The organism is Helicobacter sp. (assembly GCF_022770205.1).
GTDB lineage: Bacteria > Campylobacterota > Campylobacteria > Campylobacterales > Helicobacteraceae > Helicobacter_D.
In genome coordinates, this window is sequence record NZ_JALEIK010000038.1 from 171,218 (window position 1) to 227,648 (window position 56,431).

56 protein-coding genes, 1 tRNA gene and 1 pseudogene (2 of these 58 cut by a window edge) are annotated in these 56,431 nt (G+C 37.0%); 18 read left to right on the forward strand and 40 right to left on the reverse strand.

Translation table 11 applies throughout. From position 1 onward, the window contains the following. The 4 genes in view from MRZ19_RS07820 to MRZ19_RS07835 are tightly spaced (at most 8 nt apart) and all read left to right on the forward strand, a layout consistent with a single transcriptional unit that may run on beyond the window. A protein-coding gene (locus MRZ19_RS07820; protein ID WP_291031737.1) for a DNA polymerase III subunit gamma/tau crosses the window boundary here: on the forward strand, nt 1–766 show its end. The gene continues 974 nt to the left of window position 1, outside the view; only the last 766 of its 1,740 coding nucleotides appear in the window; the start codon falls outside the window, past its left edge; its stop codon occupies nt 764–766. An 8-nt stretch (nt 767–774) separates the two neighbouring features. Further along, nucleotides 775–1,182 carry a tRNA (adenosine(37)-N6)-threonylcarbamoyltransferase complex ATPase subunit type 1 TsaE gene (gene tsaE, locus MRZ19_RS07825; RefSeq protein ID WP_291031738.1) on the forward strand — a complete coding sequence of 136 codons (408 nt, stop codon included), beginning with the start codon at nt 775–777 and terminating at the stop codon, nt 1,180–1,182. Next, entirely contained in the window at nt 1,182–1,904 is a 723-nt protein-coding gene (gene lptB / locus MRZ19_RS07830; RefSeq protein ID WP_291031871.1) for an LPS export ABC transporter ATP-binding protein, read from the forward strand. The genes tsaE and lptB overlap by 1 nt, the downstream gene beginning before the upstream one ends. After that, a complete protein-coding gene (locus tag MRZ19_RS07835; RefSeq protein ID WP_291031739.1) occupies nt 1,901–3,226 on the forward strand; it encodes an RNA polymerase factor sigma-54 in 1,326 nt (441 codons plus the stop codon). The genes lptB and MRZ19_RS07835 overlap by 4 nt, the downstream gene beginning before the upstream one ends. Here MRZ19_RS07835 and MRZ19_RS07840 read toward each other — a convergent pair. The 7 genes from MRZ19_RS07840 to recA all read right to left on the reverse strand — a co-directional run bounded on the left by MRZ19_RS07840 (nt 3,223) and on the right by recA (nt 8,973). Then, nucleotides 3,223–4,086 carry an MqnA/MqnD/SBP family protein gene (locus tag MRZ19_RS07840; RefSeq protein ID WP_291031740.1) on the reverse strand — a complete coding sequence of 288 codons (864 nt, stop codon included), beginning with the start codon at nt 4,084–4,086 and terminating at the stop codon, nt 3,223–3,225. The genes MRZ19_RS07835 and MRZ19_RS07840 overlap by 4 nt on opposite strands. A 31-nt stretch (nt 4,087–4,117) precedes the next feature. Further along, complete coding sequence (waaF, locus tag MRZ19_RS07845; protein ID WP_291031741.1) at nt 4,118–5,167, reverse strand: lipopolysaccharide heptosyltransferase II; 1,050 nt, start codon at nt 5,165–5,167, stop codon at nt 4,118–4,120. Next, nucleotides 5,164–5,655, reverse strand: coding sequence for a shikimate kinase (locus MRZ19_RS07850; RefSeq protein ID WP_291031742.1), 492 nt, complete (start codon nt 5,653–5,655; stop codon nt 5,164–5,166). Before MRZ19_RS07850 ends, waaF begins: the two co-directional genes overlap by 4 nt. After that, nucleotides 5,642–6,415: an AMIN domain-containing protein gene (locus tag MRZ19_RS07855; RefSeq protein ID WP_291031743.1), complete on the reverse strand. Its 774-nt coding sequence runs from the start codon at nt 6,413–6,415 to the stop codon at nt 5,642–5,644. Before MRZ19_RS07855 ends, MRZ19_RS07850 begins: the two co-directional genes overlap by 14 nt. Then, complete coding sequence (locus MRZ19_RS07860) at nt 6,412–6,594, reverse strand: hypothetical protein (RefSeq protein WP_291031744.1); 183 nt, start codon at nt 6,592–6,594, stop codon at nt 6,412–6,414. The genes MRZ19_RS07855 and MRZ19_RS07860 overlap by 4 nt, the downstream gene beginning before the upstream one ends. Nucleotides 6,595–6,656: 62 nt before the next feature. Continuing rightward, nucleotides 6,657–7,928, reverse strand: coding sequence for a phosphopyruvate hydratase (gene eno, locus MRZ19_RS07865; RefSeq protein WP_291031745.1), 1,272 nt, complete (start codon nt 7,926–7,928; stop codon nt 6,657–6,659). 1 nt (nt 7,929) lies between these two features. Next, nucleotides 7,930–8,973 carry a recombinase RecA gene (gene recA, locus MRZ19_RS07870; RefSeq protein WP_291031746.1) on the reverse strand — a complete coding sequence of 348 codons (1,044 nt, stop codon included), beginning with the start codon at nt 8,971–8,973 and terminating at the stop codon, nt 7,930–7,932. Between the two features lie 161 nt (nt 8,974–9,134). Here recA and MRZ19_RS07875 point away from each other — a divergent pair, with 161 nt between their 5' ends. Genes MRZ19_RS07875 through MRZ19_RS07895 form a run of 5 tightly spaced genes read left to right on the forward strand, consistent with a single transcriptional unit; the run spans nt 9,135 to nt 13,416 of the window. Next, complete coding sequence (locus MRZ19_RS07875; RefSeq protein WP_291031747.1) at nt 9,135–9,548, forward strand: hypothetical protein; 414 nt, start codon at nt 9,135–9,137, stop codon at nt 9,546–9,548. A 9-nt stretch (nt 9,549–9,557) separates the two neighbouring features. Further along, nucleotides 9,558–9,917, forward strand: a complete 360-nt coding sequence (gene fliN / locus MRZ19_RS07880; RefSeq protein WP_291031748.1) for a flagellar motor switch protein FliN — start codon at nt 9,558–9,560, stop codon at nt 9,915–9,917. After that, entirely contained in the window at nt 9,914–10,429 is a 516-nt protein-coding gene (locus tag MRZ19_RS07885) for a hypothetical protein (RefSeq protein ID WP_291031749.1), read from the forward strand. The genes fliN and MRZ19_RS07885 overlap by 4 nt, the downstream gene beginning before the upstream one ends. Further along, complete coding sequence (locus tag MRZ19_RS07890; RefSeq protein WP_291031750.1) at nt 10,419–11,291, forward strand: energy transducer TonB; 873 nt, start codon at nt 10,419–10,421, stop codon at nt 11,289–11,291. Before MRZ19_RS07885 ends, MRZ19_RS07890 begins: the two co-directional genes overlap by 11 nt. 28 nt (nt 11,292–11,319) lie before the next feature. Continuing rightward, nucleotides 11,320–13,416, forward strand: coding sequence for an ATP-dependent helicase (locus MRZ19_RS07895; RefSeq protein WP_291031751.1), 2,097 nt, complete (start codon nt 11,320–11,322; stop codon nt 13,414–13,416). Here MRZ19_RS07895 and MRZ19_RS07900 read toward each other — a convergent pair. The 15 genes from MRZ19_RS07900 to MRZ19_RS07970 all read right to left on the reverse strand — a co-directional run bounded on the left by MRZ19_RS07900 (nt 13,403) and on the right by MRZ19_RS07970 (nt 29,766). Continuing rightward, nucleotides 13,403–14,623 (reverse strand): aminoacetone oxidase family FAD-binding enzyme, encoded by a 1,221-nt coding sequence (locus MRZ19_RS07900; RefSeq protein WP_291031752.1) that lies wholly within the window; start codon nt 14,621–14,623, stop codon nt 13,403–13,405. The genes MRZ19_RS07895 and MRZ19_RS07900 overlap by 14 nt on opposite strands. Before the next feature lie 40 nt (nt 14,624–14,663). Next, a complete protein-coding gene (gene accA / locus MRZ19_RS07905) occupies nt 14,664–15,593 on the reverse strand; it encodes an acetyl-CoA carboxylase carboxyl transferase subunit alpha (RefSeq protein ID WP_291031753.1) in 930 nt (309 codons plus the stop codon). A 3-nt stretch (nt 15,594–15,596) separates the two neighbouring features. Next, nucleotides 15,597–16,832: a beta-ketoacyl-ACP synthase II gene (locus MRZ19_RS07910; protein ID WP_291031754.1), complete on the reverse strand. Its 1,236-nt coding sequence runs from the start codon at nt 16,830–16,832 to the stop codon at nt 15,597–15,599. 58 nt (nt 16,833–16,890) lie between these two features. Then, a complete protein-coding gene (gene acpP, locus MRZ19_RS07915) occupies nt 16,891–17,124 on the reverse strand; it encodes an acyl carrier protein (protein ID WP_291031755.1) in 234 nt (77 codons plus the stop codon). Nucleotides 17,125–17,193: 69 nt separating this feature from the next. Next, a complete protein-coding gene (fabG, locus tag MRZ19_RS07920) occupies nt 17,194–17,937 on the reverse strand; it encodes a 3-oxoacyl-ACP reductase FabG (RefSeq protein WP_291031756.1) in 744 nt (247 codons plus the stop codon). Nucleotides 17,938–17,983: 46 nt separating this feature from the next. Then, nucleotides 17,984–18,793 (reverse strand): YaaA family protein, encoded by an 810-nt coding sequence (locus MRZ19_RS07925; RefSeq protein WP_291031757.1) that lies wholly within the window; start codon nt 18,791–18,793, stop codon nt 17,984–17,986. Between the two features lie 10 nt (nt 18,794–18,803). After that, nucleotides 18,804–19,529 (reverse strand): hypothetical protein, encoded by a 726-nt coding sequence (locus MRZ19_RS07930; RefSeq protein ID WP_291031758.1) that lies wholly within the window; start codon nt 19,527–19,529, stop codon nt 18,804–18,806. A gap of 19 nt (nt 19,530–19,548) precedes the next feature. Further along, nucleotides 19,549–19,887, reverse strand: coding sequence for a hypothetical protein (locus MRZ19_RS07935; protein ID WP_291031759.1), 339 nt, complete (start codon nt 19,885–19,887; stop codon nt 19,549–19,551). Between the two features lie 2 nt (nt 19,888–19,889). Further along, the gene (locus MRZ19_RS07940) at nt 19,890–21,227 is read right to left on the reverse strand and encodes an NFACT family protein (RefSeq protein ID WP_291031760.1); all 1,338 of its coding nucleotides are present in this window, start codon (nt 21,225–21,227) and stop codon (nt 19,890–19,892) included. Continuing rightward, nucleotides 21,218–22,783: a DNA repair protein gene (locus MRZ19_RS07945; protein WP_291031761.1), complete on the reverse strand. Its 1,566-nt coding sequence runs from the start codon at nt 22,781–22,783 to the stop codon at nt 21,218–21,220. The genes MRZ19_RS07940 and MRZ19_RS07945 overlap by 10 nt, the downstream gene beginning before the upstream one ends. Beyond that, the gene (locus tag MRZ19_RS07950) at nt 22,783–23,679 is read right to left on the reverse strand and encodes an NAD(+)/NADH kinase (protein WP_291031762.1); all 897 of its coding nucleotides are present in this window, start codon (nt 23,677–23,679) and stop codon (nt 22,783–22,785) included. Before MRZ19_RS07950 ends, MRZ19_RS07945 begins: the two co-directional genes overlap by 1 nt. A 2-nt stretch (nt 23,680–23,681) precedes the next feature. Continuing rightward, a complete protein-coding gene (locus MRZ19_RS07955; RefSeq protein ID WP_291031763.1) occupies nt 23,682–24,446 on the reverse strand; it encodes a hypothetical protein in 765 nt (254 codons plus the stop codon). A gap of 9 nt (nt 24,447–24,455) precedes the next feature. Next, nucleotides 24,456–25,265 (reverse strand): J domain-containing protein, encoded by an 810-nt coding sequence (locus MRZ19_RS07960; RefSeq protein WP_291031764.1) that lies wholly within the window; start codon nt 25,263–25,265, stop codon nt 24,456–24,458. Between the two features lie 69 nt (nt 25,266–25,334). Continuing rightward, nucleotides 25,335–27,353, reverse strand: coding sequence for a dynamin family protein (locus MRZ19_RS07965; protein ID WP_291031765.1), 2,019 nt, complete (start codon nt 27,351–27,353; stop codon nt 25,335–25,337). Beyond that, a complete protein-coding gene (locus tag MRZ19_RS07970) occupies nt 27,346–29,766 on the reverse strand; it encodes a dynamin family protein (RefSeq protein ID WP_291031766.1) in 2,421 nt (806 codons plus the stop codon). The genes MRZ19_RS07965 and MRZ19_RS07970 overlap by 8 nt, the downstream gene beginning before the upstream one ends. Before the next feature lie 268 nt (nt 29,767–30,034). Here MRZ19_RS07970 and MRZ19_RS07975 point away from each other — a divergent pair, with 268 nt between their 5' ends. From MRZ19_RS07975 to MRZ19_RS07985, 3 genes are read left to right on the forward strand one after another with little or no spacing between them, the layout of a single operon-like run. Further along, nucleotides 30,035–30,607, forward strand: a complete 573-nt coding sequence (locus tag MRZ19_RS07975) for an RICIN domain-containing protein (protein ID WP_291031767.1) — start codon at nt 30,035–30,037, stop codon at nt 30,605–30,607. Nucleotides 30,608–30,641: 34 nt separating this feature from the next. Continuing rightward, nucleotides 30,642–31,466 carry a cytolethal distending toxin subunit B family protein gene (locus MRZ19_RS07980; RefSeq protein WP_291031768.1) on the forward strand — a complete coding sequence of 275 codons (825 nt, stop codon included), beginning with the start codon at nt 30,642–30,644 and terminating at the stop codon, nt 31,464–31,466. A 17-nt stretch (nt 31,467–31,483) separates the two neighbouring features. Next, a complete protein-coding gene (locus MRZ19_RS07985) occupies nt 31,484–31,990 on the forward strand; it encodes a toxin (protein ID WP_291031769.1) in 507 nt (168 codons plus the stop codon). Between the two features lie 36 nt (nt 31,991–32,026). Here the strand turns inward: MRZ19_RS07985 and MRZ19_RS07990 are convergent, their stop codons facing one another. The 6 genes from MRZ19_RS07990 to MRZ19_RS08015 are packed head-to-tail and all read right to left on the reverse strand — an operon-like array spanning nt 32,027 to nt 37,366. Next, nucleotides 32,027–33,391, reverse strand: a complete 1,365-nt coding sequence (locus tag MRZ19_RS07990) for an ATP-binding protein (protein ID WP_291031770.1) — start codon at nt 33,389–33,391, stop codon at nt 32,027–32,029. Next, the gene (locus MRZ19_RS07995; protein ID WP_291031771.1) at nt 33,391–34,056 is read right to left on the reverse strand and encodes a response regulator transcription factor; all 666 of its coding nucleotides are present in this window, start codon (nt 34,054–34,056) and stop codon (nt 33,391–33,393) included. Before MRZ19_RS07995 ends, MRZ19_RS07990 begins: the two co-directional genes overlap by 1 nt. Before the next feature lie 29 nt (nt 34,057–34,085). Beyond that, a complete protein-coding gene (pstB, locus tag MRZ19_RS08000; protein ID WP_291031772.1) occupies nt 34,086–34,838 on the reverse strand; it encodes a phosphate ABC transporter ATP-binding protein PstB in 753 nt (250 codons plus the stop codon). An 8-nt stretch (nt 34,839–34,846) separates the two neighbouring features. Further along, nucleotides 34,847–35,674 (reverse strand): phosphate ABC transporter permease PstA, encoded by an 828-nt coding sequence (gene pstA, locus MRZ19_RS08005; RefSeq protein ID WP_291031773.1) that lies wholly within the window; start codon nt 35,672–35,674, stop codon nt 34,847–34,849. Then, nucleotides 35,671–36,513 (reverse strand): phosphate ABC transporter permease subunit PstC, encoded by an 843-nt coding sequence (gene pstC, locus MRZ19_RS08010; RefSeq protein ID WP_291031774.1) that lies wholly within the window; start codon nt 36,511–36,513, stop codon nt 35,671–35,673. The genes pstA and pstC overlap by 4 nt, the downstream gene beginning before the upstream one ends. Before the next feature lie 25 nt (nt 36,514–36,538). Next, complete coding sequence (locus MRZ19_RS08015) at nt 36,539–37,366, reverse strand: substrate-binding domain-containing protein (RefSeq protein ID WP_291031775.1); 828 nt, start codon at nt 37,364–37,366, stop codon at nt 36,539–36,541. A 176-nt stretch (nt 37,367–37,542) separates the two neighbouring features. Between MRZ19_RS08015 and flgL the strand changes: the two genes are divergently transcribed. Then, a complete protein-coding gene (gene flgL / locus MRZ19_RS08020) occupies nt 37,543–40,197 on the forward strand; it encodes a flagellar hook-associated protein FlgL (RefSeq protein ID WP_291031776.1) in 2,655 nt (884 codons plus the stop codon). An 82-nt stretch (nt 40,198–40,279) separates the two neighbouring features. Beyond that, nucleotides 40,280–41,221: a KpsF/GutQ family sugar-phosphate isomerase gene (locus MRZ19_RS08025; RefSeq protein ID WP_291031777.1), complete on the forward strand. Its 942-nt coding sequence runs from the start codon at nt 40,280–40,282 to the stop codon at nt 41,219–41,221. Here the strand turns inward: MRZ19_RS08025 and MRZ19_RS08030 are convergent. The 5 genes from MRZ19_RS08030 to gap form a co-directional block, all read right to left on the reverse strand. Beyond that, nucleotides 41,218–44,328, reverse strand: coding sequence for a S8 family serine peptidase (locus tag MRZ19_RS08030; protein ID WP_291031778.1), 3,111 nt, complete (start codon nt 44,326–44,328; stop codon nt 41,218–41,220). The two genes, MRZ19_RS08025 and MRZ19_RS08030, sit on opposite strands and share 4 nt — an antisense overlap. A gap of 120 nt (nt 44,329–44,448) precedes the next feature. Then, nucleotides 44,449–45,024, reverse strand: coding sequence for a hypothetical protein (locus MRZ19_RS08035; protein ID WP_291031779.1), 576 nt, complete (start codon nt 45,022–45,024; stop codon nt 44,449–44,451). An 87-nt stretch (nt 45,025–45,111) separates the two neighbouring features. Beyond that, nucleotides 45,112–46,320, reverse strand: a complete 1,209-nt coding sequence (locus MRZ19_RS08040; RefSeq protein ID WP_291031780.1) for an acetate kinase — start codon at nt 46,318–46,320, stop codon at nt 45,112–45,114. 24 nt (nt 46,321–46,344) lie between these two features. After that, nucleotides 46,345–47,340: a phosphate acetyltransferase gene (gene pta / locus MRZ19_RS08045; RefSeq protein WP_291031781.1), complete on the reverse strand. Its 996-nt coding sequence runs from the start codon at nt 47,338–47,340 to the stop codon at nt 46,345–46,347. A 136-nt stretch (nt 47,341–47,476) separates the two neighbouring features. Beyond that, nucleotides 47,477–48,472, reverse strand: coding sequence for a type I glyceraldehyde-3-phosphate dehydrogenase (gene gap, locus MRZ19_RS08050; protein ID WP_291031782.1), 996 nt, complete (start codon nt 48,470–48,472; stop codon nt 47,477–47,479). A gap of 159 nt (nt 48,473–48,631) precedes the next feature. Between gap and MRZ19_RS08055 the strand changes: the two genes are divergently transcribed. Together MRZ19_RS08055 and MRZ19_RS08060 are read left to right on the forward strand one after the other, a co-directional pair. Continuing rightward, complete coding sequence (locus tag MRZ19_RS08055) at nt 48,632–48,928, forward strand: HU family DNA-binding protein (RefSeq protein ID WP_291031783.1); 297 nt, start codon at nt 48,632–48,634, stop codon at nt 48,926–48,928. A 48-nt stretch (nt 48,929–48,976) separates the two neighbouring features. Next, nucleotides 48,977–49,053 (forward strand) — tRNA-Arg (locus MRZ19_RS08060). A gap of 106 nt (nt 49,054–49,159) precedes the next feature. Here MRZ19_RS08060 and MRZ19_RS08065 read toward each other — a convergent pair. Continuing rightward, nucleotides 49,160–49,390 carry a hypothetical protein gene (locus MRZ19_RS08065; RefSeq protein ID WP_291031784.1) on the reverse strand — a complete coding sequence of 77 codons (231 nt, stop codon included), beginning with the start codon at nt 49,388–49,390 and terminating at the stop codon, nt 49,160–49,162. A 124-nt stretch (nt 49,391–49,514) separates the two neighbouring features. On the opposite strand from MRZ19_RS08065, the pseudogene MRZ19_RS08070 reads away from it, so the two are divergent. Next, a pseudogene (locus MRZ19_RS08070) lies at nt 49,515–50,182 on the forward strand (SIMPL domain-containing protein). After that, on the forward strand, nt 50,183–51,580 hold the full coding sequence (locus MRZ19_RS08075; RefSeq protein WP_291031785.1) for a glycosyltransferase: 1,398 nt from the start codon (nt 50,183–50,185) through the stop codon (nt 51,578–51,580). A gap of 105 nt (nt 51,581–51,685) precedes the next feature. Here the strand turns inward: MRZ19_RS08075 and MRZ19_RS08080 are convergent, their stop codons facing one another. From MRZ19_RS08080 to MRZ19_RS08105, 6 genes are all read right to left on the reverse strand, one after another. After that, on the reverse strand, nt 51,686–52,894 hold the full coding sequence (locus MRZ19_RS08080; protein ID WP_291031786.1) for an FAD-dependent oxidoreductase: 1,209 nt from the start codon (nt 52,892–52,894) through the stop codon (nt 51,686–51,688). Then, nucleotides 52,891–53,445, reverse strand: coding sequence for an NAD(P)-dependent oxidoreductase (locus MRZ19_RS08085; protein ID WP_291031872.1), 555 nt, complete (start codon nt 53,443–53,445; stop codon nt 52,891–52,893). Before MRZ19_RS08085 ends, MRZ19_RS08080 begins: the two co-directional genes overlap by 4 nt. A gap of 99 nt (nt 53,446–53,544) precedes the next feature. Then, nucleotides 53,545–54,504 carry an NAD(P)-dependent oxidoreductase gene (locus tag MRZ19_RS08090; protein WP_291031787.1) on the reverse strand — a complete coding sequence of 320 codons (960 nt, stop codon included), beginning with the start codon at nt 54,502–54,504 and terminating at the stop codon, nt 53,545–53,547. A gap of 171 nt (nt 54,505–54,675) precedes the next feature. Further along, a complete protein-coding gene (locus MRZ19_RS08095) occupies nt 54,676–55,434 on the reverse strand; it encodes an NAD-dependent epimerase/dehydratase family protein (protein ID WP_291031788.1) in 759 nt (252 codons plus the stop codon). Continuing rightward, the gene (gene rfbC / locus MRZ19_RS08100) at nt 55,431–56,000 is read right to left on the reverse strand and encodes a dTDP-4-dehydrorhamnose 3,5-epimerase (protein WP_291031789.1); all 570 of its coding nucleotides are present in this window, start codon (nt 55,998–56,000) and stop codon (nt 55,431–55,433) included. Before rfbC ends, MRZ19_RS08095 begins: the two co-directional genes overlap by 4 nt. Then, a protein-coding gene (locus tag MRZ19_RS08105; protein WP_291031790.1) for a radical SAM protein crosses the window boundary here: on the reverse strand, nt 55,967–56,431 show its 3' portion. Its footprint extends 444 nt past the window's final position; 465 of the gene's 909 nt are visible here — the last part of the coding sequence; its start codon lies beyond the right edge, outside the window — the gene reads right to left on this strand; its stop codon occupies nt 55,967–55,969. The genes rfbC and MRZ19_RS08105 overlap by 34 nt, the downstream gene beginning before the upstream one ends.

Here is a 56,431-nt window from a genome sequence, read left to right on the forward strand (position 1 = left end):
GAATGAATTTGTTTTAACACTTAGTGCCTTTAAGATGTTAGAAGCATTGAAGGTAGAGAGTATTGATCTTGCAATTGCGCATTTAGAGAAAGGGCTTTTTGAGAGTTTGCCAAAGTTTGAAAACACGCAAAGCACAGCACAAAAGTTGGAATCCAAAACACAGATTCCACAGACACAAGAAGTTTTAGAGAGTTTAGAGCCTACACAAGCACTGCAAAATACGGAATCTAAAAATTTAGATTCCAACATTTTGGATTCCAAAGCTTCTCTTAATGATTCCACACAAGATCACGCAAAAGCCTTTTTTGCACTTTTGAAGCAAAAGATTTCTGCGCATAATTATGATTTAGGGGAGATTTTTGCCAAAAATGTGCGCTTAATTAGCTTTCAAGATTCCGTGCTAACTTGGGAAACGCTTGCTGTGGATAGGGATAGAGAGCGATTAATTAAGGCATATAGCATTATTAAAAACTATGTGCTAGAAGTTTTTGGAATGCAAACACAGATTAAAAACATTAGCGTACCACAAAAAGAAATACAACAACCACAGGAGAAAGAATTAAAACAAACGCCACAAATACAAGAGCCACAAAAATTGGAATCCAAAAATTCAGATTCCAACATTTTAGATTCCAACTTGACACCGCAACAACAAGCCCAAAGAGAAGTTGCACAGGCTTTACAATCCCCCCTTTTGCAAAGCGCACAAGAATTATTAGACATTAAGCAAGTCAAAGTGCGTCCCCTTCGTGTGGAATCTTATTAGGAAATAAGATGGAATTAGTTTTAGCACAAAATGAGATTCCACAATTACTAAAAGTGCTAGAGTTGCCTAAAAATCGTGGAATCTATTTGCTTAGTGGAAACTTAGCAAGCGGCAAAACAACGCTTGTTCAAGCAATGGTAAAGGCTTTAGGTGTTGTGGCAAATGTTACTTCGCCCACCTATTTAACAGCCTTAGAATATGGAAAAGGAATTTATCATTATGATATTTATCAAAGGGATTTAAACACGCTTTTTGCGCTTGGTTTTTTAGAAGAACTTGAAAAAGAAGGTTGGCATTTTATAGAGTGGGGCGATGAAAATTTAGCTAAAATTCTAAAAGACATTGGCTTGCCCTTTTGGCGTATTACCATAACGCAAGAAGGTAACAAGCGCAAATACACTCTAGGGGAATATTGATGCACACATTAGAAGCTAGGCATTTGAGTAAAACCATTAAAAAAATGGAGATTATTAAAGACATTTCTATTTGTGTGCAAAGTGGCGAAGTTGTGGGGCTTTTAGGTCCAAATGGTGCGGGAAAAACAACGACTTTTTATATCATTTGTGGGCTTTTAGAAGCAAGTGGTGGGAGTGTGAGCTTTGATGGGCAAGACATTACTAAGCTTAGCTTGCACAAGCGCGCGCAGCTTGGGATTGGTTACTTGCCCCAAGAATCTAGTGTGTTTAAAGATTTGAGTGTGGAGGAGAATTTACGCATTGCTGCTGAGGTGTGCTTTGAAGGAGAGAAGGCGCAAGAAAAACGCATTGAGGAGTTATTAGAGGAGTTTAATATTGAACCAATCCGTAGTCGCAAGGGAGTCAATCTAAGTGGAGGAGAGAGGCGTAGAGTTGAGATTGCACGTGCATTGGTTAAAAAGCCCAAGTTTATTTTGCTAGATGAGCCTTTTGCGGGCGTAGATCCTATTGCTGTGCTTGATATTCAAAAGATTATTAAAAAGTTGTTGGGTTTTGGGATTGGCGTGTTAATCACAGACCATAATGTGCGTGAAACTCTTAGTGTATGCGATAGGGCGTATGTCATTAATAAAGGCTCTTTGCTTGCAAGCGGTGATGCAAGAATGATTTATCAAAATGAGCTTGTGCGCAGGCATTATTTAGGTGAGCATTTTAAAGTATGAAACTCCGCACGCAAACCTCCGCAACCCTAAAGGCGAAACTCTCCTCAACGCTAAAGAGTTGGTTGCCAATTTTGCAAAGTGGAATAGGTGATTTAGAAGAGACACTTAATGGCTTTGGACTAGAAAATCCGTATTTTGAAGTGAAATCTGGAATCACAGATTCACTTAGTGCGCAAAGTGCAGTGCATAAAAAGCAATGCAAGGAAAAAATGCGCGGTGCAAAGGGCGGGAGTGCTGAAAATGATGGCATTGAGCAGTTTTGTATCCAAGAAGAAAGCTTAGAGGTTATGCTATTGCGTCAAATTGAACCGCCTTTGTTTCCTACAAAAAACTCCCAAAAGATTGCTAAAAAAATCATTGAAAATTTAGACAATGAAGGGTATTTTGATGGTGATTGTGCAATGATTGCTCAGGCTTGTTCTAAAGCATTAGAAGCAGAAATTAGTGCAAGTGAGGTGGAGAAAATCCGCTTGCGTTTTGCGTATTTAGAACCACCCGGGATTGGTGCTTTAAATGTAATGGAATCTTTTAGATTCCAATTAGATGATTTGGATGTGCCAAGTGATGTGTATGGGATGTGTATGGAGATTTTAGAAAATTTACAAGAGCATACAAAATTTAAAAAAAATCCTTTATATCCTAAGGCAATGCGTGTGATTCAAAGCTTTAAAAACCCTCCAGCCTTAGATTTTTTTCAAAAAGAAGCCGCTGTGATACCGGATATTTTGGTTTTAGAAGACAATAATAATATCCAAGTGCAGATTAATGATAGATATTATCCTAGTATTCTTATCCAAAAGCAAGAAAAAGCCAATAAAAATAGCATACAAGACGCCTTTATTAAAACTAAGATTAAAGAAGCGCGTGATCTTGTTGATGCGCTTGAGATGCGTAAGGCGACTTTGTATAAAATTGGGCTAATGCTTGTGGAGTATCAATATGAGTTTTTTAAAGGTGGTGAGATAAAGCCGATGACACTAAAGGATTTAGCAGAAGAGTTTGGACACGCTCCAAGCACGATTTCAAGGGCAATTTCTAATAAATATTTAGAATGCGCACGCGGAATCTTTCCACTTAAAAACTTTTTTGCAACTGCCATTGATGAAGACACTTCAAACGCTACTATTAAGGACTTTGTAGCAGAGCTAATTCGTAATGAAAACAAGCAAAAACCGCTAAGTGATAGCAAAATTTTAAAGCTTGCAGCAGAGAAATTTAAAGTTACAATGGTGCGCCGAACAATCGCAAAATATCGCTTACAGCTTAATATTGCAAGCTCTAGTGAGCGCAAAAAACTCTATAAAATGCAAGTGGAGGGTTAAGAGTTACGAAAATCTGCGTATTCTAGGGGGATTAAGCAGTCTTCTACACTTAAGATTTGTGTGTAAATTTTATAATCATAACCGATTTTAAAGAGTGCATTGATGGCGTTTAGCTGTGTTTGGCTAAGGGAGATGGAGTCTTCATTTGCATAAAGATTTAAATAGGTTTCAAGTTGGTTGGAATCTACGCGGATAAGATTGCGCTCCTCTAGCATTTTGGATAAAAGTGATTTATTTTCTAAGGCAATTTTTACAGCTTTTGTTAGCATTTGCTCACAAATGATTGCAACACTTAATGGTAAAGAGCGACGGATGCACATTCCACCAAGCGGCAAGGGCAAATCTTGCTTATTTAGCGCGCACCAAATCTCCCAAATCTCTCTTTCTATTTCTAAATTTTCATCGTATTGCAAAATGGATTCGTGGATTAACACTCCTGCATCCACTTCACCGCTTAACACAGCGTTTTCAATGTCTAAGAAATTTTTATACACGATTCTAGCATTGGGATAGGCAATTTTAAAAAGCATTGCATTTGTTGTGTGTGCGCCACTTAGGGCAACTTTGAAATTGCGCTTTAGACTTTTGCCCTTTTTTTTAATGAGTTTTGGACCATAACCTTTACCAAAGCTAACGCCCGTTCTTAGTAAGCATTGTTCTTGGAATAAAAGGGGATAGACGCTAAAAGAGATAGCAGAGATATCAAGAGTGCCTTGTAGTGCCTTTTGATTAAGCGTTTGGATGTCAAGTGCTAGATTGTGGAATGCAATGTTTTCGTGGCTAACCCAACCAAATGCGATGGCATAATACATAAATAAATCATCAGCATCAGGGGAGTGTCCTATTTGTAACACGCGCATCTTTGCTCCTTTTGTGGGATTTTATTTCAAATTAACTTATAAGGGATTGAATCGCCTTAATAACTAGGTTTGGTGTGAGCGCACACATACATTTGTGGTAGTCTTTGGAATCTTTTGGGAGTGGGCAAGTGCGTTGCATACAAGGCATACAAGGGAGTTTTTCGCCCAGCGTTTCTAAAGAGATAATGCGTGCTTTTGGAGCGTTAAATGGGGCGGTTTCTTTGGCGTTTGTGGGACCAAAAAGTGCTAAAGTTGGAATCCCTAATGCTGCTGCTATGTGCATAGGACCGCTATCATTTGTGAGCAAAAAATCTAAATGTGAGAAATACGCAATAAGGCTTGGAATAGTGGTTTTTCCACTGAGATTTAATAGGGAATTGCTGTGCTGTAAATGTTGTGGCAAATGCGCTAGAATAGATGCGTTGATTGGATTTTCATTTTCTACGCCAAAAAGCAAAATGTTGTAATTTCTTTGTAGTAAATATTCTATACATTTTGCAAAATAATCTTCCCTCCAGCGTTTTGCTGCCCCAAAGGCAGCCCCTGCGTTAATGCCTGCAATTTTGGAATCTAAAAAAGCATTTGGAAGTGTGATGTTGATGGGTTTTGGTTTTAGATAGAGTTTTTTAGGAATTGTGATAATTTCTGTTTGGTTTTTAAAATGTTGTAATGTTTGGGTAGCAAGCAAAGCAAAGCACATCGCTTCGTGCGTGTTTTTAGGCTTTTTTGGGTGGAGATGTAGTAAGAAACTCCGTAATTCTTTAGAAAAACCAATGCGAAATTTTGCGCCATTAAAGGTAAGGAATAGGGCGGAGAGGAAGTTATTTTGAAAGGTTATACCAAGCTTGCAAGTTGGAATCTTTTTTGCAAGCTTGTAGAGATTTAGGATTCTAAATTTACTCCTTTTGCTAGTGTCTTGTAGGGCTGTAACATTTGGATAATGCGTAAAAGGTGCTATGCTAGCTTCAGAGCCAACAAGATAAAAATGCGCTTCCTTAAAGTTTGTGCATAAAATTTCAAGCGCATAAGTTGCCATTATGGCGTCGCCTAGCCAATTTGGGAGTCTAATTAAAATCTTCACAATAAGCTTAGGATTTCTTGTGCGATGTTTTGTGGGGTTTGGTTTGCGTTAATGCAATAATGTGCGGAGTTTTGGTAGGTTTCTAAGCGTTCTTTGTAAAGCTTAAATGCGGAATCCTTTTCCTGAAAAAGGGGGCGTTTGGCGATTTCTTTTTCATTTAAGCGCATAAAAATCATTTCAAAATCAAGGTGTAAAAAAAACACCTTTCCCATTTTTTTGACATTGCAAAACATTGGCATTCCACCTCCTGTGGCGATGATTGTATGTGTGATGTGGTTTGCGCAAAACTCACAAAAATTAGATTCCAATTTTCTGAAATATCTTTCACCCTTTGTTGCAAAAATTTCTGGAATGCTCAGATTTTCTTGGTAAGTAATGAGCAAATCGCTATCCATTGCTAATGCCCCACTTTTCTTATGGAGCGTTCTAGCAATCGTGCTTTTGCCACTTCCCATAAAGCCAATTAGCACGCAATTAGTAGAGTTCAATGCTGTAATTTCCCATTTTTGTGTCTTTTGTAAGATTGTATTTGTATTGTCCATCTAAATCTAGTGTGATGCGATAAAAGTCTAGATGTGTGTCTAGGCTAACTTGTGGAATTGTTGGAATCTTTGGAGCAAAAGATGCTTTGAGTGGTTTTTTACTGGGAGCTTTAAAGTCTAAAATTAAGCGTGTAGGAGATGCAAGGGTGAAATCTCTAATAAGCGTTAAATGCGTGTTTAAAAAGACACTATTTTTAGTGACTTCAAAGTTGAAATATTCTTCTAATGCGAAATTTTCTTTTTCTGGGATATTGAGAGTTTTAGGTTGCACTTCTTGGCTTAAAATTAAGGGAAAATGCCAATCAATATCGCCTTCTAATTCTTTTTCTAGCGTTGTGATAGAGCCATTTAGATTTTGGTATTCCAAAGTAATTTTTTTAATTTTTCTAGCAGTGGAAGGTAAGATGAGTTCGGTTTTTGTGAATAAATCAAGTTGGGGTGCATTTGTGATTTGTCCACTATCTTTTGGTGTGATAACAGGTGTGAAAGGATCGCGCACTTTTTTTGTTGTGTTATTTTCTTGTGTGTTGGTAGGCTCTTTTGGGGCTAGATTTTCCATAATTCCTGTGGGTTCTATGGAAGTTTCTGCTATTGGCTTTGGCGTTTGCTTGCTTGCATCAATGTTTAATGCTGGGATTTCAGGAAGTGCAGTCTGTGCGTTTAAAAGCGTTAAAGTAAGGGTTAGCATTAGTGTTAAAAATTTCATTTTGGTTCCAATCCTTTTAATTCAAAAAGTTCCTTTTGTAAGGTTGCATTTTCGTGCATTAGGCGATTCACCTCTTGGCGCATTTGTGCTTTTTTTTGATTGATTTTAAGTAATACGCTAAAGGAATTATCTCCAAAAAGTAAATTACCAATATACACGCCCACAATACAAACTAACAAAATAAAGCTAAAAAAGGGCAATAATTTGTAAAATCCTCCCCTTTTAAACTCTAGCGATTCCATTATTTAAAAAGTTGTTTTCCTAAATATATAGGTGTGCTAAGTTCATTCTCAATAGCTAATAAGCGATTGTATTTTGCCATTCTTTCACTCCTTGCCGTAGAACCTGTTTTAATCTCACCTGTATTTAAACCAACAGCAAAATCAGCGATAAAACTATCTTCGCTTTCTCCGCTTCTGTGGCTCATAATGCAAGAGTAACCATTGCGTTGCGCTAGGCGGATTGTTTGCATTGTTTGACTGATTGTTCCGATTTGATTTGGTTTAATGAGCACAGCATTTGCTATATTTTTATCAATGCCTTGTGCTAGAATCTTTGCATTTGTAACAAACAAATCATCGCCTACAAGCTGCACTTTATGCCCAAGTTTTTGCGTTAGCTTCTCCCAGCCACTCCAATCATCTTCGCTTAATCCATCTTCAATGGATACAATAGGGTATTTTGCAACGAGCTTTTCATAATATGCAATAAGCTCTTCTGCGCTTAATTCTCTATTTTCTCCCTTTAGGCAATAGATTCCTTTGTCATTGACAAATTCACTGCTTGCAACATCAAGTGCGATTGCAATTTGCTCTCCTTCCTTGTATCCTGCCTTTTTAACCGCTTCTAAAATGATTTGGATAGGCTCTTCATTATTGTTAAGATTGGGGGCAAATCCTCCTTCATCACCAATACTTGTGATATGTTTGGAATCCTTTAGGATTTTCTTAAGATGTTGGTAAATCTCTGCACTTGCGCGCATTGCTTCACTAAAGCTATCAAAGCCCATTGGCATAATCATATACTCTTGAAAATCCACCGTGTTATCTGCGTGGCTTCCACCATTGATGATATTTAGCATAGGTACAGGCAGTGTTAAAGCATTTACCCCGCCTAAATAGCGATACAAAGGAATTTTTAAGCTTTGCGCTGCAACTCTTGCAACTGCCATTGAGACGCCTAGTGTAGCATTTGCACCTAGATTTGAAAAATTTTCTGTGCCATCTAAAGCGATTAAAAGATTATCAATTGCAACTTGATCATAAGGGCTTAAGCCAATGATTTCCTCGGCGATTTTTGTTTGGATATTTTCACACGCCTTTAAAACGCCTTTCCCTAAAAATCGCTCATCCCCATCTCTTAGTTCTAATGCTTCTCTTTTTCCCGTGCTTGCACCACTTGGGACAATTGCGCTTGCAACACTGCCATCGCTTAAAAGAATGGTTGCTTTAATGGTTGGGTTGCCGCGACTATCTAGCACTTCTTGTGCGTTAATATCATCAATATAAACCATTTTAATTCTCCGCCTTTACTTCAATGTCATCATTATTGGATAAATCATCAGTGATGGAGATGGAAACTTTAATTTTTTCCTCAATTTCTTGGGCAATTTCTGGGTTTTCTTTCAAAAAGATTTTAGCATTCTCCTTGCCTTGTCCAAGCTTTTTATCTCCATAGCTTAACCACGCTCCGCTTTTATCTACAATATCAAGTTTGACTCCATAATCAATGAGTTCGCCTTCTTTGCTAATTCCTTCTCCAAACATAATGTCAAATTCTGCTCCCCTAAAGGGCGGTGCAACTTTGTTTTTTACAACCTTTGCTTTGACGCGATTTCCAATGTTTTGTTCGCCTTGTTTTAAAGCAGCGATTCTGCGCACATCAATGCGCACGCTCGCATAAAATTTCAGTGCATTTCCTCCTGTTGTTGTTTCTGGGCTTCCATAGCCTGGAACGCCGATTTTCATACGGATTTGGTTAATGAAAATCACAGTGGTGTTCATTTTGTAAATAACACCCGTAACCTTACGCAACGCTTGGCTCATTAAACGCGCTTGAAGCCCCACATGTTGATTTCCCATATCGCCTTCAATCTCGCTTTTTGGAGTGAGTGCTGCCACAGAGTCAATCACGATTAAATCCACACCACCGCTTCTTATGAGTGTTTCTAAAATTTCTAAGGCTTGCTCTCCAAAGTCTGGTTGGGAAACAAGTAGGTTTTCCACATCCACGCCTAAGCGTTTTGCATAGGTTACATCAAGGGCGTGTTCTGCGTCAATAAATGCACAAATTCCGCCTGCTTTTTGGCATTCTGCAACAACTTGTAAAGCAAGTGTTGTTTTTCCAGAGCTTTCAGGTCCATACACTTCAACGATTCTGCCTTTTGGAACCCCACCAATCCCTAATGCAATGTCTAGTCCTAAAGAGCCTGTGCTAATGGAATCAATTTTTTCTGCTGGCTTATCGCCAAGCCTTATAAGCGCACCTTTACCAAAGGCTTTATCAATTTGTTTAAGGGCAAGCTCAATTGCTTTTTGCTTATTTTCATCTAAAGCCATTTTTTCTCCTAAAAATAATGAAAGCTTTATTCTAGCTAAATTAAGATTAAAAAATGCAACAAAGTGGAATTTTTGTAAAATAATCCTAAAGATTTTCTCTCTTAAAAAAGCTTAATAAATTTTAGCTATAATTTAGAAATTTACAAGAACGAGGGGTGTTTATGGAGTCCATTTTTGAAAAGGCGTTTATACAGGTGATGCAAGATACTTTAGGTGTCATTCCATTGCGCATTGAAAGCAAGCTTTTAGAAGGGTATCTCTCAAGCACGGACATTACATTTGAAGATGGGATGCGTAGTGCTATTACATTTGTAAGCTCTAAAGAGTTTCTAGGAACCTTAGCCTATGGTTTATTAGGAGAGAATATTTCTGAGGATTTAGAATTGCGCGATTTGTCCCAAGAGTTAGTCAATTTAACCGTTGGTTTAGCAAAGGTGTTGGCTGTGAAAGAAGAGATGCAATTTAATGCCGCAATACCGCGTGCTTTTGGCTTTGGTGAGTTTCAAGATGCGCAATGCCGTTGCTTAAATTTTGCCTTAGATGGCGCACCTTGTTCATTATTTATGCACACATAAAGGAAAAATATGCCAGCAGATGAATTTACACTTGCTAGGATTCAAGCTCCAAAACAAGAGGATTTAGCCCGCTATTTAGAAGGGATTATGAATAATTATGGTGGGCTTTTGGATATGGAAGTTGTGTTCCGCTCCGAGCTTGGTTCTACAAAAGTTCCACTCTTAGAAATTTTGCAGTTTGAAAAAGGTTCCATTATTGATTTGCAAAAGCCAGCAGGTGAGAGTGTGGAGATTTTCATTAATGGGCGGATTATTGGCAAGGGTGAGGTGATGGTGTATGAAAAAAACCTAGCAATCCGTGTGAATGAGATTTTAGATTCCAATGCGATTATTTATTATTTAACACGCGAGAGTATAAGCACGGTATGAAAGCTATTCTTTTATTTTTGTTTTTTGGGATTTTTGCTTTTGGGGAGATTGGTGCTAAAAGTGCTGTTGCAAATGATGCAACTGCATCTAAGGATGCATTGGTTTTGCCTTCTTTAGAGGATACAGAATCTCATAATATGTTTCCTTTTGAAACGGGAAAATCTCCGCTTGATAACATTAGCGGATTCCAATATTTTGGTGTGATTTTAGTTTTATTGGGGTTGCTTGCCTTTTTGTGGTCTGTGAAAAATCGCTTAAACTCTCCTAAAATGAAGGCTCATCAAAGCCCTTTGAGATTTTTTAGCAAGGAAACTAAAGAGGGTGATGGGAGGGTTGAAGTGCAGTCTGTAACAACGCTTGGTGCGCAGAGTAAATTGGTTATTTTTGAAGCATACAATAAGCGATATTTGGTGGTTTTAAATCCCAATGGCACAATGCTAATTGATTCTTATGAAACAAAAAGTATGTTTAAGGATATGTTAGAGCAAGATAGTCAGAAGAATGCGAAATAACCTAGTTGCCCTTTTTCTCTCTCTTTTAATTCACTGCATTCTTTTTTTGCTGTTCTTTTTGCGTTTTGAAGCCAAGCTTGAAAATGTCTATAATCCTCCACCTATGGGAAGTGAGCAGGGTGAGCGTGTGAGCTTGAAACATTTTAGATTCCAACAAGGGAGCAATGCGCCACAAAATATGGAATCCAAAAACACAAATGATTCTAAAGCAAGCGCGGAATCAGAATCAAGCATAGAGTCGCTAGCAAGTTTGGAATTTAAGAAGAATGTGGAATCCAAAATGCAAGAAACAAAAATACAAGAAGTCTCTAAAGAAATTCTAAAAGAATCTTTTAAAGAAGTTCCACAACAAATGCAAAAGGCTAGCATTGATAAACCCCCTACTCCGCAAACAAAAGATTCCAAGCTTTTAAAACAATCCAAAGCATCACAAGAATCAAAGGCTTCTGAAGTTTCACATTTTAGTGCATTAGAAAAAAGCCCATCATCGCCTTCAATTTATGATTTTGGCACAAGTGAGCAAACGCAACAGATTCAGGATTTATATGGTGCTGAATTTGGCACTTTAAGCCCAAAAGAGCAGGAATTTATTAAGAATCATCTTGATGCAATTGGAAAAATCACACAGCGTTATTTAAAATACCCTGCAATTGCTGGTAGAGTGGGGCAAGAGGGTGATAATGTTGTGGAGTTTTATTTGCATCCTAACGGAGACATTACGGATTTAAAACTTCTACACGCAAGCGGTTATAGGCTACTTGATGATAATTCTTTGCGCACTATTAGAATCGCTTATAAAGATTATCCTTATCCTAGTGAAAAGACAAAAATCCGCATTCGTGTGATGTATCGGATTTATTAGATATAATTTGTGCTTTTAAAGGTGGAGAATGCAAGATTTTTTAGCAGACTTAAATCTTACTCAGCGTGAAGCAGCGACAACTATTGATGGTGCACTTTTGATTTTAGCAGGGGCAGGCAGTGGCAAGACAAAAACCATCACCACCCGTCTTGCTTATTTGATTGATGCAGTTGGGATTCCCCCTAGTAATACCCTAACCCTAACCTTCACAAATAAAGCAGCAAGTGAAATGCAAAAGCGGGCTTTAAATATGATTCAAAGCACCACGATACATCCGCCCTTGTTATGCACTTTTCATAAGTTTGGATTACTGTTTTTAAAGTTTTATATCACGCATTTAGGGCGCAAAGTTAATTTTATCTTAGCAGATAGTGAGGACACTAAGCGCATTGTTAAAGAACTAAACGGAGATTTAGCACCACTTCCACTAATCCTTAGTGAAATTTCACGCTATAAAAACTCTCAAATCTCTATAGATGAAGCTTTGAAATTTGCGCATAATGATACCTATAAACACATTGCAAAAGTATATGGAAAATATCAAGAATTTTTACTGCAAAAAAATATGGTAGATTTTGATGATTTACTTTTACTTCCATTAGAAATTATGCAACAAAATAAAGAAATTGCTAGGGAAGTGAGTGAAAAATACCAATACATAATGGTAGATGAATACCAAGACACTAATCATTTGCAATATTTGTTGCTTAAATGTCTGTGTTCTGCACATCAAAACCTTTGTGTTGTGGGGGATGATGACCAAAGCATTTATAGTTGGCGGGGGGCAAATATCCAAAATATTTTGCAATTTAGTGAGCATTTTAAGGGTGCTAAGGTGATTAAACTCCAAGAAAATTACCGCTCCACGCACACCATTTTACAAGCGGCAAATGCGTTAATTGCGCATAACAAACAAAGGCTTGGGAAAACGCTAATTAGCACTTTAGGAGAGGGGAAAAACATAGAGATTTTTCACTCTAGCGATGAGCAAGAAGAGGTGCAAAACATCACAAAGGCAATCCGCAGGCTTTTAGATTCCAATGTTAGCCCTAAAGATATTGCAATTTTATTCCGCTTAAATGCGCTCTCTCGCTCTTTAGAGGAGGGCTTTAATCGCGCTAAGATTCCTTATGTTCTAGTTGGCGCAATCCGTTTTTATGAAAGAAGTGAGATTAAGGATGTGCTAAGTTATTTGCGTGTGCTTGTAAATTTAGAAGATGATTTTTCGCTAGCACGCATTATTAATAAGCCAAAGCGTGGGATTGGTAAGACGACGCTAGAGAAAGTTTTGCGCCTTGCACAAGAGCATAAAAGTAGTGTGTATGGGCTGTTTAAGGATTCTTTAAAAGATGGAATCTTAAAGGGAGCAATGAGTAAAAAAACCTATGAGAGTTTCCAAGCGTTTTTTTCTACAATGTTAAGCTTGCAAGAGAGTTTGAAGCAATCTAGTCTAAGTTTTATTGAAGCATTTGAAGAGAAAATCGGATTTTGTGAGGCGTTAAGTCAAAGCAATGATGCAATTGATAGGGTGAGTAATGTGGAGGAATTTTATGGCGTGTATAGGGAGTATGTTAAGCAAAATCCGTTAATGGAGCTAGAGGATTTTTTAAATGATTTAGCCTTGCGGAGTGATCAAGAGGATGTAGAAATGCGCACGCAAAGCAAGGGAGTGGAGGGCGTGTCTTGTATGAGTGTGCATTCTAGTAAGGGATTAGAATTTGATTATGTGTTTATTATCGGGCTTGAAGAGGGTTTTTTTCCGCTTGTGCGTGAGGATAGCAATGTAGAAGAGGAGCGCAGACTTGGGTATGTGGCTTTTACGCGTGCGAAAAAGGAGTTGTTTTTAAGTTATGTGGATTCTAGGTTTTATCGTGGGAATCGTGCAAGTTTGCTTCCTTCAAGATTTTTAAATGAAAGTGGTGTGTGTGAGACTAGGATGCCTTTTAAAGAGGAAGCAATAAGAGATTCTAATATGGGTTTTAAAAAAGGGGATTGTGTGATGTATAAAATCTTTGGTGCAGGCAGAATCCTAGAGGTTAGCAAAATTGGCAAAGAAGTTAAGCTGAAAATCAATTTTGGAGGACTTATAAGAGAGATTTTAGGAAGCTATGTTAGCAAGATATGAAATTGTTAAGTTTGCCAAGCACCGCTTTAGCGCAGATGTATGCGCTTGCCCAAGCAAAGGCAAGATTGTAGCCACCGCGATTGCCAACAATGTCTAGCATTTCACCGATGATATAAAGCCTTTTGTGTTTTTTGGATTCCATTGTATTTGGGTTAATTTCCATTCCGCTTATGCCACCGCCACAGACTTCAGCACTTTCAAAGTCTTTGAAATGAGGATTTTTGCAAGGAAAGTTTTGAAGGGTAAAAATAAATTGTTTGCGTTGTTTTGTGTTGTTAGGATTAAAGTTAAAATGCCCTGCAAACATTTGAGCAATTTTTGGGTGCAAAAAGCCACCAAGTAAGGTTTCTAGGGGGATTTTAGAATGATTTTTAAGTGTGTTTTGTAAAGCGTTTTCTAGGGTTTTTGGTGTGAGATTGGGTAAAAAATTAAGAAGTAGAGTGAGGTTTTTGCGCATTTGTATAAAGCTGGAGATATCAAGTGCACCAAAGCCTGAGATTCCATAGTTTGTAAAAAGCACATCATCTAGGGTTTGGGCTAAGATTTGTGTGTTTTCTTTTAAAGTTAGTTGAGCTTTGATTTTAACACCGCTTAAGCAATCAAATGTGGAATCTAAACGAATTGGCACAAGGGCGGGGTAGGCTTGGTGGTGCTTTAGATTAAGTTGCTTAGCTAGAATTTCTCCCTTGTTGCTGCCCCCTAATTTTGGTGCTGCTTGACTGCCACAAGCTAGGATTAGCGTTTTAAAGCTTGTGGTATGATTGTGGCTGTGGAGTAAAAAGTTGGAATCGCTTTTTGTGATGGCGGTGATTTCTGTGTTTAGATGGATTTGTAAGTTGGGATTTGCATTTAGAGTGTGCGTAAAAATTTCCAAAACTGATTTTGCAGAGTTTGATAGGGGATAGGCTTTTCCATTTTCTTGTGTGTGAAGGTGAAGTCCTAGAGTTTGACAAGTTTTTGCAAAGGCGTTAAAAGGGTAGTTTTGTAAGATGTTTTGTAAGTCTTTTTGCAAAAAGCTTGTGCTTTGAAAATGCGTGGAATTTGTGTGTGTATTGTGGATATTGCAACGCCCATTGCCTGTAGCAAGAAGTTTTTTGCCTAAGATTTTATTTTTTTCAAAAAGTGTAATTGGAATATTGTGTAAGGAGAGCAGCATTGCACAAAAGATTCCGCTTGCGCCTCCACCGATGATTGCGACTTTTTGCATTGCATTCTTTTAGGGATTGTTGGAATCTATTTGTGCAAATCTATGCTTGAAAGCTTCCGTAGTTCATCAGCTTATTGAAGCGTTTGTTTAAATAATCTGGATCTTGGCGAATAGAATCTAAAGATTCTAGGAAGTAAGTTTTAATTGCTTCTGCTGCACCTTCTTTATCTCTGTGTGCGCCAATGCCCGGTTCTGTGATGATTGCATCTATGAGATTGGATTCTTTTAAGTCTTCGGGTGTGATTTTTAGTGCTTGTGTAGCACTTTCAATTTTACTTGGGTCATTCCATAAAATTGCTGCACAGCCTTCTGGAGAAATCACACTAAAGACAGAATACTGCATCATTGCTAATTTATCTGCCACGCCAATTGCAAGTGCACCACCGCTTCCACCTTCGCCAATGACAATGGAAATGGTAGGAATCTTAAGTGTGCTAAATTCTTGTAAGTTTTTTGCAATAGCCTCACTTTGTCCGCGCTCTTCTGCTCCAACTCCGGGATATGCGCCGGGCGTGTCAATGAACATTAAAAGGGGAATCTTAAATTTTTCTGCCATTTTTGCCACACGCAATGCTTTGCGATAGCCCTCTGGATTTGGCATTCCAAAGTTACGATAAAGTTTATTTTTTGTTCCCCTACCTTTTTCCTCGCCAATGACAATTACTTTTTCGCCTGCAATTTTTCCAAGATAGCAAACAATGGAGTGGTCATCGCTAAAATGTCTATCTCCGTGGATTTCTAAAGGTTCATCTAAAAGCAGGGCAATATAATCTAGGGTGTAAGGGCGGTCGGGATGTCTTGCAAGCTGTAATTTTTGGTAATCAGAAAGATTAGAATAAACCTTTGAAACCTCTTTGTCTAAATCCTTTTGCAAAATCGCAATTGCGTGTGCATCGTTTTTTAGTTTTGCTGTGGCGATGTTTTCTTGGATTGTTTTGATTTTTACTTCAAAATCTAAATAAGTTGCCACGATTTACACTTTTTTGAAAATCACAACACCATTTGTTCCACCAAAACCAAAAGAGTTGCTCATTACAACATTGATTTTTGCTTCTCTTGCGGTGTTTGGAATGTAGTCTAAGTCGCATTCTGGATCTTTTTGGATTTGGTTAATTGTTGGGGGAAGGATTCCTTTTTGCATTGCTAAAATAGAAATGACTGCTTCAATTCCCCCTGCAGCACCTAAGCAATGTCCAATTTGTCCTTTTGTGGAGCTAACAGGAGGGACGCTCCCATTAAAGACTTTTTTAAGTGCAAGTGTTTCGTATAAGTCGTTGTATTTTGTGCTAGTGCCGTGTGCATTGACATAATCAATTTGTGTGTTTGCCATAGCAAGTGCTACTTTCATTGCGCGGTATGCGCCCTCACCCTCTGGAGCAGGAGCTGTGATGTGGTTTGCATCGCCACTCTCGCCAAAGCCTATTAACTCTGCATAAATTGTAGCCCCCCTTGCCTTTGCTATCTCATACTCTTCAAGCACTAAGGCAGCTGCACCCTCTCCCATTACAAAGCCGTTGCGCCCATTATCAAAGGGGCGACTTGCAAGCTGTGGTTCATCGTTTCTATCAGATAATGCTTTCATCGCGGCAAAGCCGCCGATTCCTACGCCACAAATTGCGGATTCTGCGGCAACTACAAGCATTCTATCTGCACAATTTAGCATTATGGTTTTTGTTGCTTCAATAATGCTGTGTGTTCCTGCAGCACAAGCTGTTACGCTTGCGACATTTGGACCTTTAAGGGAGTAATCAATGGAAATAAATCCACCAAGCATATTGACAAGTGCGGAGGGAATAAAGAAGGGTGAAATGCGTTTAGGTCCGCGTTCAAAATTTATCACAGAGTTTTTTTCAATATTTCCTAGTCCGCCAATCCCTGAAGCAGAGCTAATCCCAAAGCGTTCAGTATTAATAGAATCTTGCAGTTTGCCTTCAGTATTGAGCAAGCCACTATCTTCCATTGCTTCTTTTGCGGCTTTGATTCCTAGTTGGATAAAGCGGTCTGCTTTTTTCACTTCTTTTGCATCCATTACGCTATTTGGGTCAAAGTCTGTGATTTCAGCGGCAATTTTTACGGGAAATTCTGAAATGTCAAAAGAGGAGATTGTTTTAACTCCGCATCTTCCATCTATAATAGCTTTAAAAGAATCCTCTCTGTTTAATCCAAGAGCATTAATCATTCCAAGTCCAGTAACCACTATGCGTCTCATATTTCTTCCTTGATTATTAAAATGTTAGTATGCCCTAAGGCATACAAAAGAGTGTAAATTAAGCTTTTGTCTTTTCAATATAAGCGACAACATCTCCAACGGTTTGGATTTTTTCCGCTTCTTCATCTGGAATTTCAATTTCAAATTTTTCTTCTAGTGCCATTACAAGCTCAACAACATCTAAAGAATCCGCACCCAAATCATCTACAAATTTAGATTCTGGTTTTACTTCACCCTCATTTACATTGAGCTGTTCTACAACAACTGCCTTTACATCATTAAATATTGCCATTGCAATTCTCCTTAAAAAATTTCAATAAGTTTGTATTTTAGCTAAGTTTTTCTTAAAAATTTTTATGCGTTACATATAGAGTCCGCCATTTACCTTTAAGGTTTCTCCTGTGATGTAATTTGCATAATTTGAGAGTAGAAATGCAACAGCTCCTGCAACTTCTTCTCCAATCCCTAAGCGTCCTAGAGGAATGCTTTGCACATAAGATTTTTTAATGTCTTCTTTAAGGTTTTTTGTCATATCGCTTTCAATAAAGCCCGGTGTGATGCAATTAAAGCGGATTCCTTTACTGCCACCTTCTTTGGCAAAAGATTTTGTCATTGCAATCATTCCGCCCTTGCTTGCTGCATAATTGCATTGTCCAAGATTCCCAATCTCTCCAACAATAGAAGCAATATTAACCACTGCTCCATAGCCTTGTTTGCGCATAATTTTTAAGGCTTCGCGACAGCCGATAAAACTTGAAGTGAGATTTACCTCAAGCACGGAAGTGAAGTCCTTTGTCTGCATACGCATAGAGAGTTTATCGTTTGTGATACCTGCATTATTGACTAAAAATGCTAATTCTCCCTCACTGCTTGTGATTGCATTGAGTCCTTTAAGAAAGGCTTCTTCATCTGTTGCATCAAAGCACACAACAGCAGCATTTCCGCCCTTTGCTTCTATTTCTGCTTTTAGAGCGTCTGCAAGTTCGGGTTTAGAGCGGTAGTTAATCCACACTTTTAAGCCCTCTTTTGCTAAGACTTTGGCGATTTCTGCGCCAATTCCTTTGCTAGCACCTGTGATTAAAACATTTTTTCCACAAAATTCCATAAGATTCCTTTATAGCATTCAATAAAGGCGCAATTATACTAAAAATTTAGGCAATCGTGTAAGTTAGGGTTGTTTGGGTGGTGTTGTCCTTGTGTGTGGTGTTTTTGTCCCTTAAGGTTAGTCCTGTAATCTCTGTGTGAAGGAGTTTTTCTAAGCTTGAAACTCCCTTTTTAGCACAAGTTTGCAAAAGGATTCCGCGATAAAATTTTGCATAATGGCTTACAATCTTGCCGTTTTTTATAAAATTTGGCGTTAAAATGTGTGCATTTTTGTGGGATAAGGAGTTTGGAATTTTATGCAAAGGGAAGCATTTTTGATAAAAGCTTGCACGCAAGTCTAAAAACTCTAGCGATTCTGCCTTTGTGGTTTCTAAAAACTTACAAATATTTGCAAAATTATCCGCATAAAATTGTTTAGTGGTGAAATTTAAGCTTTTAAAACTAAAACCCTCACCTTGTTTTAAATCATAATAAGGAATCTTATCTGTTGTTTTAAGCACTCCAAAGAGATTAGAAAAGATTAAAAGATTTTGCGCTAGATAATCTTGAGCATTTTTGTCTAAATTTTCATAATCTAAGGCATTAAAAGCAACTCCATCGTAGCGTTTAATGGAATCTAAAAGAGGAGAGTTGAAAAGATTCTGTGCTAAGGAGAGCGCATTAAGAGAAATGGTTTTTGCTCCAAAGAGTTTTTGGAGTTGTGCATCGCTTGCGTGTTGTAAATATTGTGTGTAGGATTCTAGGATTTCTTGTAAGTTTTTACAAATAAAATCTTTATAAAAGTAAGTGTTTGTGGAGGGGATAGCATTTTTATGCGTGAAGCATTTTTTCTCGCTAGGTGAAAATAAAATCCACATTTTTATCCTTTCAAAATAAGAAATTGTAACCTAGATAAACGCCTAAGCTAGATGTTTTGCTAAGGTCTAAATGCGCTGAACTAGGATTACCATTAACTTCTAAATGACTATTTTCTTCGCCAAAGTCTAGGCGTCTTGTCTGCACTCCAAACTCTAACTCTCCGCTATGAAATGTGCGAATAAGCCCTCCTTTGACACCATAGGTTAAGCCTATGTAAGAGAGCTTCTCTAGTGCGCTCTCATTAATCACAAAGCTACCGCTATCAAATTTTCCTAGCGTAACTCCTGCATTCACACCTAAGAGTAATCGCCAATTTGTGTTATTTGGAAGTTGTGGAGTGAAGGCATAGCCAAGTGTTAAAAGTTGATAAGAGAATCCATTTTGTTTGGAGTGGTGCTCAAGGCTTGCTAAAACTCTGTTATTGGAATCTAGCAAATAGCCAATTTGGATTCCAACTCCAAACTGCTTTTCGCTTAAATTATGCTTTTGTGCTTCAAAGCCACTAATGCTAAGTGTGGCGTCAGATTTTGCCTTATTATAAGTGCCATAAACGCCTAGCAAACGCTTTTTACGCTTGGTGTAAAGGGGGTGTTCATCACTTTGGGAATAATGGGGGTTTGGATTACTTAGTTGCCACGCAAAGCTAAGAGTGGAGAGAAAAAGAAGGGATAAGAATATGTCTTTAAAAAAGTGTGCATAAGCAATCCTTTTGCTTGTTTTTAAAAGGAATAGCAAAAAGGATTCCAACTTTTAATCATACAGAGATGTTTAAATGTGCGATTGTGCCATCAGTGTTTGTTTGGATGGTGTCTGTTTGGTTAGAAGTTTGTGGATTATTAGAATCGTCTTTTTCATTATTTTTGTCTTTTTCATCATCTTTTTCTTGCTTGCCATTCCCCTCTCTCTCATCTTTAACTTCAAGTGTTTCTTCAGTGGGACGAACTTCTTGGATTTCTTCTTGTTTTTCTTGCATACTTTGGAGATTTACCATTGCTTGAAAATCAAGTTTAACTTGTGCATTGGCTTGTTGCACAGAGCCAACTTGCGCATTTTGGTTGATATAAGTCATATTGCTAACAGGAGTTACAGCCATTTTCAATCCTTTTTTAGCTGGAGCGTTTGCTCTTTTGCATAGACAACATTTGCACCTTGCGTGATTTTCACAAATTTACGCCTTGTGTAATCTACATTGTAATTTCCGCTAAAACTTTTTGTAAGCCCGATTAAAATTTTTGCGGCTTTGCATAGGATTATATCGGAAATTTTGGATTTTCCACAATGGATAATGCAATGGGAGCTTGGGAGATTGCGAATGTGCATCCAAATATCATCGGCGTGTGCTTCTTTTAAGAGTGCAATGTTTTCGCGCTCATTTTTGCCAATAGATACCTTAACCCCTTCAATAAAAAAGCTTTCAAATTGCTTGTTTTGATGTTTTTGTTTGGAATCTTTGAGTGTGGAATCTTTTTGAAAATTAGAGTTTAAAATTTGTAAATCATTAATATTTGTTACATTTTGTATCATTTTTAGTAAATTTTCATAAAAGCTTAGTTTTTCGTTTAGATTTTGGGCTTGGAGATGAATGTTTTTTGCTTTTTTGGCAAGTTTTTTGGAGTTTTCAAAGAAGATTTGCGCTGCGTGGCTTAGGGAATGTGCTTTATTAGGAAGTGTGATTTGTGTGGAATTTAGCGTAATAGAAGTGCCTTTGAAGTTTGGATATAAATAGAGATTTTGCACAATGAGTTGTCCTAAATGCGCTTCTTTTTTCGCGCTAGATTCTAGCAATGCTTTGTTTTCTAAATGGTTTAAAAAATGTTTGATTTGAGCGATTTTTTGTAAGAGTGCAGTTGTGGATTTTTGGATTTTTTGCTCTAACTTTTTTTGTTGTAGGGTTTTAAAATTCTCTCTTAAAACACTAAAGAGTTCGCCTTCATCGTGCATTTTTGGGGGAATTTTGGGTTGGGGTAGGGGTAGGAGTGGTTTTTGGATTCTAACTTCTCTAAAGGATTGTTCTTTTGTGATGTGGCGCAATGCGTCTAGGACAATGTTGTTGGAATCTAAAAGGATAAGATTTGTGTTGCGTCCTGTAAATTCCATTTGTAGTGTGATTTGTGTAGTTTTGTAACTATTTTTGGTTTGTAAAAGCAATTGTAGGATTCTATTGTTGCCATCAAGTTTTGCATTTAGAATTTCTGTGTTAAAGCAATGTTTCTCTAGGCTTTTATCAAAGGGGGCTTGGTAGATTTTTGGTGCAATTAGCGATTCATCTGTGATAAAAATTGTGGATTTTTGGCGCGTTAAATCTATGAAAAAAAGCCTGCCATTTAAGTCAAGTTTAAAGAGATTATCCCCGATTCTACGGATTAGACGGAATTTTAAGGGGGGAGTTTGGGTTAGGTAGTTGGCAAATTTTTGGAGCGTGCTTAGTTGCATTGGAGCGTGCTTAGTTGTTTAGTGGCAAATTCTAGGGCTTCTTTTGTGATGGAATCGCCACTTATCATTCTTGCAATTTCTTGGATTCTGCCTTGTTTGTCTAATGGTGTGATGGTAGAGCCATTGGGCTGTTTTTGGATGAGAAAATGCGTGTTAGCAAGGCTTGGTATATGCGGTTGGTGGGAGATTGCAAAGATTTGATAGGAAGTTGAAAGTGCTTTTAGGGCATTTGCAACGCCTTGAGATTCTTCTCCGCTTAGATTTGCATCCATTTCGTCTAAGATGATTATGGCTTGGTGGTTTGTTTGTGCGCTTTGTGCAAGCAATAAGGCAAGACGGAAGCGGTTAAATTCCCCTGAGCTTAGGTTCTTTAAGGCTGTGTTGAGTGTGATTGCAAGATTTTGTGCACCTAAGAGAGTATAAGATTCCACTTCTAAAAGTGTTTTTAGAACAACTTTAGCCTTTGGCATTTTGAGTGAAGTGAGTGCTAAGTTGAGTGCATTTTCAAAATCACTTAAATGTTTCTCTCTTGCCTCTGTTAGCACTTTTGCTCTGGCTTGAAGTGTGTCTTTTGCGCGGTTATAAGAGTGTTGTGCATCTTTTAAGATGGAATCTAAATTTTCGTATTTTTGTAATTCTTGCTTTTTGTTCTCTAAATATTCTAAAGCTTCATCTACTCCGCCATAGCGGTGTTTTAGCGCGCTTAGGGCTTCAATGCGGTTTAAAATTTCTTCTATGTTGCGCATCTCTAATGTTTCTAAGCGTTCGCCTTCTTGCTCGCATAGGCTTTCAAGTAAATTTAGTGCGTTTAAAATGGAATCGCTTTCATCGCTATTGATTAGATTTAAAAATTCTGAAACTTTGTGGCTTTGGTTTAAAAACTCACGCACATTCTGTAAGCTTTCATTAATTTTTTCTTTTTTGGAGATTTCTTTTTTAAGCACTAAAAGCTCTTCGTATTCTCCCTTTTTGGGATTAAGCGTTTCTAGTTTTTGGATTTCAAAGCGCACAAATTCTTTGAGTTCTGCAACTTTTAATGCTTCCTCTTGTAAGGTTTTTAGTGTATTTTTAGCTTCACTAAAATGCAAAAAAGATTCCTTGTAGTTTTGTAAAATTTGTTGGTATGCTTGGTTTTTGGATTGTATAAAACCATCAAGTGTAAGAAACAGATTCTGCTCGTTTGCTGCATCATAGGATTTAGTGCTAAGATGTTTTAAAAAGGGTGTAAAAAGTTCTTGGATTTTCTTTTTTGGGATATTTTGGGCGTTTAGAAAGTAGCGGATTTTATCCTTTTTGCTAAGGGTTAGCACAACTTCCCCTTCATCAATTAAGCCTTCAAATTCTTGTGGAATCCCCTGTAAATCTAGTGTTGCTTCAAGGAATGTGGCATTTGTTTCTCTAAGTCCAAAAAGGGCTAAAACGGATTCCATAAGCACAGATTTTCCCGCACCACTTGCACCGCTAAAGACATTAAAATGCAAGCTTGGGTAAAAACTTGCCTCTTTAAAGGCTGGAGAATTTTTAATGGTGATTTTTTGGATACAGAGTTTTTGCATTATTCAAAGTCCCCCCAGTGAAATTTTTCTTTTAAAATCTTAAAGTAGTTCCATTGTGGGCTGTGGATAAGATACACGCCTTCATTTTTGGCATAAATAGTGATTTTTTCGCCAAATTTTAGCGGCTTGCTTTCTTGTCCGTCAATAACGATGTTGCAACGCCCAGCTTTGCCTAGTGCAATGCTAACTTCAAAGGAATCTGGCAAAATGAGTGGGCGTTGGGTTAAAGAATGCGGACAAATAGGCGTTAAAAGAATGTTTTTAGAAAAGGGATAAACCACAGCACCTCCTGCGCTGATGTTATATGCAGTAGAGCCTGTGGGGGTGGCTAGGATTAAGCCATCTCCATAGTAGGTATTAAAATATTCTCCTGCAATGTATGCTTTTAGATGAATCATGCTTGCATCATTTAAGCGCGTAAGAATAATATCATTTAAGGCAAAAAAGCTCGTATTGGTTTGGGCTGTGTTTTTTTGATTGTTTTTAATGACTTTGCCCTCCAACATTGTGTGGTGTGCTATGGTGTAGTTTCCGCTTTTTAGGTTGGGCAAAAAGGATTCCACTTCGTGTTTTTGTAAATCTGTAAGGAATCCTAAATGCCCCATATTGATACCCAAAATAGGCTTTTTATAGGTAATAGAACGCCTTGCAGTAGAAATGAGTGTGCCATCGCCCCCAATTGAGATTAATGCATCAGATTTAGCACAAAGTTCTTCAAAGTTTAAGCCACACATTCCAATCATTCTAGCACTAATGGAATCTAAAATCACACGGAATCCTAATTGCACTGCTTGTGTTTGAAATTCTAAAAAATAGTCTTTAAGCTCGGGTGTGGAAGGGCGCAAAAAAACGCCTAGAGTTTTGATTGCTGTGTTTTGGTGTTTTAAAGTCTGCATTATTAATCAACAAAATATGCTTTAATGCTATAACCGCGTTTGTCTGGAAGTTGCAGGCTTGGACCTTCAAAAATAGTGGCATTTGGGATTTTTGTGTGAATTGCACGGATTGCATTCCAAGCTCTAAAGCTTGCTAAGCCTTCTTGTTTGAGCTCTGGAGAGAGCCCGCGATAGGGGCTTGTATCTACGATTCCTTGCACTTCAAAGGCGACTACACGATTGTCGTTTTGCAATGCTTTGTCAATTTTTGTAGCAATGGATAACAAGCAGTTTTTAGGAATTTCCCATTTGCCAATTTCCATAGAAAAACATTCTGTAATGATTTGTTGTTTTGGTTTAAGAGTGTAGCGTAACTTTTGCATTGTGTTTTGTTTGGAGTTTTGGATTGTTTCAAGAGAAGCATTGAGTCCATTAAGTGAGTGTGCTAGGTTTTCTATCTCACGCTCTTTTTGATAGAGCGCATCTTGTAGTTGTCTGATTTCTTCATCTTTTGTGTAAGTCTGGCTTTCAGAATCTAAAATAGGGTTGGAATCTGAAATGGGCTTTTTTGCAATCCCTAAGGCACTTTGGGCTTTGTTTAATAATGCTTGTCCGCTAGGTTGGCTTAAAAAATAATATCCCCCTCCCAAAATTAATGCAATTAACACAACAACAAGTGCTAAAATGGGCAAGAAGCCACTATTTCTTGGTTCTTGTGGTGTCATTTCTTTGGCGGAATCTGCGGTTTTAAATTCCATATTCTGTAGGGCTTGGTTTGATTGAGACATTTTCACTCCTTATGCAACGCGCTTAAAGTTGGATTTAATATTTTCATAGGCTTCATTAATGAGTCGGAATTTTTCTGCATAACCATCAATGATTTTTTTATCCTGTCCATAGACATTATCAGGATGATAAGTTTTAGCAAGCTCAATGTAGCGATTTTTCACGCATTCAAAATCATCATTATATCCACAACCTAAAATTTTATAACTCTTCTTAAGCAATTTTTCTTCTTTTGTTAAATATTCTTCAAAGCATTCAAAAGTATTGTGTGTTTTAAAGGTTGCATAATCAAAGTCTAAAACGATATTGTGGATAATTTTTTGTGAGAGCATACTAATTAATTTTTCCCAAAAATAAGGACTAGAAGAGTCTAAAAAGATTTCTTGTTTTGTGTAGCTGAGTAAAAAGTCTTGAAAAAGTGAGCTTAAGTAGCGTCTAGCAAGGCGGTTTGGGCGATTTAGCTTCAGACAAACTTGAGCATTTCCAAAAGAGCTGTGAATAATCTGCAAAGAAACAATGATATGCTCTAGCATAGCGCGATTTTCCACCATTTTTATGCGGATAGGAAGATAACTGCTATCAATAATGCTTTGAAAATAGGGGTTTCCTTTTTTAGCTTCATCTTGCATTGCTACATGGTATGCCCAATTGAGAAAATAATCTTTTTTGTAACGCTCACCATCATCTAAGATAAGCACAGAGCTTGAGAGACGATAGGCTTTGGAAAAATGTTTGTAAGCAAAATCCACAGCGCGTTTTAAAAATCGTGATTCTCTTTCAATACTGATTTGAATGTATGGCTCTAGGAGCTCTACTTTCATTACCTTCCTTTGTCTCTAAAATTCCTATTTTTTGCGTTTTCAAGCTTTCAAAGCAATTTTAGTTCCATTTTAAAGTGTTAGGATTTGTGTGCGGATTGCCTTTAGATTTTGTTGTATTTTATCCATTTCTTTCTTAAGAGCAAAAGAGATTTGTGCAATAAGTTTGGTTTTTGACTCTGTGGTTTGCTCGTTCTGCTCTAAAAATTGTGCATAAGCTTTGTTTAGAGAGTTCATAGGACCAAAAAGGTGTGCTTGAAATTGTTCAAAACAAAATGCTTCATTAAGGATTTCACGCACATTTTCAAGTGTTGGATGAAAGAGCGCAAATTCTTCTTGATTTTCTTGGTGTTTAGCGATGGCATTTTTAATTTTTAAATCAAGTTTTGTGAGTGTTAAATCAATAGCATTATTGTAGTTGAGTGATAAAAAATTGCTAAGAACACTAAGTTCGCTACGCAAAAAAGAAGTGGCAACAAGAGCATTTTTATTGTAATCTGTCAAAATGTTTGCATAGCAATGCTGGGTAAAATGGTGTAAATCTTGCAAGGCTTGGCTTTGGGGCGCAATAAGATAGAGTTCTAAGGATTTTGGTGTAATGTCCTGCCAATGCAAGATTTTTTCAGAAAGTGCATTTATGTTTTTGTGGATGGAATCCATAAATAAATCTAAGAAGTTTTTAATCTTCATACTGATTGCCTTATAGTCCTTAACGAGCTGTGTATCTTGGTTTTGTAAAGCAATTTTGATTTTTTCTAAAGGTAGAATCGTAACTTCCTTTTCGTGTATTTTAAGCTTTGTCCCTAGCAGAGTTTTTGTGTTTTTATGAAAAGCAATGCTTTGATTTTGCAGTGCATTAAAAATTTTTTGGGCAAGATTGTCAAGTAAAACATCTAAATCCCAATAAAGCGCATTAAAAATTTTTTGCTCTTTTGCCTTAGAAGTGGCGCAGTTTTGTGTAAATTCTGGAATGCTTTGGAGTAGAATCTTTTGGAGATTTTTATAGCTTTGGTTGATTTTATGGTATTGTAAATGCAGGCGAATAAGCCTTTCTTTTAGGCGTTTTAATGCGCTATGAGATTTTGCAAATTTTGCTTTTGGCTTAATAGTCTGGTTTAAAAATGCAAACACTAAAGGCATATTAGAATTCTGCATTAAAGCTTCAAAGTCGTTTTTATCTAAGCTTTGGGAGTTAATTTTTTCTTGTGTGCTTGTGTAGAGTGCTTGAAGCTTTTGCGAAGATTCTTTAAGAGATAAGGTAGAGTCTGTGCGCCTTAGTGCAATGTTTTGGATGCTATGCGCTAAGTCTAAAAGAGTGGTTTCTAGGAATTTTTCTGTGGTGTTTAAGCGCGCTTTTAGAGCAAGTTTTGCAGAGATGGGAATCACTTCTGCAAAAATCCCTTCAAATGCCTTTTTTGCGTATTCTACACTAGTTTGTATTTCTCTCTCATTTTTTAAGCGGTCTTTTTGGTTGAGCACGCATAGGCTTTTTTGTGCAAAATGCGTGCTAAATCCTTTTAAAAGTTCCTTTTCGCTGTTTTTTCCTGCATTATCAATTAGTGTTAGCCAAATGATTCCATCAACTTGCTCTAGGATTTTTAGTGTTGCATTTGTGTCCTCAGAATTTTGGGAGTTAAAACCGGGAGTGTCTAGAAAATTTATGTCTTTTAAAAACAAGATGGGCGCATAAAGACAGAAATGGTCAATGGTTTTAGAGTTTTCTCGTGAGAGTTTGTGCAAAAATTCTACATTTTGCAACACTTTTTTGCCATCTTTGTAAAGAATCTCTAAAATATAATCCTCTCCGTAGCAGATTTTACAAATCTTAGAAGTGATAGGTGTGATGCCTGTTGGCAAAATGTCCTGCCCTAAAAGCGCATTTAAAAAGGTGCTTTTGCCGCTTGAAAATTGTCCAATGATAGCAATTTGCATAGGTTCTGTGCTTTGTTGTGCTAAGTTTTCAAAAAAACTAAGCGTGCAATCGTTTGGATTTAGAGTGTTTTGGCAATTTGCTATGAGTTTTTGTGTGGGGGTTTTTTGACGGAATTTTTCTTGTAAGATTTTGCAGTCTTGAATGTAGGATTTAAGCATTTTGTTCCCTTGTTGCATAGTCTTGTAGTGTTTCACATTCTTGGATTTGTGCATTTAAAAGTTTTGCAGTTTCTGTTAGGATTTTTTCTCTTTGTTGTTTTTGGGCTGTGCTTGCGTTTAAGTGATTTAAAGCATTTTGCAAAACACCTTCTTTAGAGTGTAAATCCCACTCTAGCTGTTGTTGTGCGGAATCTAAAAGATTCGTAAAATGTGCGATGTATTGATTTTCAAGGGCATTACTCTTGGCAATGATTGCAGTGATAAATTCTAAAAATCCTTCTTTGAAATCTCTTTGAATAGCATTCTTTAGGGCTTCTTGTTTGTTTTTGTTAAATGCTTGAGTGCTTTGTATTGTCTTATTTAGAATTTTAAGTTTGGTTTTTTGCAGTAGAGTGGGATTTAAGTGGAGATTGAAATTTTTCTTTTGTAAAGTTGTGTGATTATCGCTGTATCCAATATTCTCCAAATGGGTTTGGGATTGCAAAGTAAGCTGGGAAATTTTTTTTTCTAAACTTTGTGTGCTAAAGCGTAAAATTTCACTAAGCGAGTCTTTTAGTCCTAAATCAAGAAGATATTCTAGGCGTTGCGTGCTTGGGACTTTGCCCCTTTCGTATTCGTAGATGATGTCGGCAAACAAGCGTTGAACTAAGACTTGTTGTGCATCTTGGAGTTTTTGATGCAACTGGTTTTGTAATGTGGCAGAAAAATCTTTTAATTGTGCCTTTGCAACATCTAGTGCATTTTTTGCAACATCTAGTGCATTTTTGCTCTGTTCTTTTTCTTGCTTTGCCTTTGTGATTTGTGCTTTTACTGCATCTTCTTGGGAAAATAATAAGTTTTGTTCTAATCTTATGGAATCTAAAATGTTTTGAAGTGTGCGTTTAAAGCCTTGTGCGCAAAGATAAATGATGTCTTTTGTTTTGGTGCTATTTTTACCTAAAAGTGTCTGGTTTAAATATTTAAGCAATGCGTTAAAGTTGGAATCCTCTAAGTTATAGCCTAGCGCATTAGCCTTTTTGGCGTCTATTTGGCAAAGTAGGGCTGGATAGCTAGCAAGTGCAATAAAATCAAGGCGTGCAAAAAGCAGCTCTAAATTTTGCGCATTTTGTGTGGTTTGTAAAGCAGTTTTAATGCTATGTTTTAGGCTTTCTTTTGTGTAATTTAAGGCGGCTTCAAGCTCGTTTTTTTCTAGTAAATCTGCGTGGGTTAATACAATTAGAATCCTTGAGAGATTAGCGTTGTGTAGGCTTTGTATGATAAAATCTCTGTCAATTTGCGTAGCACTTTGTGCGGCATTCATCGCGTGGATGAGTAAATCGCATTTTGTTAAATAATCTTTAGTGATTTCCTCACGCTGCACAATAGGATCATCAAGCCCCGGAGTATCCACAATTTCTACATTGTTTTGTAAAAATTCTAAGGGAGTAAAGAGTGTGGTTTCTTTAACAAGGTTGCAAATCTTGCTTGGGTGGTTTGCAGAAGTGTATTTTGGAAGCAGATTAATGTCAATCTCAAGGCTTTGTGTGGAATCCTGCACAAAGGTTTTGAAACACTCGCTAAACTCCTCATTGCTAAAGAGTGCGTTTAATGTGTTTTCATCTAATGTGGATTGTAAGTCTTGCCATTCTTTTGCATTCCAAAAACGCACACACGCACTAGGGGTTTTGGAATATTTTAGAAGTGTAAGGCTTGCTGTTTCTGGAATTGTGGAACTTCCTAGGATTTCTTTGCCCAAGAGTGCATTTAAAAGTGTGCTTTTTCCAGAACTTAAAACGCCTGTGATTCCAAGTGAGAAATGTTGATTTTGTGCCTTTTGTAGGAGTGATTCTAAGGGAATGAGATTTGAAAGTAAATGTGTAAAGTCTTTTGCTATGCGCTCTTTTAGATGTGTTTGTTGGGTTTGGAATGTTTTTAAGCTCGTGTTTAAAAAGTCTTCTAAGAGTTCTTTTGGGGTTGAAAATGTGGAATCTTTTTCATAATTTTGTGAAATTTCAGTGTTGATTAGTGTTTCAAAGTAGGAATGAATGGAATCTAAAAGTTTGCTTGTGGTTAGATTTTCATCTTGCAGGATTTTAAGATTTGAAAGTGTTGCTAATAAAAGTGTTTGGGTGGTTTTAGGGTTTTTAAAAAAAGCCTTTTGCAAATTTAAAAGTAAGGTGTATTGCACTTGCATAATGCCTTTAAAGCTTAAAGTTTTGCAGTATTTCTCGCAAAGATATTGGAGTGTTTCACTGCGATAAAATGCATTAAAACCTTGCGCATCAAGGCTAAGAAGGATTGCTAAAATTTCACTTGCATTGTCTTGTTCTAAAAGATGTAAATTCCCTAGCGGAGTGATTTCTTTAAAATGTTTTTCAAAGCATTCTTTAAAACGCTCTTGTAGATGTTTTTGTGTGATGAGATGCTTTTCCATTAAACTCCTTAAAAGATTCCATAAAGACAGAATAATACCAAAAAAGCACTATATAAAGAGTAAGATAAAAATGATTTTCAACTTTAATTAATACAGAGTGTTTTTAAAATTATAATCTTTAAAAAAATATTTGGAGTTGTTATGCGAGGGGTTTTCATTTTTTTGACAATATTTTTATTTTTTTGTAGGTTGTGTTTCTAAGGGAAATGATTTAGGGATTGGTAAATCGCCAACTCCACCTGCTGATTCTAAAAAGCAAGCTGTTTTAGTGCAAGGGCTCAATTTATCAGAGAAGCTTATGCGCCCAAGCACAGATGCAAAAGGGTATCACACGCCTACAAGGCATACAGAATCGCCTTTACTATCAAGCATTGGAGATTCTAGGACTTACACTTCAGACTTATTGTCTATTATGAGTCCAGAAGGTGGCGTTTTAACGCTTTGGGCATTAAATGTTGGAAATTGGGTTTGGGGATACACATTGTTTGATAGCCAATCTTTTGGTGCGGCAAGGATTTGGAGAATCTTTACAAAAGCAGATGGTAGTGCTGCGATTCAAAATGCAAAAGAAGGCACTTGTTTAACTGCATATAGAAATGGTGTAATCCATTCTTATTGTGATATGGATGATCCTACACAGCTGTGGAAGTTTAATTTTTTTGATAATCAAGCTATACAAATTCAAAATGTAGCCACAAAGCAATGCTTACAAACACCAACAAATCAAGCAACTACATTTTTTAGCATTTTTTTAACAGGTTGCGTGCAAGGGAGTAAGCCAAATAGTGATCAGCAGTGGTTTATTATCGCTCCGCCTATTAATGCGGGGGGTTGTTTTTAGCATAGATAAAGATTAAAGGAAAAGGGATGCTACAATGAGAATGATTGTTTTAATGTTTTTAAGTTTTACTTTGCTTTTGGGAAAAATTGAAGATTATGTTGTTGGGACTTGGAATTTGCAAGGTTCTTCTGCAAGCACGGAAAATAAATGGAATGTTAGTGTTAGACAGCTTATTACAGGAGATAATCCTGTGGATATTTTGATGGTGCAAGAAGCAGGGAGAGTGCCTGCAAGTGCTAGATTAACTGGTAGAATGATTCAGCCCGGTGGAACACCTATTCAAGAATATGTTTGGGATTTGGGCACGCGCTCAAGACCAAGAATGGTTTTCATTTATTATGCGGATATTGATGTGGGTGCTAGAAGGGTAAATTTAGCTATTGTTAGCGGAAGGCAAGTTGATGAGGTGTTTGTTATTCCCCAAACAATCATTGCCCCTAATGTTTCTCGCCCTGCCATTGGGATAAGAATTGGCAATGATGCCTTCTTTAATATCCACGCTCTTGCAAGTGGTGGAGGAGATGCGACAGCTTTAGTAACGGCTGTGCACGATAATTTTCTTGATCGTCCAGATATTAATTGGTTAATTGCTGGAGATTTTAATCGTGATCCTGCAAATTTAATAGCAGGGCTTGATAGAAGGATTACAAACCATACGCGTGTTGTTTCACAGAATACTGCCACGCATTTTAGTAGAACAGGTGCAAATAGGATTTTAGATTATGCAATTGTTGGTAGAAGTTCAAATGAGCAGACAACGCAACTTGCCTTGCCTGCAATTACAGCATTATTGATGGCTGCTAGCGTGCGTTCGCACTTGTCTTCAGACCATTTTCCTGTGCGCTTTGGTAAATTTTAGAGATTAAAGGGGAGAGAATGAAAAAAATTTTGATGTTTGTATTATTTATTGTAAATTATGGCGTTGCGCTTGATACTCCCGATTTAGAAGAATTCACAACACAGATTTCCATAAGAAGTGCATTGACAGGAGATATTGTAGGATTTGGAGCGGCTAGAAATTGGGTGATACGCGACATTATGCTAACAGATGATATGCTAAGAGATGACCCTTTTAGGAGTTTTAATTTAGGGGCAGTGCAGTTTGTGCAGGCGGGGACTAAGGATTCTTGTTTGGCAATTGATGAGAGTGGATTATTTACGCGTAAATCTTGTATGCAGGATTTACAACTTAAAAAGTATGAAACGCTCTATACAATCATTCCAACAACTACTCCAGCAGTGCAAATCCGCTCCTTTGTGTTGAAAAAAGATGAATGTATGACAATCTTTAATAATCCACAACTTCCAAGAGGAAGAGGGATAGGAATCCGTTCTTGCGATGTAGATAGCCTTTTTTCAGTGGATTTAGATAATCTTTTTTAATCAATCCTCCTTTCGTGATGCGGTTTTAATTAATCCTTAGTGATTTTGGGGAATTTTGGCGGATGTAAAATACACGCTAAATTCACTTCCCTTACCAATATCGCTTTTTAGGTTTATGGTGGCATTATGCAGTTTTAAGCCTGATTTAACAATAGAGAGTCCAAGTCCGCTTCCTCCAACTTTTTTACTGCGACTTTTATCCACACAAAAAAAGCGTTCAAAGACGCGTTCTTGGAGTTCTTTTGGTATTCCAATCCCATTGTCTTTAACCGATAGCTCTACGATTTTACCTGCTGTCCTTAGTTTTACTTTTACAAAACCTCCTTTGTGGTTATATTTGATCGCATTATCACAAAGATTAAAAATTAAATTTTCTAAAAGTTCATCTGCTCCTAAAATGTATGCGTCTTGTAAGTCTAGTTCAAGTGCTACGGAATAGTTGTTTGCGAGCAATTCTAAACGCTTATGGACGCGTTGGATAATTTCTTTTAAATTAAGGGTGTTAAGGGGAAGGGTTTGTGTTTCATCTAAAAAAGAAATTTTTAAAATCTCATTAATCATCTCTAAAAGGCGTTTGGATTCTAAATAAATTTTATCCACAAAGTTTGGCAAATCTTCTTGCGCAACAAGTCCATTCCTTATCATTTCAGAGCTTGCTAAAATGGAAGTTAGCGGAGTTTTTAACTCGTGAGTAACATTTGCGCTAAATTCTTTGCGTAAATTTTGTGCTTTTTTAAACTCTGTAATATCACAAAGGGCAATTAGCATACCTTTAAATTTGGATTTTTGTGAAAAAATAGGGGAAAACACTATTTCACATTCTAAATTGCTTGGGTAATGAAAGGTAAAATTCTCTCTGATGTCATTTTTTAATTTACCTTTTTTGAAGTCTTTAAGGTATTGTAAAAGTAGCTTTAAAAATTGCGCATTATCAAGCTCTAGTATATTGTTAATGTTTTTTAGATTAGTGAAATATTTCTCTGCGCTTACATTCTCACTTAAAATTTTTCCTGTGCGATTAATAAAAATTAATCCATCATTCATATTTTGTGTTAAAGATTGCAATTCTTGCTTTTTTTGTTTTAGGTGTTTGAATTGTGTTTTTACAGCTTTATTTTGGGAGTTGATTTTTTCAATTAATGCGTTAAGTTCAGGATATGGGAAGCTTTCTGGATTTTCAAAGTTGATGGTTTGGAGTGGTTTCAAAAGAATGCGTGATAGGAATTTTGCTAATAAACCACTGCATAAAACAATCAAGCAGAATCCTATTGTAAGATATGGGAGAAGCCAAAGTAATGTTTGTTGGCTAAATGGTTTTGTCATTAAGACTAAAGGCGTATTTATAATAAGCACAAAGCTTAAAATTGTACCAAGAACAATAAAAAAAATTTTTTTTTGCATTAGGAATCTTTAGAGATTTTGTAGCCAACACCACGGATTGTTTTAATATACTTATTGGCGTTTCCAAGTTTTTTGCGTAAGGTTTTGATATGGATATCAATGGTACGATTCTCACCGCTATAACTATATCCCCAAAGAATTTCTAGCAATTCATCACGGCTAAAGGCTCTGTTTTGGTTTTTTAAAAGGAATCCTAAAAGTTCAAATTCTTTTGGGGTTAATGCAATAGGTTCTCCAGAAACTTTCACGCTACGCGTGGTATAAGAGAGTTCTAAGATTCCATAGCAAATAGTATTCACTTCTTTATTGCGTCTTAAAATTGCGCGCACTCTTGCTAGAAATTCCATAATGCTAAAAGGTTTTGTAATGTAATCATCAGCACCTAAATCTAGTCCCTTAACCTTATCAATCTCATTGTTTAAGGCAGTTAGCATCAATACAGGAATATCTCGTGTGGCAGGATTGGTTTTAATGGCTTTTAAAATTTCAAATCCACTAGCATTAGGAAGCATCACATCAAGCACTAAAATTTGTGGAAGTGTGGTTTTTAATGCTTCTTGAAATGCTTCTGTATCTAAAAAACCTTGCGATTGTATGTTTTGACTCTTTAGTGCATATAAGACAAGCTCTAAAATATTTGTATCATCTTCTAAAACAAAAACCATAAAAATCCTTTGTAAAACAAAAAGGATATTTAACCAAATCTCCCATTAACATAATCTTGTGTTTTTTTATCTTTTGGATTGTTGAAAATTTTCGTTGTGTCGTCAAATTCAATCACCTCTCCTAGCAGGAAAAAGGCAGTTTGGTCAGAGATTCTAGCGGCTTGTTGCATATTATGCGTTACAATGACAATGGTGTATTCTTTTTTAAGGCGTAAAATCAGTTCTTCAATTTTAAGCGTAGAAATAGGATCAAGCGCACTTGTGGGTTCATCCATTAAAATCACTTCAGGATTAACAGCAAGTGTTCTTGCAATGCAAAGTCTTTGCTGTTGCCCCCCACTTAATCCAAGCGCAGATTTATCTAGCCTGTCTTTTAAATCGTCCCAAAGAGCTGCATCCTTTAAGGAGGATTCCACAATTTCATCAAGCTTTGATTTTTTCTTAATGCCGTGTGTTTTTGGTCCAAAAGTAATGTTATCATAAATGCTCATAGGAAAGGGATTTGGCTTTTGGAAAACCATTCCAACTTTTTTGCGTAGCACATTGACATCATAATCTTTATAAATATTCTTACCATCAAAGAGAATTTTTCCTTTAATTTTACAATCTTCTATTAAATCATTCATACGATTTAAGCTTTTAATAAAAGTAGATTTTCCACAACCACTAGGTCCAATAAATGCAGTAACCTTGCCTTTTTTGATGTCCATATTAATATCTTTCAAGGCAAGAAAGTCTCCGTAATTTAAAGACATTTTTTTAATTTCAAAACAATTTTTCATTTGACTCCCTATGCTTTAACAAATTTCTTAGCAATGTAGTTTGAACCAAGATTAATTAGAAAGACAATTATAATAAGAATCATTGCTGTGCTATATGCTTCATTAATGTGTTGTCCTTCGCTAGAGATTGCATACATATGCACGCTTAAAGTTCTTCCAGAGTCCATAAGCCCAGCAACCTTTGCAACGCTTCCTGAAGTATAAAGCAGTGCGGCAGATTCTCCTACAATTCTTCCTATGCTTAAAATCACTCCCGCTAAAATCCCAGGAATTGCAGCGGGCAAAATGATGATAAAAATTGTCCTAAGCTTGCCAGCTCCTAATGCAAAGCTTGCTTCTCTAAAACTAAGCGGGACGGATTTTAAGGCTTCTTCAGCACTTCTTAAAATTAAAGGTAGAATCATAACAGCAAGCGTTAAACCCCCAGCAATAAAGCTTGTTTTAAAGCCAAAATAGATGACAAAGGCTAAATATCCAAACAAGCCATACACAATGCTTGGAATCCCAACAAGCGTTTCAGATGCGATTCTAACTACATTTAAGATTCTGCTTTTTTGACTGCCATATTCGCTAAGGTAAATTGCCCCAAAGATTCCAAGTGGCATTGCTAAAATTAGTGCGAAAAACACCATATTTAAGGTGTTAATAATTGCCGGCGTCATTGAAATATTTTGACTATTGTATTCCCAAGAAAACATTTCTAGGTTTAAATACGCAATCCCTTTTATGAAAATAAAACCAATCAGCACTAAAAAAACTAATAGTACTAAAACCATAGAAACACGTATTAAAAGAGCTAAAGTGAGTGTTAGATTATCTGTTTTTGCGCGTTTCATTTTGCTTCCTTTTTCAGTGCATTAAAACAAGTGTTGATGATGAGAATAAAAACAAAAAGCACCACTGCATTAGCAATTAACACTTCTCTGTGTAAATCTTGTGCATACCCCATTTCAAGCACGATATTTGTTGTTAGCGTTCTAACGCCTTCTAACACGCTTGTTGGAAGTTGCACTTGGTTACCTGCAACCATAATCACTGCCATTGCTTCTCCGATTGCACGCCCAACACCAAGTATCACTGAGGCTAGGATTCCACTTTTTGCTGCTGGAATGAGGGCAAAAAATACACTGCGTTCTTTGCTAGCTCCAAGTGCTAATGCGCCTTCATAATAGCTCTCAGGCAAGGCATCAATGGCAGCTTTTGAAACCAAAATAATTGTTGGTAAAATCATAATGCTTAAGATTAAAGCTGCTGCTAGCACACTTTTTCCGGGGATTCCGCTAAAAATTGTTGCAAGCAGGGGAACGATTACAACAAGCCCAAAAAATCCATACACAACAGAGGGAATTGCGCCAAGAAGTTCAATTGCTGGCAAAATGTATTTTTTTTCCTTTTTGCTTGCAAAACGCGAGAGATAAATTGCACTTAATACACCAAGTGGCACTCCTATAAGAATTGCAAGAGCTGTTACATAAAAGCTCCCTATAATCATAGGAAAGATTCCAAAAATTCTTTCTATGGGATACCAATCCATTCCAAAAAGAAAATCAAAAGGTCCTATTTGACTGATTGTTGGAATCGCATTAACAAATAAAAAGAAACAAATCATTAAAACAGCGAAAATGGAGAGTAATGCGCAAAGGGCAAAAATGCCCTTGAAAATTTTTTCTTGCATAAGTAAGCTTTCTTTAAATTGTAATTTATTTAGCGTCCTGCCATTTTGTGATTTCACCCATAAAGATTTTCTTTACAGAATCTTTAGAGAGATTTTCTATTTTGTTACTTTTATTTACAATCACCGCTAAACCATCAATTGCTAAAACAATAGGTGTTACACCCTTTTGGATTTCGCTATCTTTGACTTCGCGACTTACCATTCCAATGTCTGCAATGCCTTCAACAACGCTATTTACACCTGTTGTAGAATCGCTTTGTTGGATTTCAATGGTTGCGTTAGGATTAATCTTCGCATACGCTTCTGTTAGCTTTTCCATTAAAGGCGTTACAGAGCTTGAACCTGCAATCACTAATTTACCTCTTGGCTGTGTGCTTGTGAAGTTTGTTTGCGCTACTGCTATATAGCCTGCCTTTTCCACGATTCCTTTTGCTTCTGCTGAAGCACTATATTTTAAAAAGTCTTCCATAAGCGGATTTGTTGTTTTCGTTACCACATTAAAGGGGCGAGAAATTTTATAGCTTTTATTATTGATGTTTTCTACACTTGGTGCAACACCATCAATTTTTAATGCTTTTACAGTGTTGTTTAAAGCACCAAGAGAAATGTAGCCAATAGAATTTTTAGAACCAGCAACTGTTGTAATCATAACCCCTGTAGAGTTAGTAACTTCAGCCTTTTGTGTTGTTGCATCAACTTTTTTGTTATTGAGTTTCTTTTGGATTTCAAAAATCTCTACAAATGCTCCGCGTGTCCCTGAACCCATTTCTCTGGAGATAGGGTAAATGTTTTGAGCCATTGCGCTTGTGCCAAGTAATAATCCTGCTAATAAGCCTAATGCGTATTTTTTCATACGATTCTCCTATAATTTTAAAGATGTAAAAGTATAAGAAAGCAATGTAAAAATAAAAAGTGTGCATTGTAAAGTTTTTGTAAAGTTTAAATATGGAATCCAAAATGCGCCTTTATTCTACAATTTTGGAATAAAAATTGCTTTATTGTTGCAAACAAAATTTTGAAGGATTAACAATGCGCATAGGCACTAACTCCAGATACACAATGATGCAGTATCATCAGAATAAGACGCAAAATAGTTTAGATGGCGTTTTGGCGCAAATGAATGGATTAAAAATCCAATATGGCTATCAAGATGCTTCAGTTTTTAATAAAACGCTATCGCTTGATTTTAATATTAACACTCTAACGCAAAGTAAAGAGTTAGCAAATAATGCCTTTACCTTTACTCAGCACACAGATACAGCATTAAAGGATCTTGCGCAAACTATGGATAATTTTAAACAAAAACTTGTGCAAGGGGCAAATGATATCCATAGTGAAACTTCGCGTTTAGCCATTGCAAAGGATTTAAAAGCATTGCGCGATCATTTTTTATCTGTTGCAAATACTTCTATTGGTGGAGAATTTATTTTTGGAGGGACTGCGACAACTAAACAACCTTTTAATGCTAATGGAAGTTATAATGGAAATAGCGATTCTCTAAGTGCTTTGCTAGGATCAAATAATCTAGTTTCTTATAATGTTACAGGTGCAGAATTGTTTTTTGGTTCTGATAGGGATACAAATCGTGTGATTTCTACAAATATTCCAAAATTTAATCAAAGCAAATTGCATCCAGAAATTATGGATCCCTTGCACAAAACAGGACAAGGCGAGGAAGTTTATTTAAAAGCTAGCGATCCTTTAAGGGATTTGGTGGGGGATAGCGATAATAAAACAGATAATGATCCTTCAGAAGTGTTTTATATCACCGGAAGAAAGCCCGATGGGACAGCATTTAAAACAAAGTTTGAAATGCAAGTTTCTTATACTAATGAAAAACAAGCCCCAAAAGTGCAGGATTTGCTAGATAAAATTGGGCGTGAGTTTGGGAATACAGAAGTGAGTAAAGTTGTAGATGTTACGCTGAATGCTTGGGGGCAAATTGAGATTAAAGATTTAACCAGTGGGCGTTCCAACATAGAATTTTCTATGATTTCAAGTTCTTATAAAGATCCCGCAAATGCACAAGTAAATCCAAATGCGAATCCTCCAACAGATGGAATCGGAATACGCAATATTGATCAGCTTTTAAGCACGGGAGTTAAAGTCAATACTTATGTGCAAAGTCCATTTTTAGGTGATTTTTCAAATGTTAGCATTGCTTCTGTGGAGGATTATAATGACCATAGAATCCATACGCTTCCAACAACATTTAGAACACCTACCAATGAAATCGCTAAAACAACAACGCTTTTAAGAGATGTTTTTCCAGCAGGGGTAACTGCATTGCAACTTAGTGGAAATGCAGCAAATACTGCTCCTGATACTCCCGGCGCTCAAATACAAGCCCAAAATTTTACTATCACGCAAACTTCAACAATCCAAGATTTAATGGATAGGATTAAGCAGGAATATAGTGTTGGTGGAGGTAATATTGATGTGCAATTCTCCGATGGTAAGATTATTGTTGTGGATAATAATGTGTCTAAGAAAACTCCAGCAGATCAAGATGATAAAGATTTACCCTACACAGGAGCTAGCTCCTTGTCTATCACACTTACAGCACAAAACGGGCAAGGTGGACAAAATGTTAATGGATTCCGTAGTGATTATGGAGTAGATTTTGACAGAGTGAATTTTTCACGCAATGGCGCAACGCTAAAATCTAATGTTTCTCAAATTGTGCGTGCGACTAACGAATACGCCACGCTTGAAACAAAGCTTTCAGAAGTTGCAGGCACGGATTTAAATGGGCATACTTATAACTTTAAAGTTAAGGATGTCAATGGCTTAGAAATCACAGGAAGGATTGATCTTACAAATAATAATGGTAGCTCTATGACTATCACAAGCCCTGCAAATGTGAATGGTATTAATATTCCTAACAATGTGCAAGTGCCAATTTTACAAGCAAATGGAAATCCCCCACAAGTCTCTGGCAATCCAACGCCTGCTAATGATGTAACCTATCAGCAATTAGCAGACATTTTAGGGATGGTGTTAAATCTTAGCAATTCTAATCCGCAAGATTTAACAAATGTCTTTCAAGCTAATGCAAATTTTAATACTCCTGGCAATAAAGCGTCCTATGAAGCAATGCTTAGCAATGCAAAGAATAATTTAAACATTACCCTTGATGCGAATGGTGCATTGCAAATTAAAGATTTACACAAAACGCCAACAAAAATGGAATTTTCACTCTTTGATAGTAAGATTAGTGATTTTACGCTTAATGCGCAAGGTAGGATTGATGAAAAAAAGCCTGCTCTAACTTTTCAATCCAATAGTGCTATTATTGCCGATGATCCGCACATTAATTTCTTTGAGCAAATTGATGTAATGATAGAAGCCTTAGAGGTGGGTTCTTATCGTGCAGGTGGAGTGAGTGTTTATGGTGATGCAATGCGTAATCCAGGCGTGCAAAATGCAATGTTAGTCTTTGATCATTTAGCAGACCATATCAATAAGGTGCACACTAAAAATGGTGCGCAAGGCAATGCATTTAAGTATTCCATAGAGCGCACAGAGGTGTTAATCGTGCAGGCAAAAACATTGCGCTCTGATACCATTGATACGGATTTTGCAGAAGCATATTTGCAGTTTTCTACACTCTCTATTGGATACCAAGCGATGCTATCTAGCATTGGAAAAATCACACAACTCTCTTTAGTGAATTATCTCTAAGCTTTTTTTACAATACTATTTTAATAATGTATAATACCCGCTAATCATTTCGCACTGCGGGTGCGATTTATAAGGGGCTTGTATGCGCGATTTTATTCCAATTGCTAAGGAAGTTTTTAACTTGGAAGCGGAATCCATTTTGGGTTTAAAAGGACAAATGGATTCCAATTTTAATGCAGTGATTGCTTGCATTTTAGAGCTAAAAGGGAGATTAATCCTAAGCGGTATGGGAAAATCTGGGCATATTGGTGCAAAAATTGCTGCAACATTAGCAAGCACAGGAACGCCTAGCTTTTTTTTGCATCCTGCTGAAGCACTGCACGGAGATTTAGGAATGTTAAGGGAAGAAGATGCGTTGCTTGCCATTTCAAATTCTGGTGAGAGTGAGGAGATTTTGCGCTTAATCCCTTCTGTTAAAGTGCGTAAGATTCCTTTAATTGCACTCAGTGGTAAAAGCGATTCCACTTTAGTAAAAGAAAGCGATTATTTTTTAAATGTAAGTGTTAAAAAAGAAGCTTGCCCTTTGCAACTTGCCCCTACAAGCTCTACTACAGCAACCTTAGCAATGGGTGATGCAATTGCTATTGCTCTAATGCGTGCAAGGGATTTTAAGCCAGAAGATTTTGCGCTTTTTCATCCGGGTGGGAGCTTAGGGCGCAAACTTTTAACGCGCGTTAAAGATATTATGATAAGAGAGAATTTGCCCATTGTTGCGCCCCGCTCTAGCTTTAAAGCTTTAATTGCTGAAATGACTTCTAAAAAGCTTGGAATGTGCTTAGTGTGTGAAAAAAATAAGCTTTTAGGAATCATTACAGATGGCGATTTACGGCGTGCTTTAAATGCAGATAAGTTTAATGCTGAAGCCTATGAGATTATGACACAGCATCCAAAAACCATTGCTATAAATGCTATGGCAACAGAAGCGGAATCTATTATGCTAGAGCATAAAATTAAAGAACTTGTTGTGATGCAAGGGGATTCTTATGTGGGGGTTGTGCAACTTTATGCAATTGCTAATGTTTAGAATCTCCAGCCCAATGTGCCAATGGTAGAGAGATTATATTGGTTTTTTGTAAATTCGTTAATTAGGCTTAGTCGCACAAATATTGATTTTAAATTAATCTCTCCCGTTGCACCAAGGGTAATAGAATAAGAATCTAAATGATGTTTTTGTAAAAAGGGAAGATTTACAAAGTCATTAAAAGACACAGAGTTTAAAATTTCTTTTCCGCTTAAGCGATAATCATAGAGTAAAAATCCAGAAAGTTTGCTTGTGTTTTGGTGTGTGTAGTCTAAAGTTAGTCCTGCGGTGATTGTTGTTGAGTTATGCGTGATTGCATCATAGGATTTTGCAAACAATCCCCCATTTTCACTAAAGCTGTCCTGATATGTGTAATGGTAAGAAAGATATGCAATAGGGGTTAAAGTAAAAGAAGTGTTAAAAAAGTCTTTTGAGATTCCTAATTGTGCGCTTGCAAGATAGTTATTGTAGTTTGCAGAAATCTCTTGGGCATTGATAATTTGTCTATTGATTGTGTTATTGCCTCTGCTTAGAGTGATTCCGCTTATTAGATTAAAAGGCGTCATATTGTAGAGATAATTTAGCCCTAAAGATACATTTTTGGTTTTTATATCGGCTTGAGAAAATTGCATTGTGGAATCTTGGAGCTGAAGATGTAGGCTTAACGCATCTTTTGAATTTGCAGTTTCTCCAAAGGAGATGTTTAATCCATAAGCTTGACCATCATAATCCTTGCCAAGGTGTTTTTTAAATCCGGGTGCAATGTAAAAAAACTTATCTTGATTTTCAATATCTTGCATAAAGGTATAATAGGCATCGCTCTCTAAACTTGCAATATGCAGTGCATTAGAAGCAGTCGTATGGACTGGATTTAGAGCCATCAAAGTGTTATTTTGTAATGCGTGTGTTTGCTGTGAGATAATATTTTCAGTGGATTTTAAATAAGCATTTTGTTCAATGCTGTTTAAAATCTCTTTAGCATTTTGTGCAGAGCTCGTATCTAACTCCGAAAAGAAAGCTTCGTATTGTGGAGAGAGATGAGAGGTTGTTCTTATTGTGCGCAAAGTATTTCCCATTGTGGAATTTGGGACTTCATAAGCATTTGGTTTTAACTGTGGAGTTACGATTATGCTTTGGTTGGAGTCTGGTTTTATTTGTTTATTAATTGTTAAATTATCACCATCAAGTATAAAAACTAAGCTTTGTGTATTTGCAATAACAACTTCACTGAAACTTCCTAAATAGTTTCCTAAATCTCCTAAATCAATCTTTACTTCTTTCCCTGGGGTATAATAAGCCACTAAAGGAACATAGGTAAGTTTTCCACCTTCTATTAGATAAGCATTGGCTATAAGTTTTGAATTTTTAAAATCACCAAATTCAAGCTCTAAAGTGCCATTTTGTTTTTGGGTGTATTTTCCAATAACCCTTAAATCTTTTAAATCATTATCCCCTGCGTGCACGATTCCTTCATTGTGTAAATCCCCTGTGATTTCTCCATTGCCCTTTAATGTCCCACTCTGTTCTACATAAACATTACTAGAGAGTTTTCCTCCGCTATCATTGCGCTTGATAAGTCTAATGCCTCCCTTCTTAATAATCGTCGCGCCTTTGTAGCTGTTCTCTCCGCTAAGTGTTAATATGCCATCCCCTATTTTGATAAAGCCAACATTAAGTCCATCTAATTTTTGTGGTTTATTAGCAGCGTCGTTTCTATGTGTGCTAGCATCCCATTTGCGCTGTTGTATGGAATTGCTAAATTCTGCATCATTTCCTTGTGTGTCCAATGAATAATAAGCAGTTTCTTGCTCGCTTTGGTAAGTTTGGACATCGCTATCATTTAATCGGTTTGCGTCAAGTTCGCTTAGTCCTTGTAATGCTTTTTCTATATCTAAAATTCCACGCCCAAAAATCTCTTCCTTTTTGACCATTATTGCGCCATCTTGTGTTCCATCATTATCTTGTATGGTGTCTAAATTATCAAGCACTTCTTGCACGCTTTTATCTGCATCTTTTAAATCTTTATAATATTCTTTTAAATCTGCCTTTTTTTCTTCGTCTGTTGTTGGAACAGAAGTATCAAGATAAACAAGGAGATATTTAAAGTTATTCGGCTTGCCTTGTGATACACTGCGCACAATCATTTTTGGAGCTTTGTAGTCTCTATTGGCTGTGCTTAAAAGCACATCAGCAATTTGCTTGCCATTTAAAAAGGGATATTTCTCTGCTACAAGTGCCGCAGCACCACTGACAACAGGAGCTGCCATAGAAGTTCCACTTTTTTTGGAGTAGCCATCCTTTTTGCTAGAATCTACATTATTGACATCATAGCCTGCTGCTGTGATTCCGTAATTGATGGCGTCTTTAAATCCGTTGCTAAAATCTACCACTCCTCTAGGGGAAACGATGAGTTTATCGCCTTCTCTTTGAATATTGCTAGAGTCTAATGCTCCCACAGCAAGCCAAGATTGCACACTCTCATCAAGGCTTGGGAGGGAAGCTTGCAAAGAAGGGGAGAGCATTCCTTCATTGCCAGCTGCAAATACACTTAAAATTTGCTTCTCCTTTGCTAGTTGATAAAGTTGAGAGGAGGTAGGATCTCCTTTTGTAAGATAGAGCAGAGAGTATTCTGGAGTATAAGTTGTAGATTTTTTTAATTCACCTTGATGTGATTCTAAGCCTTGCAAGGGATAAATATTAACCCCCCAGCTATTATTGATAACTTTAATATTTTTATTAGAATAAAAGTCATATAAGTTTGGAATATTCTGAGAATAATTAACACCACCCACACCAAAAAATTTTGCATCATAGGCTACACCATAAGGCTTTGTAGTATCTAGCTTTGCACCAAGTGCGATTCCTGCAACATGGCTACCATGTGTGGCTTGTTGAAAGTTTGGATTAGTAAAATCATTAGGATAAATAATTCCTAAATCCTTATTTTGTAAATTGATATGATTAGTATTAAATGCGTCATCAACAATTCCTATTGCAATATTTTTCCCCGTGATTCCTCCTTCGTGTGCCTTTTGCGTATTGTGCAATTGAAAATCAGTAAGTGCGAAACTTTGTGCAATGCAGGCAAAGAATAGAATCATTAAGCGCATATTAATCCTCTTTAGAAAAGATATAAGGGGAGCATTGTAACAAGTAAGAGTTTATTTTTTACTTATGGTCAGAAAAAAGAGAAAGAATTTTAATTTAAGAATCCCAAAAGGGATTCCTTACTATTTAAGTGTTCCAGTAACGAAAATATCAACAACATTCCAGCTAATTTTTAAATGTCCAGGAGCAGCGTCGCTAAGTGCTTTTAATGCTTTTGTTGTATTAGAGAAAGGAGCTAAATCAATTCTACCTTCTGCTGTAAATTCTTTTTTGCCCATATCTCCATTTTGGATTTTATAAACTAAAGGCATAGTTGTGCTTTGATTATTGATTGTTACTTTTGCAGTGATTGTTCCTACATCTTTACCTTCAATGAGGCTAACCAACTCTACTTTAACATCGCCTTTATTGTTTAAAGTGTTAAAGAAAGCATTGATGATGTTGTTAGTAATCACAGGATTGCTCATATCAATATCGTTAGGTGATAGCGTAATGCTTGCGCCTACGATTTGTTTTGCAAAGCTTGAATTATCTTTAAATTCAACTTTTGATGTTGTAAATTTACCTTTTACGCCTACCATTTGAGGAGCTTTATAGCCTTCAAAGCTAATTTTTATGCTATCTTTATCTAAAGTATTTGCAAAAAGCGCGCTAGATAAAAGCAGTGATCCAAATGTTGTAGCTAGTAATTTATTCATATTTTTCCTTAGTTTTAAATTTTGTAGAATAGGCATTGTAGTTAAAAATTCTAAAAAAGTAAAGGAAATTGAAAAAAATTGTTTGCATTAAAGATTTTTTTCTGAAACTATGGCGTGCGTGTCGCGTGCAATCATTAACTCTTCATTAGTTGGAATCACGCAAACCTTAACTTTAGAATCTTTTGTGGAGATAATCCCTTCTTTGCCTATTGCATTTAAGTTTGCTTGTGCATCAAGTGTGATACCTAGGAATTGTAAATGTGAAACAATTTTCCCGCGAATGTGTTTTGCATTTTCACCCACTCCTGCACAAAATGCGATGGCATCAACGCCTGTTAATGCTGCTGTGTAAGCACCGATGTATTTTGCGACACGATAGGCAAAAACTTCTCTTGCAAAACGCGCTTTTAAATTTCCTTCTTCATCAGCAATGAGTAAATCTCTAAAATCACTAGATAGTTCAGAGATTCCAAGAACTCCTGATTTTTTATTGAGTATGTTTAGCACTTCTTTTGTGCTTAGATTTTCTTTTTGTGTGATGTAATCAATGATTGCAGGATCTAAATCTCCGCTTCTTGTTCCCATTACAAGTCCTTCAAGCGGGGTTAATCCCATACTTGTATCCACGCTTTTGCCATTTTCAACAGCGCAAATGCTTGAACCATTGCCTAAGTGGCAAGTGATGATTTTAGAATTTTCTAAAGGAATCCCTAAAAATTCTGCTGTGCGTTTAGAAACATAGCTATGGCTTGTGCCGTGGAATCCATAGCGGCGGATTTTGTATTTTTCATAATATGTATTAGGGATTCCATACATATACGCACGCGGTGGCATTGTTTGGTGGAATGCTGTATCAAAGACTGCAACCATAGGTTTATTGGGCATTAAATGCTCACAGGCGCGGATTCCAAGCAAATGCGCTGGATTGTGAAGCGGAGCTAAGTCTGCACACTCTTGAATCTGTTGAATCACTGCAGTGTTGATAAGAGTAGATTGCGTAAAATGCTCTCCGCCGTGCACAACTCTATGTCCTATTGCTTTAATGCTATCTAGGGATTTTAGGATTCCATCTTTTGGGCTTATTAGAGCATCTAGTACGAGTTTTATGGCTACTTTATGGTCTGGCATATCCACATCTTGTGCGATTTTCTCCCCCCCCTTTGGCTTGTAACTAAACTGCCCACCTGCAATTCCGATTCTATCGCATATTCCTGAAGCTAACGCTTCTTCTGTGTCTGTGTTAATAAGCTGGTATTTAAGTGATGAGCTTCCACAATTAATGACTAAAATGTCCATTTTTTCTCCTTAATTTTGGTGTGCTTAGTTATTTTGTGCTTGTAAGGCTGTGATGGCAATCACGCCTACAATATCATTGCTGCTACAACCACGCGATAAATCATTTACTGCTCCTGCAATCCCTTGTGTGATTGGTCCATAAGCTTCTGCATTAGCAAGTCTTTGGACAAGTTTGTAGCCGATATTTCCTGCGTCTAAATCTGGGAAGACAAGCACATTTGCCCTTCCTGCAATTTTGCTATCTGGGGCTTTAGATTTACCAATGCTTGGCACAATTGCTGCATCTAATTGAAACTCTCCATCAAGGGCAATGTCTGGGGCTTGTGCTTTTGCAATTTGCGTGGCTTCAAGGACTTTATCCACATCGGGGTGTTTTGCACTTCCTTTTGTGGAGTGTGAAAGCATTGCTACAATTGCTTTCCTTCCTACAAGGGATTCAAAGCTTTTTGCAGAATCCATCGCAATAGAAGCTAGCTCTTGGGGATTTGGGTTTTGCACCAAACCACTATCGGCAAAAATAAAGATTCCATTTTCGCCATAGTTACAATTTGGAACAACCATTAAGAAAAAGGCTGAGACAAGTTTGGAATCCTTTTTCGTCCCTAGAATTTGTAAAGAAGAGCGCAACACATCAGCAGTGGAATTAATAGCACCTGCTACCATTCCATCAGCAACTTTTAATTTAACAAGTGCCACACCAAAATATAGAGGATTTTCTAGCAGAAGTGTGCGCGCTGAAGATGCGTTTAAGCCTTTGTGCGCACGGAGTTTTACAAAAAGCTCTACACAAGATTCTAATGCATTGTAACTTTTTGGATTAATAAAAATTGCTTTATTTAAGTCAAACCCCTTGCTGCGCTCTTTTATTGCTTGTTCGTCTCCAATTAAAATAATCTTTGCGATTCCTTCTTTTAGCGCGATATGCGCAGCTTCTAATGTGCGCAAATCTTCTGTTTCTGGGAGAACAATGGTTTTTAAATGCTTTTTTGCTTTCTCTTTAATGCTTTGAATAAAATCCATAAAAGTTAGCCTTTGTGTTTAAAATTACATTAATTGTAAGATTTTTTAATAGAAAGCAGTGTATAAAATAGTAAAAAAGTGTAAAAAAGTTTCAAAGTGTGTAAAATTTTCTCTTAGATGATTGCAAGCAGGAGTATTAAAAGTTTTGTCCTATGTAGCTTGCCATATCCACTAAGCGTGTAGAATAGCCCCATTCATTATCATACCACGCAACAACTTTGCATTGATGATTATGCACAACTAAAGTGCAATCTGGCACAAAAATGCTACTATAAGTGCTACCGATAAAATCCCCTGAAACACGCTTTTCATTATCCACTAAAATTAAATCTTTAAAGTTGGTTTTGCTTGCCTGCTCAAATGCGGCATTAATGGAATCCTTATCCACTTCTTTTTGCGTGATACAGGTTAAATCTACCACGCTCACATCTGGCGTTGGCACACGGATTGCAAAGCCATTTAATCTGCCTTTAAGCTCAGGCATTACAAGCCCCATTGCTTTTGCTGCACCGGTTGTTGTTGGAATCATATTAAGCGCAGCGGCTCTTGCACGGCGCAAATCCTTGTGCTTAGAGTCTAGTAAGTTTTGATCATTTGTGTAGCTATGGATTGTTGTCATTAAGCCACTTTGGATGGTGAAATTTTCGTGCAAGACTTTAGCAATGGGTGCTAGAGCGTTTGTGGTGCAACTTGCATTTGAAATCACAGCTTCGCCTTGATATTGCTTGTGATTCACGCCATAGACAAAAGTTGGGGTGTCTGTTGCAGGGGCGGAGATGATGACACGCTTGATGCCACCATAAAGATGCGCGCTTGCTTTCTCAAGGGCATTAAAAGCACCTGTGCATTCTACCACAAGTTCTGCGCCATATTTTCCAAAATGCGTTTGTGTAATTTCGCGTGTGCTTAGGATTTGGATATTTTCTTGACTTCCGATTCTAATTGTGTTTTCACTGAGTTTTTCAACTGCGCTCTTTTTTTGCACGGAATCGTATTTTAGCAAATGCGTTAGCGTGTCAATGGGCATTGTTGTGTTAATTGCGACAAGCTCTAAATCCTTGCGTTCGCTTAAGATTTTACTTACGCATAAGCCAATCCTTCCTGTCCCATTGACTGCAACTTTTAATCCCATCTTTTCTCCTTTAAGATTTAAAATGCGCGCAAATGCTAATTAAAAATTCCTTACAAAAACAATAAATTTAAGAATTTTTCGCAATAAAAGCCTTGAAAATCCTAAATAGTATGCTAAAATAGCGAGTTTTTAAACTAAAATCCAAATCGGAGGTTCAAAATGAACAAATCAGAGTTTGTTGACTTAGTCAAAGAAGTCGGGGAATTTGAAACAAAAAAAGATGCAGAAAAAGCGATTATTGCTTTCACGGCTGCTGTTGAAAAAGCACTTTCGCAAAAAGAGAGCATTGAGCTTGTAGGTTTTGGAAAATTTGAAACAATCCTTCAAAAAGGCAAGGAAGGAATGGTTCCTGGAACTACTAAAAAATACAAAACTCAAGATAAGTTTGTTCCTAAATTCAAAGCTGGAAAAGGTCTTAAAGACGCAGTTGCTGCTACTAAAAAAGGCAAAAAATAATTCTTTCTTCGCTCCCTTCGCGGAGCATTAGCATTTCTTTTTATCAATGTCCTCGTAGCTCAGCTGGATAGAGCACACGATTCCTAATCGTGAGGTCATGCGTTCAAATCGCGTCGGGGATACCACTTTAAGCCTATGGCTACCTTGTTTAGGCTTTTTCAAATGTTTTGATAACCATAATAGAAGCCACAAAAAATGCGATTAAAGCTAGTGTTGCACAGAAAATTCCTATCATTTTAGTTCCTCAATTTCTTTTAAAATTTTATAAACTCTTTTTAAAAGCAGAGAGATTGCAACACAAGTTAAAACAATCCCTAGCGTGATAAATATACCTCTTATTAAATCAATTTCATTGTAGTTAATCACTGAATAGCCAAAAATACCAAATATGGCGGTAAGGAAAGCTAACAGCAAGGCTTTTAAAAAATCAACTTCTAATTTAATTTTGTCTTTTTTGCTCATCAAATATAGCCTAATAAAAAGTCCGTGGATTATAGCATAAAATAAAATTCTCAAGTTTAAGTTAGGTTTTTATCGGTAGAATACACGCTTAAAAAGTTGGAATCCAAATTTATAAAGGGTGATGATGGATAAGATTAGTGTGATGTTTTTAGGATTAGCCTTGGTTGTTAGTAGCGTTGTGTTGGGCTTTAGTGTGGATAGGGCGGTAAAAAACTTTAAAGCGGGGGAGCGGAGCGTTGTTGTTAAGGGGCTAAGTGAAAAGGAAGTGCAAGCTGATGTGATGATACTTCCGATTAAATTTACGCGCGCAAATAATGATTTAAACGCCTTGTATAAGGATTTAGAAGCTGATGCGCAAAGGGTTTTGTTGGCGTTTTGGAGCAAATTGGATTGGATAAAATGATAGGCTTGGGGATTTGTATGGGGGCAATCAAAATGTAACTTATCGCGGCGTTGGAAGTGTGTTGCTTTACACTAAAGAAGTGGCAATTGGCAAAAAGGCGTTAGAGGGGATTTCAAAGCTTGGAATGGATGGCGTTGTGATTAAGATTGATGATTATGAAGTGGAGTATATTTACACGGGCTTAAATGCGATTAAGCCACAGATGATTGAAGAGGCAACGCTTAATGCAAGGGAAGCGGCGATGAAGTTTGCTAAGGATTAAAAGTCAGCTAGGCAAGATAAAAAGGGCTACACAAGGGCAATTTAGTATCACAAATAGGGATAAGAACACAGCGCATATTAAAAATGTGCGTGTGGTTTCTACAATAGAATATTATTTGGAGGATTAGATGGAATCTAAAAGAGTTGGCGTTGTGATTCCTGTGTTTAACACAGATAGCGCACTTGTTAGGGAATGTGTGGAGAGTGTGCTTAAGCAAAGCTATCGCGAGATTGAGATTTGTCTTGTGAATGATGGAAGCACGGATAAGGAATGCTTGGAGCTGTTAAAGAAGTTTGCTAGGGCTGATGTGCGTGTGAGTGTGATCCATAAAGAATACAATGGCGGAATAAGCGAGTGTCGTAATGTGGGGGTGGAGTGGTTTGCTGGGAGTTATGCTTGCGAAGTGGAGAATCCAAGCACTAGGGAGGCGTTGTATGGCTTTAGGGTAAAGGGGGAGAATCCTTATAAAATCACAAGGCTGCATAAGAGTAAAAAGGCTTTTGCTAAAGGGGCTTTTGAGTTCGGGGGGGGGGGCTTTATTGCGCCAAAGATTGATTATATTTTGTTTTTAGACTCTGATGATGTGTGGAAGGAAAATCTTGTTTGGGAGTGCTTGAAGCGCGCTAATGGCGTAGATGTGGTGTGGTTTAATCATTTGCCAATTTATGAAATTGAGGCTTCTCATATTGCCTATAAAGCACTTGGTGAATCTCAGCTTTTAGATAAAGAGGGCGTGATTAGTGGAAGGGATTGGATTGATTTTGTGGCACAGAGTGATGATATTGAAAAGAGTATGACATTTGTGTGGCGTGTGTTGATTGACTTTAGATACTTGTCGCACATTGGGCTTAAGTTTGCTAATCAATGCTTTATGGAAGATAATCTTTATGGGGCGTTGCTGTTGTATCAGGCGGATAGAATTTATACGCTTCCGCAAAAGTTGATTTATTATAGAGTCCGTAAAAATAGTGAGACAAATCACACAAGAGAGAGAAAAAATGTTGGGATTCCAAGTTTTTTAGAAGGGTTGTGTGAGAAGTTTTATGGGAATAGGGCATTAACGCGTGAGGTGTGGGTGTGTATGAGTTGTTATGTGATGAAGCTACACACGCAGGATTTTGTTAAAGAGAATGCTAGTAAATATGGAATCGGAATTTTAGATGCACATTTGACAAAGAGATTTAGAGAGATTTATTTGAATTTTTTGTATAAAGAATCTGATTTAGATACAGATTACTATTTGATAAATTGCTTTAATTTAATCTTATTTTTAAGTGAAAACTACAAAAGATTCCGTCCTTTTGATAATCTTGAAAAAGCATTTTGTGTAGATGATAAAAAGCAAAAAGGAGTAACGCAACTTTTATATGATGTGGTATTGTATGAAAATAATATTGTATTAGGAAGAAATAAAATCATTAAAGAATTAGAAGAGAGAATCAAAGCTTTAGAAGAAGAAAACTCTGAACTTTATCTTAAAACTTTACAAAATGATTTTCATCAAAATTTGAAGGTGTTTAGATGATTTTCTCTACTGCCTTCATACCACTTAAGAAGCTTTTATCGCTAGAGAAATAATCCCATTCTCCAAATCTTCCACACGAGATGATTCCATTTTCACTTAAGAAGTCTAGCACGATTTTGCGATTTTTTCGATTCCGTGTGTGAACATTACATTTCCATAGGGAAGTATGCGGAAGTCCTCACAGATAATATATTCTTCCTTGCAAATCTCCATTTTAATGAGCTGTTCTTTTGTGTGATTGATGAAATATTGGGGCAGGTTGGAATCCTTTTTAGCGATGTTTTCTAAGCTTTTAAAGGCGGAGAAGTAAATTTCAGCTTGTAAGGATGAGCAGCCTTGTGGGACATTTGCGGGGGATTTTTCAGAGGGGCTATACACTCTTGCGAAGAAAATTTCTTCATCATAGACATAAAACCATAGATTTTTCATAATATTAGGTTTGTTAAATCCTAGTGAGATGATGGCTACCTTTGTGGCGTGAAGTTGTTGGGCGGCGTGTTTTACTTCTTGTGGTGTGGTTGGAATGAGATTTGCCATTTCAGGGATGGGGATTGTGGAGATTAGCGTGTCGTAGGGGGATTGCTCTTTGTTAGAGAAGGTTAGAATCTTATTTTTTGTGTCTATGTTTATCACTTCTTTATTGCAAGCGATGTTGAGTTCTTTTACTAGGTTTTTTAGGAAGGATTTGTATTTTCCTTCTTTTGGGTATCTTTGTTCTTGTGCGTAGTAGGTTACAGGAGTGTCATCTGTCATTGCGCCTTGTAGGATTTCTTCAAGGTTTGGGCGGTAGAATCTAGGTCCTACCCAGTCTTTATTGACATTTAACTCTTTTGCTTCTAGTGTCCAGTATTTGCGCGTGTATTTCATTGGAAAATTTTCGGCGAAAAAGGTCCCATATTGCGCCTTTAGCCATTCTTCGAAGTTTTGTAAATCTTCTTTTTTGTTCGTGTTTTCTATCATATCTTTTAGGGCTTTAACCTTTATGTCTGTGGGGAGACCGAAGAGATTGTTTTGTGCGGGGTGTTTTACCCAGTAGCCTTGATAGTAATTTATCATATTTGGAGTGTATTTGTAGGGTGTGCTGAAGTTTTCAAATGTTTGCTTGACATATTCATCTGTGGCAAGCGATAAATGCACGGCGTTATCAAACCAAAATTTACCCTTGCTAGAATTTACATAAAATCCGCCACATAAACCGCCCCATTCATTTAATTTTTCATAAAGGGTAATTTGTGTGTCTTTGTGTTTCTTTTGTGCGTGGAATGCTGCTGAGATTCCAGAGATTCCTGCGCCTAAAACTGCGATTTTTTTCATTTGTTCTTCTTGATTAACATTTTAAATCCTTCTTGTAATGTGATTTTTGGATTCCAATTTGGTAAGGGTTCTCCCCCTTCCCAAGGAATCATAATTTCTAACTCACGCAAAGGTCTAGCGCCCCATTTGATGTTTAGCCTTTTACCTAAGACTTTTTCATAAAGCATTACCACTTCTTTTAGTGTTTGTCTTTCCTTGCCTTTTAGAGAAAAGATTTTATTTTTACAAAACTCTGGCTCTTTTTGGATAAGTTCTATTAAACAATCAAATCCACTGACAATATCAAAAGCGTGGCTGTAATCTACAATTTGACTGCCATTGCTCATTAGTAATTCTTCATTTGTGTTTGAGATTTTTTGGAGTAAAGAGAATAGATATTTCGTATCATTTGGTCCATAGGAATTGTAAATTAATAGGCTTGTAAAAAGGGTTTGAGAAGTAAGAGAGTAGTAGAGCATAATGTCTTCAAAAGCCTTTTTAGTAGCGGCATACAACGAAGAAGGGCGATAGGATAGAGAGTTGCAGTAGCTAACACAAGTAGAAGTGTTGATAAAAAAAGAATGTTGTGCTTGATAGCAGTTTGTATAAGTGTAACCCCAAAAGTAATGTTTGCATCAATGTTTCAAGCGTCCTTGTTTCACGCTTGCTTTTCACGCATCTTGAATTGTTTTGTGTTTTAGCCACCCATAAAGTTCTTTTAGGGATTCTTCATAGCTAATTTGGCATTTGAAATTTAAATCTTCTTCTAGCGTTTTTGTGGAAAACACTGCTTTGTCTAATTTTACATCGCTATAGGCGACTTTACCAAACTCTATGGGGTGTTTTGGTGGATAGATTGTTGTCATAATTTCTATGTATTCTTTTAATGATCTAGGGTTGCTAGAACCTATCCAATATTCTGCGTTTCTCTTGCCTGATTCTCCTATGCGCTTAAAGGCTTTCACGCAATCCCTAATGGAGATGGTGTCAAAGGTTTGCTCCCCTGAAGTCATTTGTATTTTTTCATCGTTTAGAATTTTTTGTAAGGTTACAAGTAAAAAGCTGTCTTTGGAGTCATTAGCTCCTATGACATGGGATTTTGTGGCTAGGATTAAATTAGTTTTAATTTCTGTGGAGATGGCTTTTAAACAATCTCTAGCAGATTTTTTAGCAAGGGCATAAATTACATGGCGATTATAATGGCTGTGTGCGTGGTAGTCTAGGCTTAAGTAGGGTTCTACGAAGGCTTCTTCCATCGTGCCTACATGGATGAAGTTTTTACATTGTAATTTATCAGCTACTAAAAATGCTTCTATGGAATAGGCGATGTTGTTATATTGCTCTTCTACATTTAGGTTGGATAATGCGCTTTTACCTCCCCAAGCGAAGTGAAAAAAGCTTACGTCTTTAAAGTGTAAGTTTTTATCCTTTAAAATTTCAGGTAGCTTAGAGATTTCTGCCATATCAAGCTTTATGTAAGTAAGATTTGGATGTTCTTGTAAGCGTAGAGGATCAATTTCTGCTAAAGTTTTTCTTCCAAGCGCTAGCACTTCTATGCCTTCTTTTAGCAAAAGTCTTGTAAGGGCAGAGCCTATAAATCCTGTCGCTCCTGTGATGATTGCTTTTTTCATTAAATGTCCTTTTGTTGTGTGGCTAAATGTGTAAAATCTTTGTGAAAAACAAATTGTGTATCTTGCTTTAGGCTTAAGGGGCTGTAGAGTTCTAAAATTTCTTTGCTAAAGTTGTTTTGTAAGGGGCGTTGCGCTTCTTTTTGATATGTTTCTTGTTGATATAAAAGATTGCTAAACCTTGTAAAATAGTTTGTTAGAGTGTCTATGTCGCCCTTGCCTAGATAATAATCCCCCCTGTGTCTGCCGTGTAACAATCTTATAACACGCTTCTACTAGTTCTTCTAAAAGCACGATTTCGCAAGGCTCTTTGTTTGTGACTTGCGGGATTGCCTCTTTATTTTTGATTTTCTTAAAAGTTTGTGCGACAAAACTTGGGGAATTTAATTGTGTATCAAGTGCTATGGAAAATCTTATGTTGATGTAGTCAATTTTTTGTAAATATGATAGAAGTCGCACAAGCTCGGCGTTTGCTAGCTTTGATGCTGCGTAATAAAGGGGGCTAGATGCGTATTTGCTATTTTTCCATTGATGGCTTTTTATATGATGCTTAAAAATCGCTTCTTCTTGGGAGCTAAGGTTTATGAATTTCGCACAACCAATTTTGCTAGCAAAGGATAGGACTTGAGAAGTTATGCTTATGTTTTTAATCTGCTCTCTTATCCCGCCATTTGTTAGCCTATCTAGCCCAGACCAAGCGAGATGGTATAAAACACTGCCTGCGTAGTCTGTGATTGATATTTTATTAAAAAATGATTCAAAATTTTGATTGATTTGTAGATAGGTAATATTGCTATTTTGCTTGAATTTAGTATTAAAATCTTTTTGATTTTTTCTACCAATTGATAGGACTTTTATTAAATTTTCTAAAAGATTTTGCGTTAGTGCTGTGCCGATGTAGCCTGTTGCTCCAAAAATAATCGCGCTTTTCATTTGTCTCCTTTGATTTTTAGCCCCTTGAATGTGTCGGTGAAGGGGGCGTTTTTGTCCTTTTGTGAGAGATTGTTAATTTCTAGCTTCCATTTTATGTTTATGGCTGGGTCTAGCGGATTTAGGGCGTTGTCAGCTTGCGGGTTAAAAGGCTCGGTTACTAGATATAGCACTTCTACTTCCTCGCTTAAGGTTTGAAAGGCGTGTCCAAAGCCATCTGGTATTACTAGATATTTTGCGTTTTCTTCGCTTAGTTCTACGCTAAAATGCTGTAAGAAGGTTTTAGAATCTGCTCTTAAATCTATGGCGACATCATAAATTGCGCCTTTTAAGCAACGCACGATTTTTGTTTCGCAAAAGGGTGGTGTTTGGTAGTGGATTCCGCGTATAGAGCCTTTTCCTATGGTTTTAGAGTGGTTCATTTGTGTGATGGCTTTTTGGATTCCAATTTCTTTAAAATCTTGCGCGCAAAAATAACGCTCAAAATAGCCCCTTTCATCGTGGATGGGCTTAGGTTCTATGGTAAAAACGCCTTCTAAGAATGTTTTTGTAAAATTAAATCTGCCCATAAGGATTCCTTTTTAACCTTTTTATCCCATTGTGGCGCAAATGCTTGGACTACTTGAATGAAGCTTGCCTTGTTGTTCCAATTTGCGTGTGAGCTTTGGTAGCATAGTTTGCATTGGATTGGCATTTCACCTTGTGTTGCATCGTTGCAATTAACGACTTTTCTAAAATCTTGAAATGCTTGTGAGTTCCACGCTTCTTCAAAGGTTGTAAAACTGCTAAATTTCCCTATTTTTAGGCTTGTGCTTTGGCAGGGGCGAATGGAATCATCGCTTCCTATGAAAAAATCTCTCCATCCAACAAAGCGATCTTTATGGTATTTCGTGCCTGCGACATCCTCGCCTTGGACATAGGGGAGTTTGATTTTTATGTTTAGGGTTTTAGCAAGCTGTATGGTGTCTTCAAAGATTTGTTTGATTAGTGGTTGCTTGTT

Excerpts from the sequence above, each read along its gene's own strand:
- MRZ19_RS08030 (WP_291031778.1), bottom strand. The coding sequence starts at position 44,328 with ATGCGCTTAATGATTCTATTCTTTGCCTGCATTGCACAAAGTTTCGCA.
- MRZ19_RS07910 (WP_291031754.1), bottom strand. The coding sequence starts at position 16,832 with ATGAGACGCATAGTGGTTACTGGACTTGGAATGATTAATGCTCTTGGA.
- MRZ19_RS08055 (WP_291031783.1), top strand. The coding sequence starts at position 48,632 with ATGAACAAATCAGAGTTTGTTGACTTAGTCAAAGAAGTCGGGGAATTT.
- MRZ19_RS07925 (WP_291031757.1), bottom strand. The coding sequence starts at position 18,793 with ATGTGGATTTTATTTTCACCTAGCGAGAAAAAATGCTTCACGCATAAA.
- MRZ19_RS07900 (WP_291031752.1), bottom strand. The coding sequence starts at position 14,623 with ATGCAAAAAGTCGCAATCATCGGTGGAGGCGCAAGCGGAATCTTTTGT.
- MRZ19_RS08080 (WP_291031786.1), bottom strand. The coding sequence starts at position 52,894 with ATGAAAAAAATCGCAGTTTTAGGCGCAGGAATCTCTGGAATCTCAGCA.
- pta (WP_291031781.1), bottom strand. The coding sequence starts at position 47,340 with ATGGATTTTATTCAAAGCATTAAAGAGAAAGCAAAAAAGCATTTAAAA.
- MRZ19_RS07950 (WP_291031762.1), bottom strand. The coding sequence starts at position 23,679 with ATGCAGACTTTAAAACACCAAAACACAGCAATCAAAACTCTAGGCGTT.
- MRZ19_RS07940 (WP_291031760.1), bottom strand. The coding sequence starts at position 21,227 with ATGCAACTAAGCACGCTCCAAAAATTTGCCAACTACCTAACCCAAACT.
- gap (WP_291031782.1), bottom strand. The coding sequence starts at position 48,472 with ATGGGATTAAAAGTTGCAGTCAATGGGACAGGAAGGATTGGCTTATGC.
- MRZ19_RS07840 (WP_291031740.1), bottom strand. The coding sequence starts at position 4,086 with ATGCGCGTGTTACAAATAGGACACTCCCCTGATGCTGATGATTTATTT.
- MRZ19_RS08035 (WP_291031779.1), bottom strand. The coding sequence starts at position 45,024 with ATGAATAAATTACTAGCTACAACATTTGGATCACTGCTTTTATCTAGC.
- MRZ19_RS07835 (WP_291031739.1), top strand. The coding sequence starts at position 1,901 with ATGAAACTCCGCACGCAAACCTCCGCAACCCTAAAGGCGAAACTCTCC.
- MRZ19_RS08015 (WP_291031775.1), bottom strand. The coding sequence starts at position 37,366 with ATGAAAAAATACGCATTAGGCTTATTAGCAGGATTATTACTTGGCACA.
- MRZ19_RS07965 (WP_291031765.1), bottom strand. The coding sequence starts at position 27,353 with ATGCTTAAATCCTACATTCAAGACTGCAAAATCTTACAAGAAAAATTC.
- MRZ19_RS08095 (WP_291031788.1), bottom strand. The coding sequence starts at position 55,434 with ATGAAAAGCGCGATTATTTTTGGAGCAACAGGCTACATCGGCACAGCA.
- MRZ19_RS07995 (WP_291031771.1), bottom strand. The coding sequence starts at position 34,056 with ATGGTTTTTGTTTTAGAAGATGATACAAATATTTTAGAGCTTGTCTTA.
- recA (WP_291031746.1), bottom strand. The coding sequence starts at position 8,973 with ATGGCTTTAGATGAAAATAAGCAAAAAGCAATTGAGCTTGCCCTTAAA.
- rfbC (WP_291031789.1), bottom strand. The coding sequence starts at position 56,000 with ATGGGCAGATTTAATTTTACAAAAACATTCTTAGAAGGCGTTTTTACC.
- MRZ19_RS07885 (WP_291031749.1), top strand. The coding sequence starts at position 9,914 with ATGAAAGCTATTCTTTTATTTTTGTTTTTTGGGATTTTTGCTTTTGGG.
- pstB (WP_291031772.1), bottom strand. The coding sequence starts at position 34,838 with ATGAAAAATTGTTTTGAAATTAAAAAAATGTCTTTAAATTACGGAGAC.
- flgL (WP_291031776.1), top strand. The coding sequence starts at position 37,543 with ATGCGCATAGGCACTAACTCCAGATACACAATGATGCAGTATCATCAG.
- fliN (WP_291031748.1), top strand. The coding sequence starts at position 9,558 with ATGCCAGCAGATGAATTTACACTTGCTAGGATTCAAGCTCCAAAACAA.
- MRZ19_RS07945 (WP_291031761.1), bottom strand. The coding sequence starts at position 22,783 with ATGCAAAAACTCTGTATCCAAAAAATCACCATTAAAAATTCTCCAGCC.
- MRZ19_RS07895 (WP_291031751.1), top strand. The coding sequence starts at position 11,320 with ATGCAAGATTTTTTAGCAGACTTAAATCTTACTCAGCGTGAAGCAGCG.
- tsaE (WP_291031738.1), top strand. The coding sequence starts at position 775 with ATGGAATTAGTTTTAGCACAAAATGAGATTCCACAATTACTAAAAGTG.
- lptB (WP_291031871.1), top strand. The coding sequence starts at position 1,182 with ATGCACACATTAGAAGCTAGGCATTTGAGTAAAACCATTAAAAAAATG.
- MRZ19_RS08025 (WP_291031777.1), top strand. The coding sequence starts at position 40,280 with ATGCGCGATTTTATTCCAATTGCTAAGGAAGTTTTTAACTTGGAAGCG.
- MRZ19_RS07980 (WP_291031768.1), top strand. The coding sequence starts at position 30,642 with ATGAGAATGATTGTTTTAATGTTTTTAAGTTTTACTTTGCTTTTGGGA.
- pstC (WP_291031774.1), bottom strand. The coding sequence starts at position 36,513 with ATGCAAGAAAAAATTTTCAAGGGCATTTTTGCCCTTTGCGCATTACTC.
- acpP (WP_291031755.1), bottom strand. The coding sequence starts at position 17,124 with ATGGCAATATTTAATGATGTAAAGGCAGTTGTTGTAGAACAGCTCAAT.
- MRZ19_RS07855 (WP_291031743.1), bottom strand. The coding sequence starts at position 6,415 with ATGAAATTTTTAACACTAATGCTAACCCTTACTTTAACGCTTTTAAAC.
- MRZ19_RS08040 (WP_291031780.1), bottom strand. The coding sequence starts at position 46,320 with ATGGACATTTTAGTCATTAATTGTGGAAGCTCATCACTTAAATACCAG.
- eno (WP_291031745.1), bottom strand. The coding sequence starts at position 7,928 with ATGGTTTATATTGATGATATTAACGCACAAGAAGTGCTAGATAGTCGC.
- MRZ19_RS07955 (WP_291031763.1), bottom strand. The coding sequence starts at position 24,446 with ATGTCTCAATCAAACCAAGCCCTACAGAATATGGAATTTAAAACCGCA.
- MRZ19_RS08090 (WP_291031787.1), bottom strand. The coding sequence starts at position 54,504 with ATGAAAAAAGCAATCATCACAGGAGCGACAGGATTTATAGGCTCTGCC.
- MRZ19_RS07875 (WP_291031747.1), top strand. The coding sequence starts at position 9,135 with ATGGAGTCCATTTTTGAAAAGGCGTTTATACAGGTGATGCAAGATACT.
- MRZ19_RS07890 (WP_291031750.1), top strand. The coding sequence starts at position 10,419 with ATGCGAAATAACCTAGTTGCCCTTTTTCTCTCTCTTTTAATTCACTGC.
- MRZ19_RS07990 (WP_291031770.1), bottom strand. The coding sequence starts at position 33,391 with ATGCAAAAAAAAATTTTTTTTATTGTTCTTGGTACAATTTTAAGCTTT.
- MRZ19_RS07985 (WP_291031769.1), top strand. The coding sequence starts at position 31,484 with ATGAAAAAAATTTTGATGTTTGTATTATTTATTGTAAATTATGGCGTT.
- MRZ19_RS08075 (WP_291031785.1), top strand. The coding sequence starts at position 50,183 with ATGGAATCTAAAAGAGTTGGCGTTGTGATTCCTGTGTTTAACACAGAT.
- MRZ19_RS07960 (WP_291031764.1), bottom strand. The coding sequence starts at position 25,265 with ATGAAAGTAGAGCTCCTAGAGCCATACATTCAAATCAGTATTGAAAGA.
- fabG (WP_291031756.1), bottom strand. The coding sequence starts at position 17,937 with ATGGAATTTTGTGGAAAAAATGTTTTAATCACAGGTGCTAGCAAAGGA.
- MRZ19_RS07935 (WP_291031759.1), bottom strand. The coding sequence starts at position 19,887 with ATGGCTGTAACTCCTGTTAGCAATATGACTTATATCAACCAAAATGCG.
- MRZ19_RS07970 (WP_291031766.1), bottom strand. The coding sequence starts at position 29,766 with ATGGAAAAGCATCTCATCACACAAAAACATCTACAAGAGCGTTTTAAA.
- pstA (WP_291031773.1), bottom strand. The coding sequence starts at position 35,674 with ATGAAACGCGCAAAAACAGATAATCTAACACTCACTTTAGCTCTTTTA.
- MRZ19_RS08065 (WP_291031784.1), bottom strand. The coding sequence starts at position 49,390 with ATGAGCAAAAAAGACAAAATTAAATTAGAAGTTGATTTTTTAAAAGCC.